Below are 57,671 nucleotides of genomic sequence, written 5' to 3' on the forward strand. Positions count from 1 at the left end.
GCCGGCCCTCGGAGAAGGCCATCTCGACGGCGGTGACCGTGCCCTGGAACGCCTCCCCGGTCAGCCGGCGGCCCGCCATCACCAACGGGTCGTCCAGCGCCTCCTGGGCGTCCAGCTGGGCCTGCGCGGTCTCCCGTGTGGCCAGCTTCTGCGCGGCGGTGACCGCGTCGTCCTGCCGGGGCTGCGGGGGCTCCCCGGCGCCGACCCGGTCCCGGTGCGCGGTGTACGACCAGCGGTCACGCTTCCAGCGGTCGGGGACCCGGCCGCCCTCCGGGAGCGTGCGCAGCAGGTCGAGGCCCTGCCAGACGGCGTCCCAGGCCGGCCGCAGCTGCCCCTCGACGAGGGTGCGCAGCGCCTCCTCGGCGCCCGGCAGCCCGGCGTCGTAGCGGGCCATCGCGGGGGCCAGCAGCCGGTTGTCGAACGCCGGGTCGGTGGCCGGTCCGGCCGGCGGGCACCGCAACTGGCCGTCCGCGTCCCGCGCCGACTCCGCGTACTCGGCCGCCTCCCGGCCCGACATCCCCGGCGGCGGGTCGATCCAGGCGAGCAGCGCGCCCAGGTGCTGGTCCTCCAGCACGCTCTGGCCGGTCGCCCAATGCCGGGTCAGCAGGCCCGTCATGGACAGCAGCAGGCTCGCGCCCGGGACCCGCGCCCGCTCGCCGAAGTGGGTCAGCCAGCGGCCCAGGAGCGGGACGTGCGGCGGCGCGGGATACGGGGCCTCCGGCTCCTGCTCGGCCGTCCGCCGGAACCGCATCGAGCGGCCCAGCAGCCGGACGAAGTCGATGCCGGCGGCGCTCGGCACGATCAACTGCGGGGCGTCCGCGCACAGTTCGACCTGCACCGGGACCTTCTTGCCGGTCTCCGGGTCGGTCTCCTTGCGCTCCTCCCACTCGACGGTGTCCGCGAAGCCGTCCACATAGGGCAGCACCGTCTCCGCCAGCTCGGCGAGGAACGCGAACCGCAGATCACGGTCGCGCGGCTGCGGCACGGCCAGCAGCACCGGCTTCTCGCGGTCCGTGCCGACCAGCGCCCCCAGCGGGGCGCCGGTCTCGCCCGCGGTCGTCAACGGGACGAACACCAGGGGCCGGTCCGCCAGATGGCGGTGCCGGACCGTGCAGCGCGGCTGGGCGCGGCCCGCCGTCACGGCCTCCATCCGGGCCAGCGTCTCGATCAGGGACATCCCGGCTCCTCCGCTCGCGGTCCCGGCACGGTGGGGTGGCCCAGCGCCTCGGCGCGCAGCGCGGCGGCCCGCCGCAGTGCCACGACGGCCGGGTCGTCGGGACCGTCGGCCGCCGCGGGGGACCCGGGACCGCCGGAGCGGGCCGCGGACAGCACCTCCTCGATGGTGTGCAGCCCGCCCAACTCGCCCCGGACGCCGCGCCCCAGGGCCTCCACGGCACCGTCCTCCCGGGACCGCTTGCGGCAGTGGAAGGCCAGTTCGCAGGCGGCCAGGCACTCGGGGGCGTAGGCCGCGTCGACCAGCTCCACGGCCTCGGCCAGCTCCTCCGGGCGGCGGGTCGCGGTCTTCCCGTCGTCCGCGAGCCGGAGGTCGAAGGTGGTCTCCGGGGGGAGCGCGGCGGCGATCTCCTCGACCCGGGTGAGCCGGGACAGCTGCCGCCGGGTCGTGGCCAGCTGCTTGCGGACGTCGACGACGGCGGCGGCCGGGAGGTTGGAGAAGTCCTTCGGGCACACCAGCAGCACCCGGTCGCGGACGTGTGCCTCGCGGCCGGTGTGCGCGCCGACGTGACCGGCCACCGGCTCCAGGGCCAGCACGTACACCGCGGCCTGCCGCGCGGCGGCGCCCACCTTGGCGGCGTCCGCCGAACCGTCGATCATCGGGAAGGACTTGATCTCGACGACCGTCCAGCTGCCGTCCGGATGCACCACCACCGCGTCCGGCTCCACATAGGCCGGCGCCCCGGCCACCTCGACGACCAGCATCGGATGGTCGAGCAGCGCCCAGCCGCCGGCCGCGGTCGCCTCGCGCAGCGCCAGCGCCGTCCGCGCCGCCCGGCCCTGGGGCCCTGCCGCGGACAGATCGGGGGTGGCGACCTCCTCCGGCGCGGGCGGCGGGGTACCGGGCGCCAGCCGCTCGTGCAGCAGCCGCAGCAGCTCCGTGCCGCCGTCGGCCTTCACCCGGGCCTCGAAGGCGTTGCCCCGGACCAGCGCGAACTGGGACTGGCCGTAGGCCGCCGGTGAGCCCAGCGCCTGGGCCAGCGCGCCCTTGTCGATCCCCGCGCCGTCCAGCAGCGCGCGGCGGCGGCAGCCCGGGTTGGCGGCCAGCGCGGCGAGCGCGCGGGCGTCGAGGGAGCGGGCGCTGACACCGGGGCCGCGCAGCTCGGTGAGCCTGCGCCGGTGGACGGCGGACTCCTCCCCCGGCCGCGGGCCCGGCGTCGCCGTCGGCTGCGCCGCCGGAGGGGCGGCCGACGCGGGTCGACTCTCGCGCGAAACGTTCACCCGCGAAAGTCTCGCATCCGGCACCGACATCCGGGGCGACCGCCCGCCGGCCGGCCGCCGCCGGACGCCGCGCCCGGTGCCCGTACCCCGCGCGCAGGAGCGCCCCGCGCGCCGGGCCCCGGGGGCGGGGCGGCCTCCCCGGCCAGGGACAAAACGACCCGGTGCGCGATGATGGAAGGCCCGCGGCCGACGCCGCCCGCACCGAGAACGAGCAGCCGAGCGATCGGCGAGAGGTACGACCATGGCAGCGCGCATCTTCCTGGCCAGGCACGGACAGACCGAGTGGTCCCTGTCCGGCCGGCACACCGGCCGTACGGACGTCCCGCTCCTGGACGAGGGCCGGCGCGGCGCCGAGCTGCTGGGCGAGCGGCTGCACCGCGCCCCCTGGGACGGACTGCCGGGCGTCGAGGTCCGCACCAGCCCCCTGGTGCGCGCCAAGGAAACCTGTGAGCTGGCCGGATTCGGCGACCGGGCGCAGCCGTGGGACGCGCTGATGGAGATCGACTACGGCGCGTACGAGGGCCTGACCCCGGCCGAGATCAAGTCGGGCCGGCCGGACTGGCTCATCTGGCGCGACGGGGTGCCCGAGGGTGAGACGCTCGCCGAGGTCACCGCGCGGGCGGACGAGGTCATCGGCTGGGCGCGGTCCGCCGACCGCGATGTGCTGGTCTTCGCGCACGGCCACATCCTGCGCGCCCTCGGCGCCCGCTGGCTGGGCCTGGACCTCTCCTTCGGCGCCCGCATCCGGCTGGAGCCGACCTCCCTGTCGGTGCTCGGCTGGGCCTACGGCGAACCGGCGATCGAGCGCTGGAACGACACCGGGCACCTCGGCTGAACGACGGCCGGCGGACGCGGGGCGCGCGTTCCGGCTGACGGGGCGTCGGTCCGCCGGCCCCGTCAGCCCGCGGCCGTCGTCCCGCGGACGGCCGCCGCCGAGGCCGCGTGCCGCTCCAGGAAGCCGGCCACCGCGTCGCCGTGGTACGCCCGCAGGCTCCGGGCCGTGTCGTCGAGCATCGTCCGGATACGGGCCGAACGGACCTGCTCCAGCAGCGTCAGCACCCGGTCCCCGGCCGCGGCGGCCTCCTCGGCCTCCCCGCCGGCTGCCAGGTCACCGGCCAGCTCCGCGGTGAACAGGGCGATGTTGCGGGTGAAGTGGGCATCCTGCAGCGCCACCGCCCGGCGCGCGTGCTCCGCGGCGCGCCCCGCCTCACCCAGGGCCGACCAGCACTGCGCCTCCAGGCCCGCCAGTTCGGCCTCGCCGTAGAACGTCATCCACTCCGGGTCGCCGTCCCGCGGCCCGCCAGCGAACAGCCGCTCGGCCCGCGCCAGCGCCTCCTCGCAGCCGGTGCGGTCGGCCAGCCCCGCCCAGCCGCCCGCCTCCCGCAGCGCCAGCAGCGACAGCAGCCGCGGCGAGGCCAGATGCTTGGCGGCCTGCTGCGCGGCCTGCGCGGCCCGCACCGCCTCGCGCGGCCGGCCGGCGTCGCGCGCCAGGAAGGCCGTGTTGCAGAAGGCGTGCGCCTCCAGGGCGGCGTCACCGCAGACCCGGGCGGTGGCCAGCGCCTCGGCGTAGTGCGAGCGGGCGTCGTCGAAGCGGCCCGAGTCATGGGCCAGCCAGCCCACGGTGATGGCGAGTTCCCCCGCCCCGGTGTGCAGCCGGTCGGACACCGATCTGCGCTGCACGCCCGCGTCCAGCAACTCGTAGGCGGCGCGCAGCGGCTGGGTGGCGCGGCGGTAGATGCCCTCCGCGCCGTGCCGGTCGTCCAGCAGCCGGATGTGGCGGACGGCCTCCTCGACGGCGGCGGCCTCGGCGGCCCCGGGCCGGCCGGTGGCGGGGGCGCGCGGGCCCGGCACATGGGCGGCCGCCGCGGCGGCGGCCGCCTCGATGGGATGCAGCGCGGCGAAGCCCAGGGCTGCTGCCGGGCCGCCGGTGATGAACGCGCGACGCAGCACGTCGCTCTCCTCGCAGATCTGGATACGGGTATCGCGGTGGTCGGGTTCGGTTGCCAGGGGCGCGGCGCCGACCGCCGCCGTACGCGCCCCCCGCCCGCGCACCGCCTCGCGCGGCGCGAAGCCCATGTCGGGCAGCGTCAGCCCGGGGAACATGTGCCGGAACACGCGCTCATAGGCGTAGTTCGGGCACCGGATCTCCCCGGACTCGACGCGGCCCACATAGCGGGCGTCGCACGAGACCTGTTCGCCGATCTCACGGGCGGACCGTCGGACCGCCGCCGCGAACTCGCCCGGTGACAGCCGGCCGCGCAGCTGTCGGAAAGCGAGGTTCGGACGGGCGGGTACGGTGCGGGACGACGCTGAACTAGCTGCTGGCGACGCCATGGCGGACCCTCTCCGTGCCCTTTCCGTGCCATCAGGTGGCGTTGCCGCCTCCTGGCGGTGCGGCGGGAAGACCGTACCGGCTGTGATGGCTCCGATACGCACAGTTTGGCTACAAATCGGATATCTCGCGCGTGATCTGCCATGAACTGCCATCCTTTGCAGCGTTACGCCGCCGTAGCTGTTGACACGTCCGGCCGTTGAAGTCGGTGTAAAGGGTCGGGCAGGTACAGGAGGAGGGGTTCTCCGTGTGGGAGACCGGCGTGAGCAGGGGCGGCAACGGGTCCGCGGGCCAGGCCGGCGGCCGTCGGCAGGCCGTCGTGGCCGGGGCGCCGGCGGTACCGGCCCAGGCGTGTGACCTCGTCACGGTGCCGGCCCGGCAGGGGCTGGAGGCCGTGGACATCCTCCGGCTGCGGGACGGTGTCGGCCCGGTGTTGCACGACGGCGCCTGCGACACCCTCGGCTTTCTGGTGCCGGCCGGCACGGCGGACGGCTGGGACGTGCCGGGCAGCGCCTGTACCCAGACCTCCGGGCGGGGGATCGCGCTGGGCGCGCTGTGCGAGGAGCACGAAGGCGCCCCGGCGGAGCCGCCGGTGACCGGCACCGGCTGGCTGGTGCCCCCGGAGGGCGCGGGCGCCGTCGCCACCGATCCGGCCGTCCTGCGCGCGGCGCTCGGCGAGGCGGCCCGCACGATCGAGGCCGTCGACCGCTGCCAGTGACAGCGCCCGGTCCGCGGCCGCGGACGGAAGGGGCCGCCCGGCCGGTGCCGGGCGGCCCCTTCGTACGGGCGGCCTCCTGAGGGTTCGTCAGTGCGCGGCCGGGGTGCTGTCGCGGGCCGGGCGGGGGATGGTGGTGGCGCGGCGGCGGTCGCCGAGGCGCCGCTGTACGCCGCGCAGCAGCCGCGCCGCGGTGAAGCCCGCACCGTGCACGAAGCGCATCGACGGGCCGAACGACGGCGCGGTCAGCATCCCCGCGAAGAACAGTCCGGGCCAGGACGACTCGAAGCCGGCGCTCAGCTCGGGCGCCCGGCTGCCGCCCACCGTCCGCAGTGTGGTGCGCACCTGGGGGTGCAGCAGCCGCAGCCGCCCCAGGTCCGGGGTGAAGCCGGTGGCCGCCACCACGTGCTGGGCGTCGACGGTCTCGGAACCGCCGTCCGTATGGGTGAGATGGAGCCGCACCCCGCCCTCGTGGGGAGTCGCCGCCCGGACCCGGTGGCTCAGCAGGACCGGCACCGCCGGCTCGAAGCGCTCCCGCAGCCACCACGCGCCCGCCGGGGCCGGCGCGTTCTCCGCGAGGTGCACCCGGGTCCCCGGCGGCAGCCGGCGTACCGCCCCGGGCAGCTCCGACCACAGCCAGCTCGGCCAGCCGGTGCCGAGCCCGGAGTGCGGGTCGCGCAGCGCGCGCAGCCGACCGCGCTCCAGCGGCGGCGGCGCGGTCCGCCAGCGCAGCCGGTCGGCGCGGGCCACGAGCCGGGGCCTGGCGCCCTGTTCGGCCAGCAGGGTCGCGGTCTCCAGCGCGGACTGCCCGGAGCCGATCACGGCCACGTCCTGGTCGTGGAAGCGGCGCAGATCGCGGTGGTCGCTGCTGTGCGAGGCCAGCTCGGGGGGCAGTTCGAGCAGCGGCCAGGGGCGGTTGGCGAACGGCGGCATCCCGAGGGCGAGCACCACCGTCCGGGCCGCGATCTGCTCACCGCCGTCCGTCTCGACGTGGAAGCCGTCGCCGTCCGGGCGGACGGCGGTGACGGTGACCTCCTCGGTCCGCGGCGCCGCCCGTTCGCCGAACCAGCTGCCGTACGCGGCGAAGGTGGCGGCCGGCAGCGGGACGCCGTGCTCGGCGGTCAGCTCGTGGGCGGCGCAGTACTCGGCCAGGGTGTGACCGCCGGCCGGGGCGGAGAGAGCGGTGGCCCAGGGCTCGGACGTGAGGAGCATGCCGTCGGGCATGTGGTCGCGCCACGAGGCCATCGGCCGGCCCAGGACCCGCAGCCGCAGGCCGGCCGCCGCCGCGTGCGCGGCGATCGAGAGTCCGTAGGGGCCGGCGCCCACCACGACGAGGTCGTACATGGAAGTTCCCTGCGCTTTCTGTGGGTGCGGTGCGGGGGCGTGGGGCCCGTCCCCGGTCGGCCGGACCGCCGGCTACCGGTTCGAGAGGGGGGACGGGTCCGGCGACCGGGACGGGTCCGGCAGTGACACGCTCGCCGGGGGGAGCGCGGACGCCCGGCCCTGCGGGGGCGGGACCGCCGCCGGGCTCCCGTGCCGGGCCGGGGCGCCGGCCATGGCCTGCTCGTACACGGACAGCAGGGCCTCGGCGCTGCGGGTGATGTCGTAGCGCCGCACCACCGGCGGGACCGGCAGCCGGTCCGGCCCCCGGCGCCGCAGCTCCCGCAGGGCGGTGGCCAGTTCATGGACGTTGAGGCCGAAGTGGCGGGCGCCGGGGGCCTGGTCGGCAGGCAGTTCGTCGACGGCCGGGCAGCTGCCGTAGAGCACGTGCAGCCCGGACGCGAGCGCCTCCAGGACGGCCAGGCCGAACGCCTCGTCCGGGGAGGGCGAGACGAAGACGTCGATGGCCGAGAGCAGACCGGGGATGTCGGGCCCGGGGGTGCCCCGGCCGTCGGTGGCCACGTCGACCGCGCCGTCGCGCTCGCCCAGCAGATGGATACGGTCGCCCGAACCGAACTGCTGCGCCATCCGCCGCAGCATCTCCCGCTCCGGCCCCGCACCCGCCAACAGCAGGTGCACTCCGGGGAGTTGGGTCACGGCGCGGACCAGGACGTCGAACCGCTTGCCGGGTACCAGCCGCCCGGCGCCGCCGACCACGAAGGCGTCCAGCGGCAGCCCCAGCCGGGTCCGCACCAGCGCCCGCGCCGCCGGATCGAAACCGAAGCGGTGCGCCTCGATGCCGTTGGGCACCACATGAATCCGCTCCTCCGGCACGCCCCAGCGGCGCAGCCGGGCGCCCACGGTGTCCGAGACGGCGACCGTGGCCGTCCCCAGCCGTTCGGTGGCCCGGTAGAGCGTGCGGACGCCGCGGGTCAGCCGGCGGCCCTCGATGACCGCGTCGCCCAGGGAGTGCTCGGTGGCGACCACGGCCCGTACACCGGCCAGCCGGGCGGCGACCCGGCCGTAGACGCAGGCCCGGTAGAGGTGGGTGTGCACCAGGTCGTAGCCGCCGTCGCGGATCAGCCGGGTGAGGCGGGGGAGCGCGGTCAGGTCACGGTTGCCGGTCATGCCGAGGTGGCCGACGGGGGTGCCGTCGGCCGCGATGCCCTCGGCGACCGGGCCCTGACCGGTCAGGCTGAGGACCTCGCAGGGCACGGGGAGCCGGCGCAGCAGCAGCCGCAGCTGCTGTTCGGCGCCGCCCACGTCGAGGTCTGTGATCACGTGCAGAACCTTCACCGGATGCCTCCAGAGGTAGCGGCCGGGGTCGTGGTCCGGTCGGGGGGCAGGGCACGGCGCCGCAGCGGGTGCCGGGCGCGGTCGGGCGGGCCCGGTGGCCTCCGGGCGTGGTCGCCGCCGGGACCGCCCGGCGGTGCGGACCGGCCCGGCGGTACGGGCACCGCGGCGGGGCGGCCGTGGCGGCGGCCCGGCGGCGCGCCGGTGCTCACCGGCCCTCCAGCCGCACCACGGAGACCACGGTGCGCAGCAGGATCAGCAGGTCCTGCCGCAGCGACCAGCTGTCGATGTAGAGGTTGTCGAAGCGGGCCCGGTCCTCGACGGAGGTGTCGCCGCGCAGCCGGTGCACCTGGGCCAGGCCGGTCATGCCGGGCGGCATGCGGTACCGGGCGCCGTACTCCGGGCAGGTCCGCAGGAACCGCTCGACGAAGAAGGGGCGTTCCGGCCGCGGCCCGACCAGGCTCATCTCCCCGCGCAGCACGTTCCACAGCTGCGGCAGCTCATCCAGCGAGCTGCGCCGCAGCAGCCGCCCGACCCGGCTCATCCGGGCCTCGTCCGCCAGGCTCCACCGCGTCGCCGCCTCGTGTGCGTCCCGCGGCTGCCAGGTGCGGAACTTCAGCAGGGTGAAGCCGCGGCCCCCCTGCCCGAGGCGTTCCTGACGGAAGAGCACGCCGGGCCCGACGGCGAGCCGCACCGCGAGGGCGCAGCCCAGCAGCACCGGGGCCAGGACCACCAGCGCCGAAGCGGCCAGCGTGACGTCCAGCAGCCGCTTGCCGCCCCCGCCGTGCCGCGGCGGGGCGGTGTCCAGGCGCCGGAAGGCGAAGCCCCACAGATGGTCGGTGCCCGCCTGCGGTGACCGGCCCTCGCGGGCGGCCGCCGCGCCGGCCAGCCAGACGGCCGAGCCCTGGTCGACGAAGCGGCGCAGCAGCGCGGCGGTGTGCGGATCGCCGTACGGCGGAAGGGTGAACACCACGTCCCGCACGGTGTTGCGGATGACGGCCCGGGTGACGTCCTGCGCGGAGCTCAGCCGCGGCAGCGGCGGTCCGGCGGGGGCGGCGGTGGCGCCGGGACCGCCGTCCGGGAGCGACGCCGGGACGACCACGCCGACCGGGCGCATCCCGAACCCGGGGCGGGCCTGCAGGACGGCGGCGAGCTGCCCGGCCACCGGGTCGCTGCCGACGATCAGCGTGGCGCGCGGGCGCCGCCGGGCGGCCAGCCGGCGGGCCCGGTGCACCGCGGCCCGGCCGCCGCAGAGCAGCGCGGTGTGCACCGCCACCGCACCCGCCGGAAGGCCCGGCGGCAGCGCCTGCCCCGGGTGGACGGCGGCGAGCACCCCGGCCGCCGCGCACCAGCAGACGGCGGACCGGGCCAGCAGCGTCGGCAGGCCGGTCAGCACGCTGGGGGCGGGGCCGGGACGGTAGAGACCGGCGTGCGCGTGCAGCAGCAGCGGTCCCGCCAGCAGGAGGCCGAGCGCGGCCGGCGGCGTCGCGATGCCGAGGACGAGCAGCGCGGTGGCCAGGGTGGCCAGCGCGTCGGCGGCCAGCAGCGGGGCGACGGCCCGCTGCCGTACGCCGCGGCCGGGCCGGGGCGGGGGAAGGGTGTCCCGCCCCGGCGCGCGGGACGGCCGGACCGCGGCCGCCGGGCGGGGGACCGCCGGCGGGGACGGGACCGGGGCGGGGCGGTGCGCGTCCGCGCTCTCCGTCGTCATCGGCTGATCCGCTCTCCGTCTCCGGGTACGGCGGGAATTCCGGGTGCGCCGCTCAGCGCCCGGTATCGGTCTGGACGAAGAGCGCGCCGAGCAGATATCCGGGTTTGCCGGTGGTGAAGCGGAAAGCGAGCCGGTCGCCGCCGGAGTGCAGTGCGGGCGTGATGTCGAATACGTCGGAATCAAATCCGAGGGTGTTCCGGTAAGCGGGCCACCGAAGCGTCGCCCGGCCGAAATCAGTGACCGTAGAATTCATCACATCATTCGCCGGATTGGCCGCATCGCGCACCGTGTGTGCACGGTGGACACCGGCCCGGACGGAGAGCGTGTCCTTTCCGCTGCCCCGGTCTCCGTCGTATGCCACCACGCCCGCGCGGCCCCGGGAATTCACCGGAATGCCGTGTCCGGACAGCCGTACCGAAAGTTCCCTGCGGTCCGCGTCCAGCGACTGGAAGCCGTCCCAGAGCGCGATTCTGCGCAGCGGCTGTTTTGCGTTCTCGTACGCGGCCACCAATGTCCAGCCGCCCCAGAGACCGGCCGCCGAACGGCCCGTTGCCTGCTGTGTCCGCGCCACCGTGTAGGCGCCGCCGCCGCTGCTCCGCACCAGTTCGGTGACCTCGGCGGACGCCTGGAATCCGGCGGCGGCGGAGTGCGGGCGGTGCCCGGTCAGGGTGTCGGCGTGCACCTCGCGGTACCGGCCGCCCGGCCCGGCGATCAGCGCCCTGCTGTGCTCCCCGGCGGTCCGCTGCCCGCCGCCCCGCAGGCTGCCGCCCCAGTACAGCCGGGCGTAGCGCACCCGGGAACCGGCCGGGAGGCGCAGGGTGGCGCTGCTGGAGCTGTCGGTGCGGGCGTCGGCGTCGACGTCGATGGCGGCCATCCGGTACTGGCCGTTGTTGCCGGCGCCGCCCTGCTGGGCCGCCGCGCACGGAGTGGTTTTGCGGCCGGCCGCCGTTCTGCAGGTGACCGAGGAGTTGGCGGCGCGGGCGATACCGCCGTGCAGAGTGGCGTGATAGCGCTCGGCGAAGGGAATTCGGGCGGATTCAGCGGATTCAGTGGTCGCCGGTGCGGCCACCGCCGAGGACAGTGCGGCCGACAATGCCAGGGAGACCAGTGTGCATACGACGCCGCGCCCGGTGCGGTCCAGCGACTTCCGCATGTCTTCCTCTCCGACTTCAATCAGTCAAACAGGAGAGCACTCTGACAGAAATCATCCCGGAAACCGCGACAGGCACGCCGGACCCCGGCCGGGGGCGGCCATTCGGTGGAATGCGGGAGTTTGTATTGCCCGGTGGTTACTGCCATAAGGGCTAAGGATTTCCCGGAAGAGGGAACGCCCGCATCCCTGCCTCATTTCGCTCGTTGTGACCGGTTGCCCCATTCGCGAACTGAAAGGAGAATGGGATGAAGCGGTTTGTTACGACCGCCGCGATGACTGCGGCCAGCTGTGCCATGGTTCTGGGTGGCGCAGGCATCGCATCTGCTGGGGACCACGGCCGTCACGATCGTGGCGACCACTACCGCCACGACCACCGCGGTTTGTACAACCACCGCAGTGGTGCCAACGCGGCGGGCTTTGCCGCGGGTTCCCCGGGCATCCTCAGCGGCAACAATGTCCAGGTTCCGATCAACATCCCGATCAACGTCTGCGGCAACAGCCTCAACGTCGCCGCGCTGCTGAACCCGGCGTTCGGGAACGTCTGCCTCAACCGGTGACCCGCCCGCCGGTCCGGAAGTCATCGGGCCGGCACGGGTCATGATGTGCAGTTGGCGGATCGCCCTGACCTCGGTCGGGTGGTCCGCCACTCTGCTCCGTACTCCCACCTCCCCGGCCCTCCGGGGCCCGCTATCGCGCTGACCAGCGGATACGGCATCCCGGGCACCGGCCATACTGGGGGCATGGCGAAGAGCAGACGCGGGCGCGGCGGCGCGGAGTCCGTCACCGGACCGGTGGACGGCGGGGTCGCCGAGCTACGGCCCGACCGGGACCGGCCGCGCGGCTGGACGCTGCTGATCGACGGTGCCCCGCAGTCCCATGTGGACCTCGACGACCCGGCGTTCCTGGACTTCCCCTATCAGCGGCGGCTCGGGCACGTCGCCGACCTGGCCGGACCGCCCGGCAAACCGCTGCGCGTCGTCCACCTCGGCGGCGGCGCCCTGACCCTGGCCCGCTACGTCGCGGCGACCCGCCCGCGGTCCACCCAGCAGGCCGTCGAGATCGACGCGGCCCTCGTCCAGCTCGTCCGCCGGCAGCTGCCGTGGGACAGCGGCTGGCGGATACGGGTGCGCGGCGGCGACGCCCGCGCCGGTCTGGCGAAGATCCCGGACGGCTGGGCGGACCTGGTCATCGCCGATGTCTTCGCCGGCGCCCGCACGCCCGCGCATCTGACCAGCACCGAGTTCGTGACGGAGATCCACCGGGCGCTGCGGCCCGGCGGGTTCTACGCGGCGAACCTCGCCGACGGGCCGCCGCTGCGGTTTCTGCGTGGCCAGATCGCCACCGTCGGCACGGTCTTCCCCGAGCTGTGTCTGACCGCCGACCCGGCCGTGCTGCGCGGCAGGCGCTTCGGGAACGCGGTGCTGCTGGCCGCCGACGGGGAGCTGCCGGTGGCCGAGCTGACCCGGCGGGCGGCGACCGATCCGCAGTCCGGCCGGGTCGAACACGGCCGCGCGCTGCGGGACTTCACCGGTGGCGCGGCCCCGGTCACCGACGCCACGGCCACCGCCTCACCCGCCCCGCCGTCCGACGCCTTCGACTGACGCCGTACGCCCGGCCGTTCGTGACCGGGCCGCGCGCGGGCGGCCTCAGGTCGCCTGGTTGCTGGTCTGCACGGTCGGCGGATGGCCGTTCCAGGTGCAGATCACGGAGGTGTGGGCGCCGCCGCCGGTGAAGTCCACCCGCAGCCACCCCACCTGCTTCCACACCTGCATCTCCCAGCCGGAGTTCGGCGTCGCCGACACCAGCTCGGCGGACCGCTCGTCCATGTCGATGACCACCCGGCCGCCCGCCGTGGAGTAGCTCTTGACGTGGCCGTCGGCGGGCGGGGCGGTGCCGTCCGGCCGGTCGGTGGACGGGTTGTGGGGGTGGGCGGAGCCGGTGTGCGACGGCGTGGCCGGGGACGACGGCGCCCGGTCGCGGGGCGTGCCGCGGCCGGGCGGGGAGGACGGCTTGGGGCGGTGGGTGGAGGAGACGCGCGGGGTGGCGCGGTCGTCCGACTGCCGTTCCGAGGCGGCCACTTGGTCGGTCAGCGGCAGGGCGCGCGGCGCGTCGTACATCGTGCCGGACAGCACGGTGTGCACCCCGAACCACGACAGGGCGACCGCGGCGCCGGTCGCCAGCGTCCAGGCCGCCGCGTGAACCAGTCCTCGTTGCATTGGGCTCATACTGCACCACCGGGCCGCCCGCACGCAGCCCGGGCCGGAAGCCGCGGACCGCACCGCACCGCTGTCAACCCCGGGCCGGTGAGGTCGCTTGAATGGCGTACGGTGCCGCCCATGGCAAGTGTGCTCGTGGTCGAGGACGACCAGTTCGTACGCTCGGCCCTCATCCGGCATCTGACCGAGGCCTCCCATACGGTACGCAGCGTCGGTACCGCCCTGGAGGCGCTGCGCGAGGTGGCACACGTCGGCTTCGACGTCGTCATTCTCGACCTCGGACTGCCCGATCTGGACGGGGGCGAGGCGCTCAAGATGCTTCGCGGAATCACCGATGTCCCAGTGATCATCGCCACAGCCCGGGACGACGAGGCGGACATCGTACGGCTGTTGAACGACGGCGCCGACGACTACCTCACCAAGCCGTTCTCCGTCGAGCACCTCTCGGCCCGGATGGCGGCCGTCCTGCGCCGCTCCCGGGCCGCGGCGGCCGGCGCGGAACCGCCCTCACGGGTGATCCGGGTCGGCGGCCTGTCCATCGACCCGCTGCGCCGGCAGGCCGAACTCGACGGCGCCGCCCTCGACTTGACCCGCCGTGAGTTCGACCTGCTGGCCTTCCTCGCCGGGCGGCCGGGCGTGGTCGTCCCCCGCAGGGAACTCCTCGCCGAGGTCTGGCAGCAGTCCTACGGCGACGACCAGACCATCGACGTCCATCTGTCCTGGCTGCGCCGCAAGCTGGGCGAGACCGCGGCGAAGCCGCGTTACCTGCACACCCTGCGGGGCGTCGGGGTGAAGCTGGAGCCGCCACGGTGAAGGCCACGGGTGAGGCCGCCGGGCCGCACACGACGGAGCGAGCCGCACCTCCGCGCCTCGTGGGCGCAGCGGCGAAGGACGGCGCACAGTGAGATGGGCACTGGTCAAGGTGGCGCTGGCGGTCACCACCATGGTCGTGGTCGCGTTCGCCGTCCCCCTCGGACTGGTCGTCAAGGAGCTGGCCCGCGACCGCGCCTACACCAACGCCGAGCGGCAGGCCGCCACCATCGGCCCGGTCCTGGCCATCACCACCGACCGCGGCCAGCTCGAACGCGCGGTGGCCAGCGCCGAGACCGGCTCCGGCGGGCGGATCGGCGTACACGTCCCGGCGGGCGGCAAGCACGACACCGCCGCCGAGATCGGCTCCCGGCGCGCCCCGCAGGCCGATGTCGCGGCCGCCGTCAAGCTGGGCCGGGCCTCCATCTCCCCGGTCCCCGGCGGCACCTCGCTGCTCCAGCCGACGGCGGTCGCCTCCGGCATCGCCGTCGTCGAGGTGTTCGTTCCCGACGAGGCGCTCACCCGCGGCGTCGACACCTCCTGGCTGGTGCTGGCCGGGGTCGGTCTGGCACTGGTCATCGGCTCGGTCGCGGTCGCCGACCGGCTCGGCACCCGCATGGTGCGGCCCGCCGAACGGCTGGCGGGCGCCGCCCACGACCTCGGCAAGGGCCGGCTCGGCGTCCGCGTCCCGGAGGACGGCCCCACGGAACTGCGCGAGGCGGCCGCCGCGTTCAACTCCATGGCCGACCAGGTCGTCCAACTGCTCGCCAACGAACGGGAGCTGGCCGCCGACCTCTCGCACCGGCTGCGCACCCCGCTGACCGTGCTCCGCCTCAACGCCGCCTCGCTCGGCGACACCCCGGCCGCCGAGCAGACCCGCTCCGCCGTCGAGCAGCTGGAGCGCGAGGTGGACCAGATCATCCGCACCGCCCGGGAGCAGAAGGCCCAGACCCGGCAGGCGGCCGCCGCGGCCGGCTGTGACGCCGCCGAGGTGATCCGCGAGCGGATGGAGTTCTGGTCGGCGCTCGCCGAGGACGAGGGCCGCACGGTACGCGTCGCCGGCGCGGACCAGCCCGTCCGCATCCCCGTCGCCCGCCCCGACCTCGCCGCCGCCCTGGACGCGATGCTCGGCAACGTCTTCCGGCACACCCCCGAGGGCACCGCCTTCGCGGTCGACGTCCACAACGCCGAGGAGGCGGTGATCGTGCTGGTCTCGGACGCCGGGCCGGGCATCGCCGACCCGGACGCCGCGCTGCGCCGTGGCCACGGCGGGGGCGGGGCCGGCTCGACCGGACTCGGGCTGGACATCGTGCGCCGGCTGGCCGAGTCCACCGGCGGCGACGTACGCCTGGGCCGCTCGGTGCTCGGCGGCACCGAGGTACGCGTCTGGCTGGCGCTGGACGGCGGGGGCGCCCCGCGCGGCGGCGGGCGCGGCCACCGGCTGCGCCGCACCCTCCGCCCCCGGGGGCGGCGCGCCACCCGCACCGGGGCCTGAACGGGGCACATGCCAGGGGCTCTTAACCGCTCCCTTTCGCCGCCTTAAGGCGGACATAATTCCGCCAACTGCCGCTCCGTTCCTGGCTTTTGTCCGTTTCGCTGTCGCTAGCGTGCGGGACGCACCACGGTGCAACCCCCTCCCCCTCATGACGACAGGCAGGCACGCGATGACTCCCTCGGTACACCGCCGGCGCAAGAGCCGCACCACCCAGCTGATCGTGACCGGCGCGGCCGCCGCGGTCGCGGCCGGCGGCGCCTTCGCCCTCGGCGGTTCCGCCCTGGCCGCCAAGGCACCGCGGGCCGGGGGCACCCCCGCGAAGGCGGCGGCCGGCTTCGCCCCGTACGTCGACACCTCGCTCAGCCCGGCCTACGACCTGGCCGGCACCGCCAGGAAGACCGGGGTGAAGGAGTTCCACCTCGCCTTCGTCACCTCGGGCGGCGGCTGTGTGCCCAAGTGGGGCGGCGCGGGCGAGCTGGGTGACAACCCGGTGGCCCGGCAGATCCCCGCGCTGCGCAAGGCCGGCGGCGACGTCCGGGTCTCCTTCGGCGGCGCCAACGGCTCCGAACTCGGTCTGGCCTGCGGTTCCGCGGACGAGCTGGCCGCCGCGTACGGCAAGGTCATCGACCGGTTCAAGCTCACCAAGGCCGACTTCGACATCGAGGGCGGCGCCCTGCCCGACACCGCCGCCAACACCCGCCGCGCCCAGGCCATCGCCCAGCTCCAGAAGAAGCACCCCGGCCTGGACGTCTCCTTCACCCTGCCGGTCATGCCCGAGGGCCTGACCCAGGACGGGGTGAACCTGGTCGCCGACGCCAGGAAGAACGGTGTCAGGATCTCCGCCGTCAACATCATGGCGATGGACTACGGCCCCTCCTACAGCGGCGACATGGGCACCTACGCCACCCAGGCCGCCACGGCCACCCAGGGCCAGCTGAAGAAGGCCCTCCGCCTGAGCGACGCGGCGGCCTGGAAGACCGTCGCCGTGACCCCGATGATCGGCGTCAACGACGTCCAGGGCGAGGTCTTCAAGGCCGGCGACGCGACCCAGCTGGTGAAGTTCGCCAAGGACAAGCACCTGGCCTGGCTGTCGATGTGGTCCTCGACCCGTGACCAGGCCTGCCCGGGCGGCGCCGCCTCCTCCGCGCAGCCGACCTGCAGCTCCGTCGAGCAGAAGCCGCTGGACTTCACCAAGGCCTTCGCCGCCTACAAGGGCTGACCCCCACCGGACGGCCCGGTACCCCCTGCCCGGACCGTCCGCCCCAGGCGGGGCACAGCGGGTTCCCCCCCCCACCCGCTGGGCCCCGCCTTCCGCGTGCACGGCAGGCCCGTGAGCACGCTCACCCCGAAGATCACCGGCCCCATCCCCGGGCCCGTCGGCCGCCGCTCACCACCGCACCCTCACCTGTCGGAAATGCGCCATTGGTCCTCTTGGTGTTCCCGTTGGTTCCCCTGGCGTAAGGACATCCGCACATCGGCTGACGGGAAGCGGCGCTCCGCGAGCGGATGGCCGTCCCGGCCCCTCGCGCCAACCCCTTCTCCGCGCCGGCCCTCACCCCGACAAACGCCAAGGCCCCCGACCTGAGGTCGGGGGCCTTGAAGTGGGGTGAGTAACGGGACTTGAACCCGCGACATCCTGGACCACAACCAGGTGCTCTACCAGCTGAGCTATACCCACCATGACCGGTGCTGTGTGGTTCTTTTTCCCCACCGGCTGAGAAAAAGTGTACAGGGTCCGGAGGGGTGCTCGCGCCCAGGTTTTGTGTCCCGGGCCCGAGGGCGTGTCGTGCGGGTCACGGTCGGCCCGTGGGGGCCCGCACGACACACGCCCCGCGGGTCACTGCGGTGCGGACTGCGGCTCAGCAGGAAGGACGTGCTTGGCGGCGATGGCCTTCGCGGTGTCCGAGTCGGGGCCGGGCTGCGGCACGAAGACCGCCTCCCGGTAGTAGCGAAGCTCCGCGATGGACTCACGGATGTCCGCCAGCGCCCGGTGGTTGCCGTTCTTGTCCGGACTGTTGAAGTAGGCCCGCGGGAACCAGCGGCGGGCCAGTTCCTTCACGGACGAGACATCGACGATCCGGTAGTGGAGGTAGCTCTCCAGGGTCGGCATGTCACGCAGCAGGAAGCCACGATCGGTGCCGACGGAGTTGCCGCACAGCGGCGCCTTCCCCGGCTCGGGCACATGCTCCTTGATGTAGGCGAGCACCTGCGCCTCGGCCGCCTCCAGCGTGGTGCCGCCGTCCAGCTCCGTCAGCAGCCCGGAGGCGGTGTGCATCTGCCGCACCACCTCCGGCATGGTGCCGAGTGCGCCGGCCGGGGGGCGGATCACCACATCCACCCCGTCGCCCAGCACATTCAGCTCCGAGTCGGTGACCAGGGCGGCCACCTCGATGAGCGCGTCATTCGCCAGCGAGAGACCGGTCATCTCGCAGTCGATCCACACCATGCGATCGTTCATACATCTCACCCTACGGGGCGCTCCCGCTGTCCGGGCAGCACGGGGCGGCCCGGACCCCGGCCGACCGGGGATTCCGGCATCCGGGAGGCGTAGGCGTCCGACTGCGGTTTGCCCGCTTCGGCCGCTTCCGCGGTCGCGAGGCCGTGGCCGGCCAGCGCGGCGGCGTACCGCTCCCCGTTGCCGGCGCCCAGCATGGCCCGCTCGCGCTCCGGCCGCTCGGCACGCTCCGGTCTGAGCGCGGGCTCGGCCCCGTTCTGCGGCCGGCGCGCACGGTAGGCCGCCCGGTAGGCGGCGGGCGAGGCGCCCAGCTGCCGCCGGAAGTGGCCGCGCAGGGCGACCGGCGAACGGAACCCGCAGCGCCCGGCGACCTCGTCCACCGAATAGTCGGAGGTCTCCAGCAGCCGCTGGGCCTGCAGCACCCGCTGAGTGATCAGCCACTGCAGCGGAGCGCTCCCGGTCAGGGAACGGAAGCGCCGGTCGAAGGTGCGCCGGCTCATGTACGCGCGGGCGGCCAGCGTCTCCACGTCGAACTGCTCGTGGAGGTGTTCCAGCGCCCAGGCGACGACCTCGGCGAGCGGGTCGGCGCCGATCTCTTCAGGTAATGACCTGTCCAGGTAGCGCTGGTGTCCCATGTCGGACGCGGTGCGGCGGGGCGGCACGACGAGCCGGCGGGCCAGCGCGTTCGCGGCGTCCGCGCCGTGGTCGGTGCGCACGATGTGCAGACACAGGTCGATACCGGCCGCCGTCCCCGCGGAGGTGAGCACGTCGCCGTCGTCGACGAAGAGCTCACGGGGGTCCACATGGACGGACGGGTAACGCTTGGCGAGCGTCGGTGCGTACATCCAATGGGTGGTGGCCGGGCGGCCGTCGAGCAGTCCGGCCGCGGCGAGGACGAACGCCCCCGTGCACAACCCGACGATTCTGGCGCCCTCTTCGTGCGCCCGGCGCAGCGCGTCGAGCGCGGCGGGCGGCGGGGCCTGGGTGATGGATCGCCAGGCCGGCACGACGACCGTCCCGGCACGGGAGATCGCCTCCAGCCCGTAGGGGGCCGACAGTTCGAGCCCCCCGGTCGTGCGCAAAGGTGCATCTTCGCCCGCGCACACAAGCAGCCGGTACCGCGGAACGCCGGCGTCCTGTCGGTCGATGCCGAAGACCGAGAGCGGAATGGAGCTCTCGAAAATGGGGCCGCCGCTGAAGAGGAGCACCGCGACTATTTCGCGGCGTCGTCGGGCGGCGAGCTTGCGTGCGGCATCTGGTACGGCAGCGGAGTCCTGGCTCATGGCACTTAAGCCCCCCTCGGTCGTCTCGCCCTCTCGGTCCTGCACAGTTCCCCCGCCATTGCTACCAAGATCGAATCTACTGTGTTCCGTGAGGATGGAGTGCCAAGTTCACCACCCGCTGGTATGTCGATATGGCAACTTGGCGCGAAGCATTCGATCACGAAGCGTTCCACTCGTCGGGCCTACATGGGAAGTACGCGTCTCGGCTCTGCCCGTTCGCAGTAGGGCACAACCATGCCCAGCGGTCCTTTCCTCCCTGCTCACACCAGGGTTGGGCGGTGCCACGGGCAAGGTGGGGACCTCGGCCGGAAGTTGGCTGAAAACGGTCGCGCGCAGGGTTGCCGGTGCCTCAATCGACCGGCGTACGCCCACCGGAATGCCTTCCGCCCCCGTGCGCCGCCGCCCCTGAACGTCCGTTTCTGTCCCGGTGTCTCCCGACCTCACGCACCCTGACCCGCGCGGCGGTCCGTTCGGAGTGCCGCAACAGGGCGTGGCAGGCGCCGGTCACCGTGGCCAGACCGGCGGCGGCCCCGGCGGCACCGGCCCAGGAGGCGCCGCTGAAGATCAGCACGAGTGGCACCAGGGCACAGCTGAACGCGCCCCAGCGCACCACATCACTCACTGGGTCGGGTGATCTGTCGGACGGCAACGGCACCGCGCACTCCCCTCGGACGGGCTGCTACTACAACGCGGCCGACGATCATGGGTCACCGCGAGGGGTACGTACGGGGGCAGGCCGGGGCATTGCCATCCGCGCCACGCTCCGGCATGCTCCGGGGAACGTTCGAGGCCCCACCCACCTCGCACGGGCGCCTCCGCGCCCGTGGCGGGCTCTGGGCAGCGGGGGAGTGGCGCCGTACTCTTGGGGTATCGGGTTGGGAAGATGATTCCCAGTCGTATCGTTCCTCTTTGAACTATGGCTCCCGCACTTCGGGCGAGTCAGCTCAGTCAACTGCCGGATCAAGTCAATCGCCGTTCCCCGTTCGCCCCTCCGCAAGAGGACGTCCTCGCCGAGACACCAATGGCCGGTCACGAAATCCCCGAACCCGCGGACCGCAAGCAGGTCGCCGATCCCATGGCGGACCTCGAAGCGGCGGAAAAGACACGCCACTCCTGCGACCCCGCCTTCCGGCACGGCGTCGTGGTCGGCTTCGACGGCTCCATGTCGAGCGAACGCGCATTGGCGTATGCAATCGGTATGGCCCGGCGCCTCGGCTCCGGTTTGATCATCGTCCATGTGGCCAACCGGCTGCCGACGACCGTCTGGGCCGGCTGTGAGCCCCCGGTCTTCGTGGACGTACCCGATCACCGCACCGAGGTGCTCGGCCTGGAGCTGGCCTGCGCTGACCACCTCACCGAGGTGCCCTGGATTCTCGTCGAGCGTGGCGGCGACATCTGCCACGAGCTGGAGGAGGTCGGCCGGGAGTACGAGGCCGACGCGATCGTGGTCGGCTCCACGCACGGCATCGTCGGCCGGATCTTCGGCTCGGTGGCCGGCCGGCTCGCCCGCCGGGCCCAGCGCCCGGTGATCGTGATTCCCTGACGCGCCCACGGAAAGCGCGCGGGCACTCAACTCCCGTGCCGCGCCGCCCCCTTCACGCGATCTTTCTCCCCGTCACGTCCACAGGTGCGGGGGCGTCATGAGGATTGTGCGCAGCCGCACTTCCGCTCACCCGGCAAGGTGAAAGCGGCCCCCGCGGCGGGTAGGAAACAGGCACGTGGGCGCGCCGCGACACGGGCCCGGCGGCCGCGCACACGGCAACTGCGTGCTGCCGGCCGGGAAGTGACGGTTTCCGGGGCGGCGGCATCCCGCCGGCGTATGGGCGACGCCGGTACAGGGGAGGCGGCGGCTCCGCGTGCGTATGGTGGCACGCCCGCGGAGCCGCCGACTCCCCTTTGCGCCTGAACCGGCGCCGCTTTCGCGGAGGTGGTTGGGCGCCGTGGGGGGTGCTCAATTGTCGCTTCGGTGGAGTGGGATCAGTTCCTCTCCACCGGGCTCCGGGCTACTCCACCGTGACCGACTTCGCCAGGTTGCGGGGCTTGTCGATGTCGCGGCCGAGGGCCAGGGCCGTGTGGTAGGCGAGCAGTTGGAGCGGGATGCCCATGAGGATCGGGTCCAGCTCCGGCTCGTTCTTCGGGACGAGGATGGTGTGGTCGGCCTTCTCCTGCTCCTGGTGGGCGACCGCCAGGATGCGGCCGCTGCGGGCCTTGATCTCCTCCAGGGCGGCGCGGTTCTTCTCCAGCAGGTCGTCGTCGGGGACGATCGCGACGGTCGGCATGGCGGGCTCGATGAGGGCCAGCGGGCCGTGCTTCAGCTCCGAGGCGGGGTAGGCCTCGGCGTGGATGTAGGAGACCTCCTTGAGCTTCAGGGAGGCCTCGCGCGCCACCGGGTAGCCGCGCACCCGGCCGATGAACATCATCGACTTGGCGTCCGCGTACTGCGCCGACAGCGTCTTGATCTGCTCCTCGCCCTTGAGGATCTCGTCGATCTGGCCGGGCAGCTTGCGCAGGCCCTCGATGATCCGCTTGCCGTCCGCGACCGACAGGTCACGGATGCGGCCCAGGTGCAGGGCGAGCAGCGCGAAGGAGACCACCATGTTGGTGAAGCACTTGGTGGAGACCACGCAGACCTCGGGGCCGGCGTGGACGTAGATGCCGCCGTCGGTCTCCCGGGCGATCGCCGAGCCGACCACGTTCACCAGGCCCAGCACCCGCGCGCCCTTGCGCTTGAGCTCCTGGACGGCCGCCAGCACGTCGTAGGTCTCACCGGACTGGGAGACCGCCACGTACAGCGTGTCGGGGTCCACGACCGGGTTGCGGTAGCGGAACTCGGAGGCCGGCTCGGCGTCCGAGGGGATACGGGCCAGCTCCTCGATCATCTGCGCGCCGATCTGGCCCGCGTGGTACGAGGTGCCGCAGCCCAGGATCTTCACCCGGCGCACCCCGCGCGCCTCGCGGGCGTCGAGGTTCAGGCCGCCGAGGTGCACGGTGGAGAAGCGGTCGTCGATCCGGCCGCGCAGCGCGCGGTCCACCGCGTCCGCCTGCTCGGAGATCTCCTTGTGCATGTACGTGTCGTGGCCGCCCAGGTCGTAGGACTCGGCCGCGTACTCGACGGTCTCCGGGGCGGACGTGGTGCGCGAGCCCTCGGTGGTGTACGTGCGGTAGTCGTCGGCCTTGAGGGTGGCCATCTCGCCGTCGTCGAGGGTGACGACCTGGCGGGTGTGCGAGACCAGCGCGGCGACGTCGGAGGAGACGAACATCTCGTGCTCGCCGATGCCCAGGACGACCGGGGAGCCGTTGCGGGCCACCACGATGCGGTCGGGGAAGTCGGCGTGCAGCACGGCGATGCCGTAGGTGCCCTCGATGTGCCGCAGCGCCTCGCGGACCCGCTCCTCCAGCTTCTCGGCGGCGGAACGGGCGATCAGGTGGGCCAGCACCTCGGTGTCGGTCTCCGAGGCGAAGGTGATGCCGTCGGCGGTGAGCCTGGCGCGCAGCTCGGCGGCGTTGTCGATGATGCCGTTGTGGACGACCGCGACCTTGCCCTCGGTGTCCAGGTGCGGGTGGGCGTTCTCGTCGGTCGGCGCGCCGTGGGTGGCCCAGCGGGTGTGCGCGATGCCCGTGGTGCCCGCGAAGCGCTTCGGCACGCGCGCCTCCAGCTCACGGACCCGGCCCTTGGCCTTGGCGGTCTTCAGGCCGCCCGCGGCCTTGCCGGTGCCCTTGGCGTGGATGGCGATGCCCGCCGAGTCGTAGCCGCGGTACTCCAGGCGCTGCAGGCCCTCGAGGAGCAGCGGGGCGACATCACGTTTGCCGATATACCCAACGATCCCGCACATACAGTGACCCTCCCAGAAAGCGTGGTGACGATGGTTCGTGCCCGGCCCGGTGTGCCGGGCGTGGCCGTCAGCCGTAGATGAGGCGGCGCAGCTGGCGGGCCGAGAGATCGGGCGGGGCCACGGCGCGGTGCGGCAGCTCGTGGCGGAGCCGTTCGAAGATCTCCTCGTTGCGCAGTCCCTGGGACTGCAGCTCCCGATGGCGCCGGCGGACGAATTCCTCGATGGTCTCGTCGAAGTACGCCAGCACGTCGAGCACCACCCGGGCGGCCTCACCGCGCTGAAGCGGTGTGCTGCGCACCAGGTGGTCCACCAGGTCTTCGTGCGGCGCCTCAGCGCTGCGGTGACGGCGATCGAGCACCCGTCGATATTGCGGGGCGGCGCGCGGAATGGCAAGAAATCTGCCCGCTATCGGGCACGTCCCCGGTTTGGGGGCCTGAAACTGGTCCGAACCTTGACCGGAATCGAGGCTCGCGGTACGCATGGTCACCGTTCGGTCGCTCCATGCCATGCACCACGCCCTGCACGAGGTTCGCCGAAGGGACCGTCCATGAGACGACGCAGACTGCTGTTCTCGCTGCTGCTGGTCGCGGCCGCGGGGCTGGGGACCGCCGCCGTACCGCCGCAGGGCGCCGCCGGAGCCGCTCCCCGGGCCGCCACCCCACTGGACCGGGTGATCCCCGCTCCGGCGTCCGTACGCGGCGGCGGGGAGGCGTACACCCTCGGGGCCGGCACCCGCATCCGGGTGCCCGGCGGCTCCGGTGAGGCCAAGCGGATCGCCGGCTATCTGGCGGGGCTGCTGCGGCCCGCCACCGGGCTCGCCCTCCCCGTGACGACCAAGGACGGCCGGGACGGCATCGTGCTGCGCCTCGGCGGCAGCGGCACCGGCGGGCTGGGCGCCGAGGGCTACCGGCTGACCTCCGACGGCCGTGCCGTCACCCTGAGCGCCGCCCGCCCCGCCGGTCTCTTCCACGCCGTGCAGACCCTGCGCCAACTGCTGCCCGCCGGCGCGGAGCGGGAACGCGCCGGGCGCACGCCCTGGCGGATCGCCGGGGGCACCATCACCGACTCCCCGCGCTACGGCCACCGCGGCGCGATGCTCGACGTCTCCCGGCACTTCTTCACCGTCGCGCAGGTCAAGCGCTATATCGACCAGCTCGCGATGTACAAGATCAACCGGCTGCATCTGCACCTGTCGGACGACCAGGGCTGGCGGATCGCCCTTGCGTCCTGGCCGCGGCTGGCGACCTATGGCGGCTCCACCCAGGTCGGCGGTGGCCCCGGCGGCTACTACGCCAAGGACGACTACCGCGAGATCGTCCGCTACGCCGCGGCCCGCTATCTGACCGTCGTGCCCGAGATCGACATGCCGGGCCACACCAACGCCGCGCTGGCCTCCTACGCCGAGCTCAACTGCAACGGCCAGGCGCCGCCCCTCTACACCGGCACGAACGTCGGCTTCAGCTCCCTGTGCGTGCCGAAGAAGGTGACGTACGACTTCGTCGACGACGTGATCCGGGAGATCGCCGCGCTCACCCCGGGCCGCTACCTCCACATCGGCGGTGACGAGGCACACTCCACCAGCCACGCGGACTACGTGGCCTTCATGGACAAGGTGCAGCCGGTGGTCGCCAAATACGGCAAGACCGTGGTCGGCTGGCACCAGCTGACCGGGGCGCGCCCGGCCAGGGGCGCCGTCGCGCAGTACTGGGGCTACGACAAGACGGGCGCCGCGGAGCGCCGACAGGTCGCCGACGCCGCCCGCAACGGCACCCGGCTGATCCTCTCGCCCGCCGACCGCGCCTACCTCGACATGAAGTACGACAAGGACACGCCGCTGGGCCTGTCCTGGGCGGGCTATGTCGACACCCGGCGCTCCTACGACTGGGACCCGGGCAGCTATCTGAAGGACGCGCCCGCGGACTCCGTCCTCGGCGTGGAGGCGCCCCTGTGGACCGAGACGCTGTCGACCTCGGCGCACCTCGAGTACATGGCCTTCCCGCGGCTGCCCGGCATCGCGGAGCTGGGCTGGTCCCCGGCGAGTACCCACGACTGGGACGACTACAAGGTGCGGCTGGCCGCCCAGGCGCCCCGCTGGGACGCGCTGGGCATCAACTACCACCGCTCGCCGGAAGTGCCCTGGCCGGCGAAGTGAGCCCGCCGTGCCGGGCGTCCGACGACGCCCGGCACGGCCTCCGGGTCCTCAGACCCGCTCGGCGGCGATCAGCAGGTACTGGAAGCTGCCGTTGCGGTACGCGGTCAGGAAGGTGTCCTCGATCCCCGTGACCAGGTGGTCGGCCTCCCGGCGCAGCTCCCAGTACGGCAGCGCGGCCTCCGTCAGGTCCTCGACGTGCACGGGGACGAGCCGGTTGCGGGCCATCGCGCGGAAGTACTCCGACCGCGGGTGGATGTCGCAGATGTAGTGGGCGTTGATGAGGGACACCTCGCGGGAGGCGCGCCCGTAGGCGTCGTTGTAGCAGCCGGTGATCGTGACATACCGTCCCCCGCGCCGCAGCAGCCTGGCGTGCTCCGCGAACAGCAGGTCCAGCTCGACGTACATGGTCGACTCGTTGTTCCAGGACGCCGCGTAGGCGCCGGAGGTGAAGCCGGTGTCGAGCATGTTGCGGTGGTGGTAGCGCACCCTGTCGTCGATACCGCGCTTGAGGGCCTGGCCGTTGGCGAAGTCGGCCTGCTTGGCGGAGATGGTGGCCCCGTCGGCGTGGCAGCCGTAGCGCAGATGCGCGACCACGCTGCCGCCGCCGCGGCCGCACCCGGCGTCGAAGACCCGGTCGGCGGGGGAGAGGTCACCGAGGTGGGAGGCGAGGAGTTCGGCCTGGGCGTGCTCCAGCCGGTGCAGTTCGCCGGTGACCCGTTCGCGGCGCCGGGCGGGGTCCGGCTCCTTCAGCACCGACCGGTCGGCGTCCCCGATGCCGTAGTGGTGGTGGTAGAGGTCGTCGATCCTCCCCAGTTCGAGGTTGACCGGGTTCTCCTCGGCGTTCCAGTAGTCCGCGACCCGGGACTGGTACGTGGACTGGGTCGGCACCGGTGTGCGGGCGGTGTCGGCGTGAGCGATGGTCAACGGTGACTCCTTGCTGTGGTGCGCGGATCGGTCTACCAGTAGTTGGGCAGCTGGTAGCGGTCGGTGTTGGTGGCGTGCCACTCGTGGTTGCCGGACACCCAGTCGGCCAGGCCGCGGACGTACCGTTCGAGGAGGGGCGAGGTGGCGGACAGCGGAGCCGACTCCGTCTCGAACGCCTCCATGATCTGGTTGTGGATCTCGACGCTCTTCAGGTAGGCGGCCTTCAGGCCGCGCCGGTCGTTGGCGGCCACCACCTGGGGCAGGTTCAGATGGTCCGGGTCACTCGCCAGCTCCCTGGTGAAGGAGTACAGGTCGTTGACGATGGTGGTGGCGTTGCAGGCCAGCGCGGTGACCCGCTGGACCTCGGGGCGGGCGTAGAGCGCCTCGGGGAGCTCGTAGCCGTCCACGGCGTCGACGATGGACAGACAGGGGCGGAAGTTGTTGAACTGCCGCATGACCAGGTACTCCCAGACCCGCGGCGCGTGCCGGGTCTCCGCCCAGGCGGCCTCGGCGAGATAGCCGAGGTGCAGCCGGGCGATGTCCTGGACGAACCGGTCGGTCTGGCTGGGGGTGGCGAGGGCCGCGTAGTCCTTCAGGGCCCAGTGGTAGGAGCGCAGCGGCCCGTCGGCCTGCACACCGTGGCGCCACTCCTCCTCCAGCTCGGGGGTGCCGTGCAGCGGGTCGAGGGCCGACTGGGCCAGGATCAGCCGGCCGCCGAGGCCGCGGTGGGCGCCGCCCTTGCCCTCGTCCTCCTCGCAGTAGCAGTTGTCGACGATGTTCTCGGCCAGCAGCAGCTTGCCCGCGACGGTGAGGCGTTCGAGGTCGGCCGCACCGGGATGCTGGAGGACGACGGCCCGGCCGAACCGGAACTCGGTGAAGTCCCCGGTCCACTGGGCGGGGAAGAGGTCCAGCCGGCGGGCCCAGGCCTCCAGTCTGCGGTCGATCTCCCGGGCCTTCTCCGGGTCGGCGGGCGCGGCGGGCCGGTACCTCAGCCCGGGGACGGCTCCGCCGGGGCGCCGGTTCCGCAGGGTGCGGACGAGGTTCGGCGGGCCGGGCAGCGCGAACGCGGCGGCGGGGTTCGGGGGCGTGCTCATGGTTCGGGACTCCACCTGCTCAGTCGGCGCTCCGGCCGATCTGGACGTTCTCCAGGACTCCGACGGCGTCGGGCACGAGGATGGCCACCGAGTAGTAGGCGGTGACGAGGTAGTTGATGACGGCGGCCGGGTCGATGCCCATGAACCGGACGTTCAGGCCGGGCTCGTACTCCTCGGGGATGCCGGTCTGGTGCAGGCCGACGACTCCCTGGTCCGCCTCACCGGTACGCAGCGCGAGGATGCTGCTGGTGTGGGTGTCACTGACCGGGATCTTGCCGCACGGGAAGATCGGGACGCCGCGCCAGGCGGGCACCTCGTGCCCGTCGACGTTCGCCGTGCCCGGCACCAGACCGCGTTTGTTGCACTGCCGGAAGAAGGCGGCGATCGCCTTCGGGTGGGCCAGGAACAGCCGGGTCTTGCGGCGCATGGACAACAGCTCGTCCATGTCGTCCGGGGTGGGCGGGCCGGTGTAGGAGCTGATGCGCTGGCCGTGGTCGGCGTTGTGCAGCAGTCCGAACTCCCGGTTGTTGAGCAGCTCCCACTCCTGGCGCTCGCGGACCTCCTCGACGGTGAGCCGGAGCTGCTGCCGGGTCTGGTCCATGGGGTCGTTGTAGAGGTCGGCGACCCGGCTGTGGACCCGCAGCACGGTCTGGGTCAGGGAGAGTTCGTACTCGCGCGGGGCGAGCTCGTAGTCGACGAAGCCGCCGGACAGCGTGGGCTCGCCGACGTGCCCCGCCCGCACCGGTACCTCCGCCTCGCCCTTGCGGTTCATGGGGCGCTGCTGCCGCTCCGCGTACGCCGTCAGATGGGCGGCGAGGGACGGCACCCGGTCGGTGAACTCCCGGACCACGTCCCAGGGCAGCACCATCACGACGCCCGCCGTCTCGGCCCGGACCGAGGTCAGCCACCGGGGGTCGGGCCGGCCGATCGCCTCGTCCCCCATCTGGTCGCCGTCCGTGACGACGCCGAGGACCTCCTCCTCGCCGTACTTGCCGGGCGCGGAGCGGGTGAACCGGCCGTGGACGACGAGGTAGGCCTCGGTGGTGGGCTGTCCGGCCTCGAAGAGGACCTGGCCGGCCCGGACCTCCCGCACCCGGAAGCGGCCGGCCAGCTCCTTGAGGACCTCGGTGTCGGAGTAGCCGCGCAGGGCGGGAAGTTCGGTGAGGGTCCGCGGGATCACCCGGATGTCGTCCGCGCCGTTCTGCTCGAACTGGACCCGGCCCCGGCCGACGCGGAGCTGGAGACGGCGGTTGACCCGGTAGGAGCCGCCCTTGACGTCCACCCAGGGCAGCGCCTTCAGCAGCCATCGCGAGGTGATGGCCTGCATCTGGGGCTCGGACTTGGTGGTGGTCGCCAGCCGGCGCGCGGCCTGTGTGCTGAGGCTGGTGAGCGCGCTGTCTGCGGGTGGTGCGGCAGTGGGCTCGTCGGCGGCGGCACCGGTGATGCTGTCCGGTACGGACACATTCCCCTCCCGGGACATGAACAGAAGTGAGCAAAACGTCCTGCCGTGAACAAAGTGGCCGTGTTCAGGAGCAAGCCAAACAGGGGGGAGGGCACGTCGGTACGGCGTGAAAGGGGGCGAACTCGCATCCACGAGTCATAAACCCCGAAGCGAGGCAGGCGGATCATGGTGGTGCGCCCGCGCGCCCTCGGGCCGCCGCATGCTCCCCGCGCACCGGGGTACAGGCGCGGACGCGCACAGGGGCGCACACAGAAGCGGCGGCCCGGTCGCCGAAGCGACCGGACCGCCTTCCTTCACCGCACCGGGGGCTTGCCCCGGGAGACGCCCTACGAGACGCCCAACTCCCGGGCGATCAGCATCCGCTGGACCTCGCTGGTGCCCTCGCCGATCTCCAGGATCTTGGAGTCCCGCCACATCCGGGCGACCGGGTATTCGTTCATGAAGCCGTAGCCGCCGTGGATCTGGGTGGCCTCGCGGGCGTTGTCCACCGCGATCTCGGACGAGTAGAGCTTGGCGAGCGCGGCCTCCTTCTTGAAGGGCTCGCCGTGCACCAGCCGGGACGCGGCGTCGCGCCAGGCCAGCCGGGAGGTGTGCGCGCGCAGCTCCATGTCGGCCAGCTTGAACTGGATGGCCTGGTTGCTGCCGATCGCCCGGCCGAAGGCCCGCCGCTCCTTGGCGTAGCGCACCGACTCGTCCACACAGCCCTGCGCCAGGCCGGTGGCCAGCGCCGCGATGGCGATCCGGCCCTCGTCGAGGATGCGCAGGAACTGGGCGTAGCCGCGGCCCTCCTCGCCGAGCAGGTTGGCGGCGGGGACCCGGACGTCGGAGAAGGACAGCTCGCGGGTGTCCGAGGCGTTCCAGCCGACCTTGGAGTACGGGGCGCCGACCGTGAAGCCGGGCGTGCCGGAGGGCACGATGATCGAGGAGATCAGCGGGGAGCCGCCAGAGGAGTCGGACGCAGCCTTGCGGCCGGTGACGGCGGTGACCGTGACCAGTCCGGTGATGTCCGTACCGGAGTTGGTGATGAAGCACTTGCTGCCGTTGATCACCCAGTCGTCGCCGTCGCGCACCGCCGTGGTCCGCGTGGCGCCGGCGTCCGAGCCGCCGTCCGGCTCGGTCAGGCCGAAGGCGCCGAGCATCTCACCGCTGCACAGCTTGGGCAGCCACGCGCGCTTCTGCTCCTCCGTGCCGAAGTGGTAGAGCGGCATGGCGCCCAGGGAGACGCCCGCCTCCAGGGTGATGGCCACCGAGGAGTCGACCCGGGCCAGCTCCTCCAGGGCGATGCCGAGCGCCAGGTAGTCGCCGCCCATCCCGCCGTACTCCTCGGGGAAGGGCAGCCCGAACAGGCCCATCCGGCCCATCTCCTGCACGATCTCGTACGGGAACGCGTGCTGCTCGTAGTACTCGCCGATCTTCGGGGCGACGACGTCGTGCGCGAACGCCTCGACCGTGCGCCGGAGTTCTTCCAGCTCGGCGGGCAGACGGTGGTCCAGGGACATGGGGGTCACTCCTTGTGGGAGAGGGCACGGAGGGTACGGGAGGGGCTCGGCCGGCCAAGGGCCTCGGCCATCCACACGCTGGTGGCGGTCAGGCGGTCCAGGTCGACCCCGGTCTCGATGCCGAGGCCGTGCAGCATCCACACGAGGTCTTCGGTGGCGAGGTTTCCGGTGGCGCTCTTGGCGTACGGGCAGCCGCCGAGGCCGCCCGCCGACGCGTCGAGGGTGGTGACGCCGTGCTGGAGCGCGGCGAAGGTGTTGGCGAGGGCCTGCCCGTAGGTGTCGTGGAAGTGCACACCGATACGGGAGGTGGGCACCCCGGCCTCGTTGAGGGAGGCCAGCAGGGTCCGCACATGGCCGGGGGTGGCGACGCCGATGGTGTCGCCCAGGCTCAGTTCGTCGCAGCCCAGGTCGAGCAGCGCCCGGCAGACCCGGACGGTCTGCGCGACCGGCACCGGGCCCTCCCAGGGGTCGCCGAAGCACATCGAGAGATAGCCGCGGACCTCCGCCCCGGCGTCCTTGGCGCGCGCCACGACCGGTGCGAACATCGCCAGCGCCTCGTCGACCGTGCGGTTGAGGTTGGCCTTGGCGAAGGACTCGGTGGCGCTGCCGAACACCGCGATCCGGCGGGCGCCCAGGGCGAGCGCCCGGTCCAGCCCGCGCTCGTTGGGGACCAGCACCGGGAGCCGGTGCGGGTCGAGGTCGCCCAGCAGCGGGAACAGCTGCTCGGCGTCGGCGAGTTGGGGCACCCACTTGGGGTGGACGAAGCTGGTGGCCTCGACGGTCGGCAGGCCCGCGGCGGCGAGGCGGTGGATGAACTCCGCCTTGATCTCCGTGGGCACCACGGTCTTCTCGTTCTGCAGGCCGTCGCGCGCGCCGACCTCATGGATGCGCACGCGGGTGGGCAGCCCCTCCGCGCGGATCTCCATCGGCAGTCCGGCCGCGGTCATGAGGCGCTCTCCTGCCCGCCCCCGGGGCCGCCCGCGGACGCGGCGGCCTCGTCGGGGCTCTCGTGCGGGGCGACCACGGCCAGGATCTGGTCCATGGCGACGGTCGATCCCGCGGTGACGTCGAGTTCGGTGACGGTCCCGGCGTGCGGTGCGGAGATGACGTGCTCCATCTTCATCGCCTCCACCACCAGCAGGCCCTGGCCGGCGGCCACCTCGTCGCCGACGGCGACCTTGACAACGGTGACGGTGCCGGGCATCGGGGCGGCCAGGGTGTCCGCACCGTGCGCCCCGCCGGCCCCGCGCAGCGCGGCCGCCACCGGGTCGTGGCTCGTCACCTGCCAGGAGTCGCCGTCCCGGCCGAGCCAGTCGCCGCTGCGGTGGAAGCTGTGCAGCACGCCGTCGACGGTGATCCGTACGCGGTCCGGTGTGACCTGGCCGGCGGCCGCGTCCGGCCGTACGTCGAGGGCGACCGGGTCGTGTCCGGGAACCCGCAGCCAGTGGCGTACCGGTGCGGGCTCGCCGCCGAGGCGGAAGCCGTCCGGCGCGGCGAACGGGTCGCGCCAGCCGCCGTCCGCCACCACCGGCTCCAGGGCGGCCTGGCGCACCGCTGCGGCCGCCGCGTACACCTCGTCCGGCACCGTGCCGTCGACCAGCCCGGCCGCCTCCCGCTCCACCAGGCCGGTGTCCAGCTCACCGGAGACCACGTCCGGGTGGGCCAGCAGCCGCCGCAGGAAACCGGCGTTGGTGGTGACGCCGAGGGTGACCGTCCCGGCCAGCGCGGCGCGGAGCCGGCGCAGTGCGCTCGCCCGGTCCGGGCCGTAGGCGATCACCTTGGACAGCATCGGGTCGTAGCGGCTGCCGACCTCGCCGCCCTCGGAGAGCCCGGAGTCCGTGCGCACCCCGTCGCCCTGCGGTTCGTGGAGCGCGAGCACCGTGCCGCCGGTCGGCAGGAAGTCCCGTGCCGGGTCCTCGGCGCAGATCCGTGCCTCGATGGCGTGGCCGGTGAGGGTGAGGTCCTCCTGGGCGAACGGGAGCGGCTCACCGGCCGCGACCCGCAGCTGCCACTCCACCAGGTCGAGGCCGGTGACCAGCTCGGTGACCGGGTGCTCGACCTGGAGGCGGGTGTTCATCTCCATGAAGTAGTAGGAGGACGGGTCCTTGCCGGGCACGATGAACTCGACGGTGCCGGCGCCGCGGTAGCCGCAGGAGCGGGCCGCCTGCACGGCCGCCTCGCCCATCGCGGCGCGGGTGGTCTCGTCCAGCAGCACCGAGGGGGCCTCCTCGATGACCTTCTGGTGGCGGCGCTGGAGGGAGCACTCGCGCTCGCCGAGGTGGATCACGTTGCCGTGGCCGTCCGCCAGCACCTGGATCTCGATGTGCCGGGGCCGGTCGATCCAGCGCTCGACGAGCAGGGTGTCGTCGCCGAAGGAGGAGCGGGCCTCCCGGCGCGCGGACGCGATCTCGTCGGCCAGCAGCGCCGCGTCGCGGACCAGCCGCATGCCCTTGCCGCCACCGCCCGCGGACGGCTTGAGCAGGACCGGTACCCCGATCTCCCGGGCCGCGGCGGCCAGTTGGTCGTCGCTCAGCCCGCTGCCCGAGGAGCCGGGCACGACCGGGACCCCGGCCTCCCGCACCGTCTCCTTGGCCCGGATCTTGTCGCCCATCAGCTCGATGGCGTCGGCGGAGGGGCCGATGAAGACCAGCCCGGCGTCCGTGACGGCGCGGGCGAAGGCGGCGTTCTCGGCGAGGAAGCCGTAGCCCGGGTGGACCGCCTGGGCGCCGGTCCGGGCGGCCGCGTCCAGCAGCCGCTCCACGGACAGATAGCTCTCGGCGGCCGGGGCCGGGCCGATGCGTACGGCGGTGTCGGCCTCGCGGACATGGCGGGCGTCGGCGTCCGCGTCGCTGAAGACGGCGACCGAGCGGATGCCGAGGGCGCGCAGCGTACGGATGACGCGGACCGCGATCTCGCCGCGGTTGGCGATGAGGACGGTATCGATGGTGGTGGCCATTCCTGTGGACATCCCTCTCACATCCGGAAGACGCCGTAGCCGGGCGCGGTGCGGTCCTTCTCGGGCAGCGGGGCGTTGGCGCAGGCGGTCAGCGCCAGGCCCAGCACCTGCCGGGTCTCCAGCGGGTCGATCACACCGTCGTCCCACAGCCGCGCGGTCGCGTAGTAGGCGTTGCCCTGGGTCTCGTACTGCTCGCGGACCGGCGCCTTGAAGGCGGCCTCGTCCTCGGCGCTCCACTCCTCGCCGTGCGCCTCCAGCTGGTCGCGCTTGACGGTCGCGAGGACGGAGGCGGCCTGTTCGCCGCCCATCACCGAGATCTTGGCGTTCGGCCACATCCACAGGAAGCGCGGCGAGTAGGCCCGCCCGCACATGGAGTAGTTGCCCGCCCCGTAGGAGCCGCCGATGACGACCGTCAGCTTGGGGACGCGGGTGCAGGCCACCGCCGTCACCATCTTCGCGCCGTGCTTGGCGATGCCGCCGGCCTCGTACGAACGGCCCACCATGAAGCCGGAGATGTTCTGCAGGAACAGCAGCGGGATGCCGCGCTGGTCGCACAGCTCGATGAAGTGGGCGCCCTTCTGGGCGGACTCGGAGAACAGGATGCCGTTGTTGGCGACGATGCCGACCGGGTGCCCGTGGATATGGGCGAAGCCGGTGACCAGCGTCGTGCCGTACTCCGCCTTGAACTCCGCGAAGCGCGAGCCGTCCACCAGCCGGGCGATCACCTCACGGACGTCATAGGGCGTACGGGAGTCCGCGGGCACCGCCCCGTACAGCCCGGCCGGGTCGGCTTTGGGCTCCTCGACGGTCCGCACGGTCCACGGGAGCGGCTCGCGCTCGCCGAGGGTTCCGACGATGGTGCGCACCAGGCGCAGGGCGTGCGCGTCGTCCTCGGCGAGATGGTCGGTGACGCCGGAGGTCTTCGCGTGCACCTCGCCGCCGCCCAGCTCCTCGGCGGTGACGACCTCGCCGGTGGCGGCCTTCACCAGCGGCGGTCCGCCCAGGAAGATCGTCCCCTGGTTGCGGACGATCACGGCCTCGTCGCTCATCGCGGGCACGTAGGCACCGCCCGCCGTGCACGACCCCAGCACCGCCGCGATCTGCGGAATCCCCGCCCCCGACATCCGCGCCTGGTTGTAGAAGATCCGCCCGAAGTGCTCCCGGTCGGGGAAGACCTCGTCCTGCATCGGCAGGAAGGCACCGCCGGAGTCCACGAGATACAGACAGGGGAGACGGTTCTCCAGGGCGATCTCCTGCGCCCGCAGGTGCTTCTTGACCGTCATCGGGTAGTAGGTGCCGCCCTTGACCGTGGCGTCATTGGCGACGATCACCGTCTCGCGGCCGGAGACCCGGCCGATACCGGCGATCACGCCGGCGGCCGGGGCCGCCCCGCCGTACATCCCGTCCGCGGCCAGCGGCGCCAGCTCCAGGAACGGCGAGCCGGGGTCCAGCAGCGCGTCCACCCGGTCGCGGGGCAGCAGCTTGCCGCGCGCGGTGTGCCGCGCCCTGGCCTTCTCGCCGCCGCCCAGCCGGGCCGCCGCGAGCTTCTCGCGCAGCTCGGCGGCCAGCTCGCGGTGCGCGGCCTCGTTGGCACGCCAGGAGTCGGACGCCGGATCGGCGGTACTCCCCAGCACCGGTGCCTGCTCCATCAGTACGAGCCCCCTTGCTCGGTCTGCTGTCCCGGTGCCGCGGTCCGCGGTATTCGGGCCATCCGGGTTAATGGGCGTTAACCCCATTGCTGTCAGGTTAACGAGCACTAACCCGGCTGTCTACAATCGACGTCATGAGTGATGTGCAGGACCCCGCCCCGACCAGCCGCCGCGAGCAGATCCTCAAGGAGGCCGCCCGGCTCTTCGCGGAGCGCGGCTTCCACGGCGTCGGCGTGGACGAGATAGGGGCGGCCGTGGGCATCTCCGGCCCCGGCCTCTACCGGCACTTCGCCGGCAAGGACGCCATGCTCGCCGAGCTGCTGGTCGGGATCAGTGAGCGGCTGCTCGCCGGCGGCCGGATGCGGGTCGCGGAGGGCGGCGGGAGTCCCGAGGCGGTGCTGGACGCGCTGATCGACGGGCACATCGACTTCGCGCTGGACGACCGGCCGCTGATCACCCTGCACGACCGGGAGCTGGACCGGCTGCGGGAGGCCGACCGCAAGCGGGTCCGCCAGCTCCAGCGGCAGTATGTGGAGCTGTGGGTGGACGTCGTCCGCCGGGTCCACCCGGGCCCCTCCGAGTCCCGGGCCCGCGCCGCGGTGCACGCCGTCTTCGGCCTGCTCAACTCCACCCCGCACCTGGGCCGCCCGGGCTCCCTGCCGGGCCGCACGGACATGGCGGAGCTGCTGCACCGGCTCGCGCTGGGCGCGTTCGGCGCGGTGGCGGCGGAGCCGTCGGCGGGGGAGCCGGTGGCGGTGCCGGTTCCCGGCGCCTAGTCCGTACGCATTTTCGTTGACCTCTGGACAGCTTAGGTAACTGGCCGGTAGCTTTCGCTGAGCAAGCGCTTAGACAGGCGCTTGGACCGGCGACCTGGAGGAGGCGACGTAGATGCGCCGTACGGTGTTCAACGAGGACCACGAGGCGTTCCGCGAGACCATACGCGCCTTCATCGAGGCCGAGGTCGTGCCCGTGCACGACGAGTGGCTGGCCGCCGGCCAGGCCCCGCGCGACTTCTACTACAAGCTCGGCGAGCTGGGCGTCTTCGGTATCCGCGTCCCCGAGGAGTTCGGTGGCGCCGGCATCGACTCGCACAAGTTCGAGGCCGTGATGTACGAGGAGACCTCCCGTGCGGGCGTCTCCTTCGGCGGCTCCGGCGTGCACGTCCTGCTCGGCCTGCCGTACATCCAGATGCTCGCCACCGACGAGCAGAAGAAGCGCTTCCTGCCGAAGTTCGTCAGCGGCGAGGAGATGTGGGCGCTGGCGATGACCGAGCCGGGCACCGGCTCCGACCTCGCGGGCATGAAGTCCACCGCGAAGCTGTCGGAGGACGGCACGCACTACGTCCTCAACGGCGCCAAGACCTTCATCACCGGCGGTGTGCACGCCGACCGCGTCATCGTCTGCGCCCGCACCGCCGCCCCCCGCGAGGACGACCGCCGCTTCGGTATCTCGCTGTTCGCCGTGGACGCCAAGTCCGCCGGCTACTCCGTGGGCCGCAAGCTGGACAAGCTCGGCCTCAAGATCTCCGACACCGCCGAGCTGGCCTTCGTCGACGTCAAGGTCCCGGTCGAGGACCTGCTCGGCGAGGAGAACAAGGGCTTCGCCTACCTGGGCCTGAACCTCGCCTCCGAGCGCTGGGGCATCGCCTTCGGCGCCTACGCCCAGGCCAAGGCCGCCGTCCGGTTCGCCAAGGAGTACGTGCAGGAGCGCACGATCTTCGGCAAGACCGTGGCCTCCTTCCAGAACACCAAGTTCGAACTGGCCGCCTGCCAGGCCGAGGTGGACGCCGCCGAGGCCGTCGCCGACCGCGCGCTCGAAGCCCTGGACGCCGGCGAGCTGACGCCGGCCGAGGCCGCCTCCGCCAAGCTGTTCTGCACCGAGGTGGCGCACCGTGTGATCGACAAGTGCCTCCAGCTGCACGGCGGCTACGGCTTCATGAACGAGTACCCGATCGCCCGCCTGTACGCCGACAACCGCGTCAACCGCATCTACGGCGGCACCAGCGAGGTCATGAAGTCCATCATCGCCAAGTCCATGGGCCTCTAGGCCGTAAGGGCCCCGCGCACGTGAACGACGCACTCCGGTCCCTGCTCGGTCTGCTCTCCCTGGAGCGGATCGAGCAGGACATCTTCCGGGGCGAGAGCCGCGCCTCGGTCGTCCCCCGGGTCTTCGGCGGCCAGGTCGCCGCCCAGGCCCTGGTCGCGGCCGGGCGCACGGTCCCCGCCGACCGGCCGCCGCACTCCCTGCACGCGTACTTCCTGCGTCCCGGGGACCCCGGCGCGCCCATCGTCTACACCGTCGACCGCATCCGCGACGGCCGGTCCTTCACCACCCGCCGCGTCGTCGCCGTCCAGCACGGCCAGCCGATCTTCCACCTCTCCGCCTCCTTCCAGGAGGCCGAGGAGGGGCTGGAGCACCAGGAGCCGATGCCGCCGGCACCGGACCCGCTGGAACTGCCCACCGCCGCCGAGATGCTGCCCCGGCACGCCGAGCGGTTCCTCGCCCCGGACGTCGCCGAGCGCCTGCTGGAGGCACGGGCCGCCATCGACCTGCGGTACGTCGACGAGCCGCCCTACGCCACCGTCGGCGAGGTGCGCGAGCCCAGGTCCCAGGTCTGGTTCCGCACCCAGGGCAAGCTCGACGACGCCGGCGAGATCCCCCGCCCCCTGCTGGACATCTGCCTGGTCACCTACGTCTCCGACATGACGCTGCTGGACTCCATCCTGCTCGCGCACGGCCGCGGCGGCTGGGCGGTCGGCGACGTGGTCGGCGCCAGCCTCGACCACGCGATGTGGTTCCACCGCCCGCTGCGCGCCGACGAATGGCTCCTCTACGACCAGGAGTCCCCCACCGCCCAGGGCGGCCGTGGCCTGGGCAAGGGCCGCATCTTCACGGCGGAGGGGCAGTTGGCGGTGTCGGTGATCCAGGAAGGGGTCATCCGGGTGCCGCGGGACTAGCCCCTGCGCCCCTCATGGTCGGCCGACGGGCCGGACTCCCCGGATTCCGTGGCCCGGGGGGCCGGTCCGTTGGCGTGTGTCGTGCTCGGCCCAGGAACAGCGGATCAGCCGTACGCCGTTGGTCGGTGTGGATGTGGTGGGAAAGCTGGAGGCCGGAGTGGACCCCGGCCGGAGGCACTGCTTCCCTCGACCGTTACGGCGTGACGCGGGCGAGCCGAGTTGCTTCGGCCAGCGCCAGTTGCCACGGATAGTTTTCCGGTCGCCCTTTGCCCGGCTCGTTGGGTTCGAAGCCGCCGGGCCCGTACAACACCGACACGCCCGCGCCGCGCAGTGTCGCCACTGACCGGTCGAACTGCGGATGGTGCACATAGGCGGTGTTCACGCAGGGCATGGCCACCGTGGGAATGCCCTTGCCGATGCCCTCGGCAACCACCCCGACCACGAAGTGGTGCGTCAATCCGAGCGCCCAGGCGTTGAGGGAATGGAAGGTGACCGGTGCGAACACGATGACGTCGGCCGGAGGCCACACATCAGGGGCGGCCGGTTGCTTGTACTCGGACCGGACCGGGTGCCCCGTCAGCTCTTCCAGTAGCGGCCCCTCGCCGTCGAGCCACCGGGCCGCCGTGGGCGTCAGACCGATGCACACGTCGAACCCAACTGTGCGTGCGCTGCGTGCCACTTCGGCAAACTGCTGAACGGGCGGAGCGGCGGAACCGAACAGGTAAAGCACGGGACGATTCATCACGCCATCCCACCACAGCCTTCTGACGTGCAGCCGGTGGATCTGCAGCGGAGAGCATTCACCAGCCCGCCCCCGCCGGTACCGTTCCGAATGGCTGCGAGGGACTGGAGAGCGATATGCCTTCACTGCACGACGACCACACGGGCGCACGCATCGCGCACACGCGCAAGGTCCGACGCCTGACCCAACGCGAGTTGGCCGACCTTGCCCATGTCTCGTACAGCACGTTGACCAAAGTGGAGCAGGGAGTCCTGCCCGCAAGCCCTTCGGTGCTCGGGGCGCTGGCCCGTTCCCTTTCCGTGCCGGTGACGGAACTGACCGGCCAGCCCTACCTTGAAGAACTCCGCCAGGACCAGCTGGACGGCCTGATCAACCCCATTCGCGAGGCGCTCAACATCTACGACCTCGGCCCCGATCCGGATGTATCCCCGCGCACGGTGGAGGAGTTGGCGGCACATGCCGACCGGCTGTGCGCCATGGTGCGGGCGACGAACATCAAACAGGTTGCCGCAGAGCTTCCCGGCTTGATCCACGAGGCCACGACGACGACGCACCTGAATCCCACGGACAGTAACTGGCGGCTGCTGGCGAGCACGTACCGCACCGCGTATGACGTGACAGCGAAACTGGGTTTCTCCGACCTGGGCATGGTGGCGCTCGACCGGATGGGCTGGTCGGCCGAGCGTGCCTCGGATGCGGTGCTGAGCGGAGTGCGTCAGTACATGCGGGGCGTGGCCTACTTGCGGGCGGGCGACTACCGCACCGGGAAGCGGTTGGTCCGGCTTGGCTTGACTGACCTGGATCAGGCTGCTCCCGGGCGTGTGCTTGACGCGGTAACGGGACAGCTGCACCTGGGAGCCGCCGTTCTGGCGGGCCGCGACAAGGACAGGGACACCGCAGAGGGGCACCTCGGTGAGGCTCAGCGGATCGCGGAGCGGACCGGTCCTGCGGAGAGGGTCCACTGGCTGTCGTTCGGGCCTACCAACGTCGGTGTTCACCGGGTCAGCGTGCTCGCGGAGCTGGACCTCTACCCGGAGGCCGTGCAGTCCGCGCAAGAGGTCGCGATTCCGGACGGGTGGCCGCCGTCCCGGCTGGCGCACCACCATGCCGAGGTAGCCCGTGCACTGATGTGGGCGGGACGCACGGATGCGGCATTCAAGAGCCTGCTGAAGGCCCGCAAGGTCGCCCCGCAGCAGACGCGATACCACCCCACCGTGCGGGAGACGTACGCCGGTCTGGACTCAGCCAGGCGCAGGATGCCCGACACCTTCAGCAACTACGGCTCATGGCTTCGTATGTGACGTTCCGAGAGCCCATGGCCGGAGCTATCAGCGATGACTGATAGTTCCGGCCTTCCGGTGCCGGCACGCTGAGAGGGTCAGAAGACCCCCGCGACCGTGTTGGGACGGCCCGGGGGCATGGCCAACCTGAGGAAAGCAGGTCGACATGCCGAACGGTATCGCCAGGATCTTCGAGTTGCTGCATGGACCGTTGTCAGAAGCGCCGGCTCCGGGTGTTGGTCCTCGCCCTGCGGGCAGGGCGGAGGTGGCGGCCCGATGAGCGAGTCACGGACCACGCGCCTGCTGCCGTGGACGAGTCCTGACGGGAAGACCTGCGTGCTCCTGAGTGATGGCAGGGGCGAGAGCGGTTTCTCCCGTGTCGCGGACCGTATGGAAGACATGCAGCTGCAGATGGCGGACGCGCTGCTCGATCACGCGGCCGACATGCTCGCGGACGACAAGGCGACGAATCCGCAACTCCGTTTTCTTGGAGAACAGCTGAGTGCGGCACTGCGGGACGTGCACCGCGTCGCGGAGAGCAGAGGTGCGCGGCTGAGTCGGTGAGCCAGCAGGGCGGCGGAGAAGACGGCGGGGACGGGCACCCCGGTCAGCCCTGGACGCCGCCGCCTCCGGACGGTGACATGCCGCCCGGCGACGGGACGCACCGCAAGTGAGCCTCAACTCTCACCAGGTGTCGTGCACCCCAGCGGGCCCCTTCAGCGCAACCCCGCCGCGTCCAGCAGATAGGCGGTCAGCGGGTCGTAGTGCCGCGGGCTGAGGACGTGGTCGTCCAGAGGGATCGTCACCTGGAGGGTGCCCTCGGACTCGGCCAGGAACAGGGCCGGGTCGTTGCAGTCGGCGAAGCCGATCGCGTCGATGCCGCGTTGGGCCGCGCAGCCCGCCCAGCCGTGGTCGGCCATCACCAGGTCCGGCAGCGGCCGGCCCTCCCGTTCCAGGCCGTCCAGGACGGCGGCCATCGGCTCGGGGGAGTGGGTGTGCCAGAGCGTCGCACCGCGTTCCAGCATCGCCACGTCACCGAACTGGAAGACCATGCCGTCATCCGCCCGCAGCCCGTCGGGGATGACGACGATCTCGCAGCCCGCGGCCCGCAGCGCCTCGGCGGCCGCCCGGTGGACGTCGAGCAGCCCGCCCGGGTGCCCCGTCGCGAACAGCACCCGGTGCTGCCCGGCGGCGGCCTTGCGCAGCACCGCGGCCGCCCGCTCCAGCGCGTCGACCGTCAGCTCCGGGTCGATGGTGTCCTGACCCTGCCGGTGGTGCGGATCGTCGTTGACGCCGCAGCGCTCCGCCATCACGGCCAGTACGTCCTGCTCGTCCGTCCAGCGGTCGCCGAACTCCAGGCCGAACCAGTAGTGGCGGTCGCCGTTGGCGAGTCTGCGGTAGTGGGAGAGGTTGTTCTCGCGGGGGGTGGCGACGTCACCGGCGATCCGGGTGCGGACGAGATGGTCGACGAGTTCGGCGCGTGAGGGGGCTGCGGAGGCTATCGGCATAGCGCCCATTGTGCCCGCACACCTGTTCCGGGGCCGGGGAGTTCCGCAGCCCGGACACGGGGCGCGGGGGCCGGGGTGGTGGCACCGTCCCGAGGGCTGGGTGGCGCCGCCCCGTGGACTCGCTGTGCGCCGCCCCGTGGACCCGCAGTACGCAGCCCCGCAGACCCGCAGTGCGTTGCCCTGCGGGTCTGCGGCGGCGCGCCGCCGGACACCGGTCATGCCTGGTCATCGGCCTTTCCCCGGCCTTTCCCCGGACCCCTGGCCAAAATGTCGAACGCCTCCTGCTCCGCGTGCGCAAATGTCCATGGGCCCGGAGCCCGGTGCTCCCTAATCTCACCCTCATGACCACCGCAGCCAGCGCATCCAACGGGCCCGTGGGCCCCGTCGACTCCTCCCGCGTCCCCCGCTACGCCGGGCCCGCGACGTTCGCCCGCCTGCCCCGCCTCGACGAGGTCGGCGGCCGGGCCGACGTGGCCGTCGTCGGTGTCCCCTTCGACACCGGCGTCTCCTACCGCCCCGGCGCGCGGTTCGGCGGCAACGCCATCCGTGAGGCGTCCCGGCTGCTGCGTCCCTACAACCCGGCCCAGGACGCGTCCCCGTTCGCGCTGGCGCAGGTCGCCGACGCCGGTGACATCGCCGCCAACCCGTTCAACATCAACGAGGCCGTGGAGACGGTCGAGGCCGCGGCCGACGACCTGCTCGCCGGCGGCGCCCGGATGATGACCCTCGGCGGCGACCACACCATCGCGCTGCCGCTGCTCCGCTCCGTCGCCAAGAAGCACGGCCCGGTCGCGCTGCTGCACTTCGACGCCCACCTGGACACCTGGGACACCTACTTCGGCGCCGAGTACACCCACGGCACCCCGTTCCGCCGCGCTGTCGAGGAGGGCATCCTCGACACCTCCGCGCTCTCCCACGTCGGCACCCGCGGTCCGCTCTACGGCAAGAAGGACCTCGACGAGGACGAGAAGATGGGCTTCGGCATCGTCACCTCGGCGGATGTCATGCGCCGCGGCGTCGACGAGGTCGCCGACCAGCTGCGCCAGCGCATCGGCGACCGCCCGCTGTACATCTCCATCGACATCGACGTCCTCGACCCGGCACACGCCCCGGGCACCGGCACGCCGGAGGCGGGCGGCATGACCTCCCGCGAGCTCCTGGAGATCCTGCGCGGGCTCGCGTCCTGCAACCTGGTCTCGGCGGACGTCGTCGAGGTCGCGCCCGCGTACGACCACGCGGAGATCACCGCCGTCGCCGCCTCGCACACGGCGTACGAGCTGACGACGATCATGTCCCGGCAGATCGCGGCGGGGCGGCAGGGGGAGTAGCCCCACGCTCCCGGGCCCGCGGGCCTGCGCCCCGGCACCGGACCACCCCGGCCCGTCACGGAAGCGACCGTGGCGGGCCGGTGGCATGTCCGGGGCCGGCCGGAGAACGGCCCGTCACCCGCCATGTCCCCGCCGCGCCCCGTCAGGACGGTCCCGGGTCCCGGTCCAGTGAGCGGAGGGCGAACCACAGCTCCATCCGGACGTCGGGGTCGTCCAGGTCGGTGTCGAGGAGGCCGGCGATGCGGGTGATGCGCTGGCGGACGGTGTTGCGGTGGATGCCGAGGGCGGTTGCCGTGCGGTCCCAACTGCCGTGCAGGGCGAGCCAGTTGTGGAGGGTGGCGAGGAGTGGCGGGGAGTCGGTCAGCGGGGCGAGGAGGGCCTGGGCGTGCCGGCGGGCGTCGGTGGGGGCGACGAGGGTGGTGACGCTGTGCGGGCCGGGGGTGCGGTGGCGTACCAGGGCGGCGCGGCCGGCGAGGGCGCGGCGCAGGGCGGAGGCGGCGTGCCGGTCCGCGGCCGGCAGGTCGGCGATGGCGGCGGGTTCGCTGACGCCGAGCGTCCAGCCGGGGTGCGCGGTGATCTCGTGGTCGGCGGGGATCAGGGCGCGCAGGGCGGGGGTGGCGCCGGGGGCGGTGGCCGCCTCGGTGCCGGCCTCGGAGCGGGCCGCCGCCCCGGGGGCGTCACCGGGGCGCGTCCCTGAAAGGGCGGGGGATTCGGCGGCCGTCCCCGGGGCGACGAGGGAGGTGCCCAGGGCGGCGGCCAGGGAGGCCGCCGACTCCGTGGTGTCGCGGCGGCGTTCGGCGTGGACGACGGTCCAGAGGGGCGCGCCGAGGAGCGGGGCGACATCGGCCGGGCGGGCGCCGAGGAGCAGCCGGACCAGTGCAGCGGAGTGCTCGGCGGTGGCCGGACCGTGGGCGGTGGCCGGGCCGGCGATCAGGGAGAGGAGGACGGCGGCGACGCCCGCGATGGCGTGCGCGGGCGGGTCGTGCGGGTCGGCGGCGACGACCAGCGCGGGCGCCCGGCGGTCGCGGCCGCGGCCCGTCAGGGCGAATGCGGACAGGGAGGTGCCGGGGAGCGTGTCGGTGGCCGAGGACGGGCCGCCGGCGCCGATGACCTGGGCGAGCCGGCCGGCCGCGGCCCGGACGGCGGGGGAGGGACGGGGGCCGGCCCAGGCGTGCTCCGCGCCGTCCGGGGCGAGCAGCGCGGTCCAGCCGTGCACATGGCGGGCGAGGGCGCGCAGCACGGCGGTGGCCGGGTCGGGGCGGGCGGCGGCCGCGGCGAGGGCCCGCTGCGCCTCGCTGAGCCGGGTCAGCTCGCGGTGCCGGGCCTCCGTCACGGCCTGCCAGACGGCGCTCTCCACGGCGGTGAACGGGGTGCCCGCCGGGACCTCGACGAGCGGCAGGCCGTGCCGGTCGCAGGCCGCCACCAGGGCGGGCGGCACGGTGTCGTGCACCGGCGCGATCCCGAAGCCGAGGGCGGCGGCACCGGCCGCGACGGTACGGGCGGCGTAGCCGTCGAGGTAGGCGTCCGGGCGGGTCACCTCCGCCAGGTGCATCCCCGCCGTCAGCAGCATCTCGCCGCCCAGGAGGTACGGCACCGGGTCGGCCATCTCGGAGGTGTGCACCCAGTGGATCGCGACGTCCTCGCGCGGCCCGGCGACCTGGCGCAGGCCCAGGTCCGTACGGGCGAGGAGGTCGGCCAGCGGCACGGGCGGGGTGGACGGCGGGGGCATCGGCTGCGGCATGTGCGGACCATCCACATCGGAGGGTGGTGAGTGGAGGAAACGTACACTTCAGCGTCGTCTTTCGGCCTCCTAGGGTCAACCTCCGGGACGCGGCGCCCGGACGGGACCCCCGCCCGCCGGGCGCCCGTCGTCCCCCTGCTCCACCCCACCCCCCGCTCGCATTCGCTTCTCTCCCCCTCCCCTTCTCCCCTCGGCGCAGCCGGAAGGGATGGCTCATGGCTGTCGACTACGCGGTGATCGTGCTCTATCTGGCCGGAATGCTCGCCATGGGCTGGTGGGGGATGCGGCGCGCCAAATCGAAGAGCGACTTCCTGGTCGCGGGCCGCCGCCTGGGCCCCGCGATGTACTCCGGAACGATGGCGGCGATCGTGCTCGGCGGCGCCTCCACCATCGGCGGTGTCGGGCTCGGCTACCAGTACGGCCTCTCCGGCGCCTGGATGGTCTTCACCATCGGCCTCGGGCTGCTCGCGCTGAGTGTCTTCTTCTCGGCCCGGATCGCCCGGCTGAAGGTCTACACGGTCTCCGAGATGCTGGACCTGCGCTACGGCGGCTCCGCCGGGATCATCTCCGGCGTCGTCATGTGGGCGTACACCCTGATGCTGGCGGTGACCTCGACCATCGCCTACGCGACCATCTTCGATGTGCTCTTCGGCCTGGACCGGTCGCTCTCGATCATCCTCGGCGGGGCCATCGTCGTCGCGTACTCGACGCTCGGCGGGATGTGGTCGATCACCCTCACCGACATGGTCCAGTTCGTCGTCAAGACGATCGGTGTGCTGTTGCTCCTGCTGCCCATCGCCGTCATCAAGGCGGGCGGCTTCGCCGAGATGAAGGCCCAGCTGCCGGACGACTACTTCGCGCCCCTGGGCATCGGCGGGCAGACGGTCTTCACCTATGTGCTGATCTACTCGTTCGGCATGCTGATCGGGCAGGACATCTGGCAGCGGGTGTTCACCGCGCGCAGCGACAGGGTGGCGCGCCTGGGCGGCACCGCGGCCGGTACGTACTGTCTGGCCTACGCCCTGGCCGGGGCGGTCATCGGCACCGCGGCCAAGGTGCTCTACCCGCATCTGGGCAGCCCGGACGACGCGTTCGCCACGATCGTCAGGGACGCGCTGCCGGTGGGGGTGCGCGGGCTGGTGCTGGCGGCGGCGCTCTCCGCGGTGATGTCCACGTCCTCGGGCGCGCTGATCGCCTGCGCCACGGTCGCCCACAACGACATCTGGGCGCGGGCGAAGGGCATCGTTCCGGGGCGGCGGCGGGCGGTCGCGGGAGGCCCCGGTGAAGCCGGTGATTCCGGTGAAGTCGGTGAAGTCGGTGAAGCTGGTGATTCCGGCGGCGCGCAGGCCGGGGCGCGCGACGTGACGCAGGCCGGGGCGCACGGCGAGGCGCATGACGAGGTGCGTGGCAACCGGGCCTTCATCCTCCTCATGGGCCTTGCGGTGATCGTCATCGCGCTGGCGCTCAACAACGTCGTCGAGGCGCTCACCCTCGCCTACAACGTCCTCGTCGGCGGGCTGCTGGTGCCCGTCCTCGGCGGGCTGCTGTGGAAGCGGGGCACCGCCGCCGGGGCGCTGGCCTCGGTCGCGGTGGGCGGCCTGACCGTCGTCGGCCTGATGGTCTCGCTCGGCGTCCTCGCCAACGAGCCGATCTACTACGGGCTGATCGCCTCCTTCGTGGCCTATGTGGCGGTCAGCCTGGCCACCCCGCCCACGGACGCGGCGGTCCTGGCCGCCTGGCGCGCGCGGCTGGCCGGCCACGCGGACGACGCCCCTGGCGGCACCTCGCACGACGGCTCACGCGACGGCTCGGAGGGCGACCCCGCGGGCGACCCGGAAGGGGATACGGCCGGTGCGGTGGCGCTGGCGCTGAGGCCCCCCTCCACCGCCTGAGCGGCCTGCGCCCGGCGCCTCCCGCCCGTCCGCCCTCCACGGGCAGCCCCGTCAGCCCCCTCTCCCCTCCACCCGCCCCGCAAGGAAGGCTCCCCGCACCCATGAGCACCACCCACCCCACCGCCACGCGGCACCGGCGCACCGGCGGTGACCTGGTCGTCGAGTCGCTGGCCGCGCTCGGCGCGAGCACCGTCTTCGGGCTGCCGGGGCAGCACGCGCTGGGGGTGTTCGACGCGCTGCGCCGCTCCAGCCTGCGCTATGTGGGGCTGCGGGTGGAGAACAACGCGGGCTTCGCCGCCGACGCGTACGCCCGTGCCACGCACGGGGTCGCGCCGCTGCTGGTCTCCACCGGGCCCGGTGCGCTGATGACGCTGGCCGCGCTCCAGGAGGCGGCGGCCGGATCGGCCGCCGTACTGGCCATCGGCAGTCAGGTGCCGCTGGCCGGGATGGGCGGTGGGCGCCACGGCTATCTGCATGAACTCACCGACCAGAGCGCCTCGTTCCGCGGGGTGGTCAAGTCCGTCCACACGGCCCGTACCGCGTCACAGATCCCCTCGGCGGTGGCCGCCGCCTGGGAGTCGGCGCTGAGCGTCCCGCACGGGCCGGTGTGGCTGGAGATCCCGCAGGACGTGCTGCTGGCGGAGGCCGACGTCCCGCCGGTGGGTGAACTGCGCGCCGCCCCACGGGAGTTGCTGCCGCGGCCGGAGCTGATCACGGCGGCGGCGCGTCGGCTGACGAAGGCGCGGCGGCCGGTGATCCTGGCCGGCGGCGGAGTGGTGCGGGCCGGGGCCGAGGCGGAGCTGCTGGCGCTCGCCGAGCAGCTGCGGGCGCCGGTGGCCACCACCTTCGGCGGCAAGGGCGCCTTCCCGTGGGAGCACCCGCTCTCCCTCCGCTCCTGGATGGAGGACCGCTACACCACCACCTTCCTGGAGGACGCCGACACCCTGCTGGTCGTCGGCTCGGGGCTGGGCGAACTCTCCTCGAACTACCACACGTTCCGGCCGCTGGGGCAGGTCGTGCAGATCGAGGCGGACCTCGGCAAGCTGGAGTCGAACCATGCCGCGCTGGGCATCCACGCGGACGCACGGGCGGCGCTCTCCGCCCTGGTCAAGGAGATCGGGGAGACCAGCGGGGCCGGGGAAGCCGGCGAGACCGGCGGGACCGGCGGGGCCGGTGAGGCCGGCGAGCACAGCCCCCGTGACACCACCGCAGAACCGGCCGGAGCAGCCGGACCGCCCACCCCCGAGGCCGCCGTCGCCGACCTCCTGGCGCGCGTCCGTGACCGGATCGCCGGGCAGCAACTCGACTTGGAGCAGCGGGTTCTGGGCTCGGTGCGGGACGCGCTGCCCGACGGCGCGGTCAGCTGCTGGGACATGACGATCCTCGCCTACTGGGCCTGGTCCGCCTTCGACCCGCGGCGGACCAACGCGCTGCACTCGGCGCAGGGCGCCGGCGGGCTGGGCTACGGCTTCCCGGCGGCGCTGGGCGTGGCCGCCGCCGATCCGGCGCGGCCGGTGCTGGCGGTCTCCGGTGACGGCGGCGCGATGTACTCGATCGCCGAGCTGGCCACCGCCCGGCAGTACGACCTGCCGGTGACCTGGCTCATCGTGGACGACGGCGGCTACGGCATCCTGCGCGAGTACATGACCGACGCGTTCGGCGAGGCCACCGGCACCGAACTCGCCCGGCCGGACTTCGTGGCGCTGGCCGGGTCGTTCGGGGTGCCCGCGGTCCGGACGAGCCCGGAGCGGCTCCGTACGGACCTGGCCGAGGCGCTGGCCGCGCCCGGTCCTTCGGTGGTCGTCCTCCCGGCCCAGCTGCGGATGTTCGCGCCCACCCACCTGAGTTCCTGAGGGCGGGCCGCCGGACTACGCCTCCGACGGGCCGCCGCCCGCCCCCACCCGCCCCTGCAGCAGCCGGGACAGGGCGGCGTGCACCTCCTCGACCGAGCGGTCCGGCTGGAAGGACTGCCAGTCCAGGGCGGCCACCAGGACCATGCCGAGGAGGGCGGAGGCGGTGAGCGGGATGTCCAGCTCGTCGGAGAGTTCCCCGTCCCGTACGGCGTCCCGGAGGACGTCCTCGACGACCGCCTGGGCGCGGCCGCGGACCGAGGTCAGGGTGGCGCGCCAGGTGCGGTTGGTGCGCCAGAGTTCGGCGACGTAGAGCTGGATGAGGGCGGGGGAGCAGGCGATGAAGTCCAGGCCGGCCCGGATCATCGCGTCCAGGGCGTCGACCCGGCTGCCGCCGCGGGCGGCGGTGGCGTCGGCGGCCCGGCGCAGGGAGTCGGCGAGCAGGTCGATGCCGTCCCGCAGCAGCTCCTCGTAGAGGACGTTCTTGCTCGCGAAGTTGTAGTAGACGGTGCCCTTGGCGACGCCGGCGCGGTCGGCGATCTCGTCGACGGTGGTGGCGGAGAAGCCCTGTTCGGCGATGAGGGTGACGGCGGCGTCGAAGAGCCGGCGGCGCGTCGACGTGCGGCGGGTGACGGGGGACGCCCCCGGGGCGGTGCCGTCGCCGGCACCGCCCCGGGACCCCTGGGGAACGCTCACAGGCTGAGTTCCGGGTGCAGGTCCTTCATCCGGACGACCTGCCGGCTGCGCGCCGCGAGGGCGGTCAGCGCCAGCGCGCCGAGGGTGAAGGCCGCCAGGACCACACAGCCCTGCTGGACGATGGCCAGGTCACCGCCGGTGATCAGCCGGCGCAGGCCGTCGACCACGTAACTCATCGGCAGGAACGGGTGGATGGCGGCGAAGAACCCGGGGCTGGTCTGCACCGGGTAGGTGCCGCCCGCCGAGGTCAGCTGGAGCATCAGGACGACCAGGGTCAGCACCCGGCCGGCCGGTCCGAAGAACGCGCCCAGCAGCTGGATGATGGCCGTGAAGCAGGCCGTGGACAGCAGCAGGAAGCCGACGGTGCCGGCCGTGCGGGCCATCTCCAGGCCGAGGCCCCAGTGGAGCACGGCCATCAGCGCCAGCACCTGGACGACGCCGATGGCGTAGGCCGGCAGCCAGGAGCCGAGGGCGATCCGCCAGCCCGGGGCGCCCGCGGCCAGGGCGCGCTTGCCCAGCGGCTGGAGCAGCATGAAGGCGACCATCGCGCCGACCCACAGGGACAGCGGGATGAAGTACGGCGCCAGGCCGGTGCCGTAGTTGGGCGCCTTGTGCATCGACTTGGCGGCCAGGTCGACCGGGTCGGCCATCACCTCGGTGCGGGTGTCCCGGTCCTTCTTGTCGTAGTCGGGGATCTTGGAGACGCCGCTGTGCAGCCCGTCGGCCAGCTGGTTGCTGCCGTCCTTGAGCTTGAACAGGCCGCCGGTGAGCTTGTGGGCGCCGTCCTTGGCGACGGTCAGGCCGCTGTGCAGCTTGCCGGCGCCGTCGGCGAGCGTGCCGATGCCGTCGGCGAACAGCCCGGCGCCCTCGGAGACCTTGTGGGCCCCGGCGTTGAGCTGGTTGATCTGGCCGATCGCCGTGTCCGCGCGGCTCGCGATGCCCGGCGCCTGCTCGGCGACCTTCGTGGCGCCCTGGTGCAGCCGGCGCACCTTCTCGCGCAGCTGCCCGAAGTCGGTGTGGGCGACGGTGTCGTTGACCTTCTCCGCCGCGTCGGCGGCGAGCGCGGTGCCGTCCGCGAGCGCCTTCAGCTTGGGGCAGTCGGGGTCGGTGGAGACGAGACCGGAGCAGCGCTCCTTGTAGAGGTCAGCGGCGTTGTCGGCGTTCTCCCGCGCCTTTTCGGCGGCCTTGGCGGAGTCGCCCGGCAGCCTGCCGAGGTCCTCGTCGAGCTGCCCGCTCAGGTCGGCGACGACCTGGGCCCACTGCCCGATCTCCTTGCCGTGCTCGCGGAGGTAGGGGAGGTCCTTCCGGGCGATGCCGTGGACCTTGTCGGCGAGCTGCTGGGTGCCGTCGGAGACCTGACGGGCGCCCAGGCTCAGCTTCCTGGCCTTCGTGGCGGCCTCCGCCGCGCCCTTGCTGATCTTGTCCGCGCCCTTGTCCAGCTTGCCGAGCCCGTTGGCCAGTTCGCCGGTCTTGTCCTTGGCGGTGCCCAGGCCGTCGTCCAGCTTCCCGGCCCCGTCGGCCGCCTCGGCCGTCTTGTCGTGCAGATCGGAGAACGAGACGAAGATCTTGTCGAGCATGGCCCGCGACGAGGTGGCCGAGGTCTTGGCGCGGATCTCGGAGAACACCGTCTTGGAGATCGAGCCGACGACGTAGTTGTTGGCGTCGTTCGTCCGGACCTGGAGCGCGCCGGTCTGCGGGGTGTCCCCGGAGCTGGAGGCGATCCGCTTGCTGAAGTCCTCCGGGACGGTCAGCGAGAGGTAGTACGTGCCGTTCTCGACGCCCTTGGCGGCGTCCGCTGAGCTGACCTCCTCCCAGTCGAAGGTCTTGCTGTCCTTGACGTTCTCGGCCAGGTCGTCACCCGCGTGCAGGGTCTTGCCGTTGGCCTTGGTGCCCCGGTCGTCGTTGACGAGCGCCACCGGGATCTTGTCCAGGCGGCTGTAGGGGTCCCAGAACGAGCACAGGTACAGGGCCCCGTAGAGCAGCGGGATCAGCGTCAGGGCCACCAGGCCCAGCCGGGGCAGCTTGCCCCTGCTGAACCGCTTGAGCTCAAGAGCGGCCAGCTTCGGCGAGCGCATGCGCTTCCTCCTCCTCGGGGGTCTCGGTGTCGTTCCGGACGGCGGCCGGAGCGGGGGCGGCGGCTTCGGTGCCCGTCCGCGCGGTGCTGACGGTCAGCGCCCCGGCCGGTGCGCCGTCGCCGGCGGCCACGACGGTGAGCCCCTCCCGGGTGAGGCCCTGCAGCAGCTCCCAGGCCTCGGCGCGTTCGGCGTCGGCGAGCTTGAGGTCCACGTCGTCGACGGCCAGCAGCTGCGGTCCGTGCATCAGCCCGAGCGCGACGGAGAGCCGCAGCGCCTCGATCCGCTCCAGGTCGCGCACGGTCGTCCGCAGGCCCTTGACGAGGGCGGCGGGGTCGAGTCCGGCGGCCGTGAGCGCGGCGTCGACCCGGGCGCGGGTGGCCTCCTTGTGGCGCTTGCCCCAGGGGAGCGAGGCGCTCAGCGACCCGGTGACGCGGTGGCCCAGCAGGGCCTGTTCCTTGAGGTGTTCGCCGACCGTGAGGGCCGGTTCGAGGTCGGCGACGCCCGGTACGTGCGCCAGGGCGGTACGGCTGCGGACCGTCCCCATCCGCTTGGGCAGCGGGAGTCCGGCGACCGTCGCCTCGCCCTCGGTGATCCGCATCCGGCCGGTGAGGGCCAGCAGCAGACACGTGCGGCCGGAGCCGGAAGGGCCCTGGACGGCGAGCAGCGTGCCCGGTTCCGCGGTGATGTCGACGCCGCGGAAGGCCCATCCCCGCGGGCCCTCCACTCCGATTCCCCTGGCGTTGACCGCCGCCCCCTGGCGGGTGGTGTTCACCGACACCCCTCCCCTTTTGATCTGACTGGTCAGTCTAAAAGTGTGCCTTACAACGGCCCCGTTGACCAATCGGGGCGCGCCAGCGGGAACGGGTCGCAACTCGGCGCCGCAGATCCCGTGACCCGAACGGGGGACTCGTCCTAGGGTGCAGGGCAGGCGGGGGCCTGATGATGTTCATGGTGAGTCCGTGCCGCGTGACGTGGCACGGACCGCGCACAAATGACGGAGAACCATGCACCCTTCGCCACAGCCCCCCGTGGACCGGCCGCCGCAGCGGTCCCCCCGCCCCGTGGCGCGGCGCTCCCGCACGCTGGTCGCCCCTCTGCTCGCCACCGCCCTGATCGCGGTCCTCGCCCCCGTCTCGGCCTCCGCCTCGGCGCCCGTCCGGGCGCCGCGACCGGCCGGCCCGGCACCGGAACCCTGCATGAAGGGCGACGGCGGCGACGGCTGGACCGCCACCGCCACCAGGATCGACCCCGAGGACAGCCACCACGCCTACGTCGGCAACGGCTACCTCGGGCAGCGGGTACCGCCCAACGGCACCGGCTACGCGGCCCCCGGCGGCGAGACCGGCTGGCCGCTGAAGACCCCCGAGTACGACGGCTCGTTCGTCTCCGGGCTGTACGCCAAGGGACCGAAGGACCTCAAGGGCCGGCAGGCCATCGCCGCGCTCCCCACCTGGACCACCCTCGACGTCGCCACCGGCGGCGCGCACCCGGACACCTTCTCGTCCGCCACCGCGCCCGGCCGGATCTCGCACTACCGCCAGACGCTCTCGCTGCGCTGCGGATTCGTCCGTACGTCGCTGACCTGGACCGCCGCCGACGGCCGGGCCACCGACCTGGTCTACGACGTGCTCGCCGACCGCACCAGCGCCCACACCGGTGCCGTCCGCCTGCGGATGACGCCCCACTGGAGCGGTGCGGCCACCGTCACCGACCGCCTCGACGGCCGCGGCGCCCGCCGGATGGCACCGTCCACGGACGGGGCCGCCACCGGAGGCAAGGAGAGCGGAGGCAAGGACTCCGGCGGCAAGGAGACCGGCGGGAAGGAACCCCGCGGCAAGGAAGCCGGCGGGGACACCGGCCGCACCATGGACGTCGGGTTCCGCACGGACGGCACGGACACCGAGGGCGCGGTCGCCTCCACCCTGCGCACCGGGCCCGGCGTACGCGCCGAACCGCCCGGCCCGGCCGCCCGGCAGGACAAGCTGAGCAACCACCAGCAGGTGTCCTTCCCGGTCCGCAGCGGCCGCTCGTACGAGCTGACCAAGTACGTCGGCGTGGACACCGCGCTCACCTCCCGCACCCCGCGCGCCGCCGCCGACGCAGCCTCCCGCCGGGCCGCCGCCCGCGGCTGGGACGCCCTGTTCGCCGGGCACACCGCCGCCTGGCAGCGGCTGTGGCGCAGCGACATCGAGGTCAAGGGCCGGCGCGACCTCCAGTCCTGGGTCCGCTCGGCGCAGTACGGACTGCTGGCCAACACCCGCGCCGGCAGCCGCAACAGCATCGGCCCCACCGGCCTGACCAGCGACAACTACGCCGGTGAGATCTTCTGGGACGCCGAGACCTGGATGTACCCGGGCCTGCTCGCCGCCCACCCCGCCCTCGCGAAGTCGATCGTCGACTACCGCTACAAGACGCGGGCCGGGGCCGCCGCCAACGCGCGCAAGCTCGGCTACGACGGGCTGTTCTACTCCTGGACCAGCGGCAGCAAGGGCGACCTGTGGAAGGAGTGCCACAGCTGGGACCCGCCGCACTGCAAGACCCAGAACCACCTGATGGGCGATATCTCCCTGGCCACCTGGCAGTACTACCTCGCCACCAAGGACACCGCCTGGCTGCGGTCCCGCGGCTGGCCGGTCCTCAAGGGCATCGCCGAATTCTGGGCGTCCCGGGCCACCCGTAACACCGACGGCAGTTACTCCGTCAAGAACGTCGCCGGTCCCGACGAGTACAGCAACGGCGTCAACGACGCGGTGTTCACCAACGCCGGGGCCGCCACCGCGCTGCGGCACGCCGGCCGGGTCGCCGCGATCCTCGGTGAGAAGGCACCGGCCTCCTGGAAGACCCTCGCCGACAAGCTGCGCATCCCGTACGACAGCAAGAAGAAGGTCTTCGAGCAGTACGCCGGGTACAAGGGCACGACCATCAAGCAGGCCGACACCGTGCTGCTGATGTACCCGCTGGAATGGCCGATGTCGCAGACGCAGGCGGCCCGCACGCTGGACTTCTACGCCGGGCACACCGACCCGGACGGCCCGGCCATGACGGACTCGGTGCACGCCATCGACGCCGCCGGCATCGGCGAGGCCGGCTGCTCCACGTACACCTACCTGATGCGGTCCATCAAGCCGTTCGTCCGCGGGCCGTTCCACCAGTTCTCCGAGGCGCGCGGCGACAAGGCCGGCGCCGACGACCCGCACGCCGGCAAGCCCGCCCAGGACTTCCTCACCGGCAAGGGCGGCTTCCTGCAGACCTTCACCCACGGGCTGACGGGGCTGCGGCTGCGCGAGGACCGGGTCCGGCTCGACCCGATGCTGCCGCCGCAGCTCTCCGAGGGCGTCACCCTGCGCGGTCTGCACTGGCAGGGGCGGACCTACGACATCGAGATCGGCGCGCACCAGACCACCGTGCGGCTGACCGCCGGTGCGCCGATGCGGATCGAGTCCCCGGAGGGCGAGAAGGTCGTCAGCCGGGGGGTGCCCGCCGTCCTCAAGACCCGGCGCCCGGACCTGGCGGCCACCTCGAACGCGGCCCGCTGCACCACGGCCACCGCGACGTCCGAGGAGCCCGGTCTCTACGCGGGAGCCGCGGTGGACGGCAACACCACCACGGCCTGGGTGCCCGACGCCGCCACCGGCACCCTCACCGTCGACCTCGGCCGGACCACCCAGGTCGGCCAGATCACCCCGCACTGGAACGGCACCCCGCCCAAGTCCTCCAACATCCAGGTCTCCCTGGACGGCAAGCACTGGACGGGCACCGGCTACGCGGGCCGCACCCCGGCCCGGTACGTCCGGGTCACGGTGACCGGCGACCGGACCGCGGGCGCCGACGGCAAGCCCAAGCCGCACCCCGGTATCGCGGAGCTGACGGTGGAGCGGGCGAAGGACCGTACGGCGGAGCGGGGGAAGTAACCCGCCACCGCACCTGAGGACGGCACAGCGACGGCCCCGTACCGGACCACCCGGAACGGGGCCGTCCGCCGTGCCGGGGCCTCCGCCGCCCCGGGCCCGGACGCCGTGCCGTGGCGGCACTCGCACGGAAGTTTGTGACGGCGGGATGAAATCCGCCCCGCGCGGTGTTGCCGCCCTCGAACAGTGTCGATGGGTGGGAGGCACCGGGTGGCGGGGACGGACAGGGAACGAGCGGGCTGGGCGCGGCGGCTGACCCGCGACTGCTGGCAGTACCGGAAGGACGTACTGCTGGCCCTCGGCTCCTCGCTCGCCGGGATGGCCGTACTGGCCCTGGTCCCGCTGGTACCGAAGCTGATCATCGACGATGTCATCATCGGGCACGAGCGCGCCCTCGCGCCCTGGGCCGCCCTGCTGGTCGTCGCCGCGGTCGCCGTCTACGTCCTCACCTACATCCGCCGCTTCTACGGCGGACGGCTCGCCCTCGACGTCCAGCACGACCTGCGGACCCGGATGTTCGGCTCGATCGCCCGGCTCGACGGCCGGCGGCAGGACGAGCTGAGCACCGGCCAGGTCGTCGGCCGCGCCACCAGCGACCTCCAGCTGATCCAGAGCCTGCTGTTCATGCTCCCGATGATGATCGGGAACGTCCTGCTGTTCGCGATCTCGCTGGCCGTGATGGCCGTGCTGTCGCCGCTGCTCACCGTCATCGCGCTGGCCGTCGCGCCCGCCCTGTGGTTCATCGCCAAGCACAGCCGCGCCCGCCTCTTCCCCGCCACCTGGTACGCCCAGGGGCAGGCGGCCGCCGTGGCCGGAGTCGTGGACGGCGCGGTCGCCGGCGTACGGGTCGTCAAGGGCTTCGGGCAGGAGGACCAGGAGACCGGGAAGCTCCGCGAGGTCAGCCGCCGGCTGTTCGCCGGGCGGCTGCGCACGGTCCGGCTCAACGCCCGCTACACCCCCGCCCTCCAGGCCGTACCCGCCCTCGGCCAGGTCGCGATGCTGGCCCTCGGCGGCTGGATGGCCACCCAGGGACAGGTCACCCTCGGCACCTTCGTCGCCTTCTCCACCTACCTGGCGCAGCTGGTCGGACCGGTCCGGATGCTGGCGATGATGTTGACCGTCGGCCAGCAGGCACGGGCCGGTGTGGAGCGGGTCTACGAGCTGATCGACACCGAGCCCTCGATCGCCGAGCGGCCGGACGCCCACGAGCTGCCCGCCGACGCCCCCGCCACCGTCGAGTTCGACCGGGTGACCTTCGGGTACGCCCCGCCGCACGAGGACCCGGACGGCGCCCCGGCCACCGTCCGCCCCGTACTGGAGGACTTCTCCCTGCGCATCGAGGCCGGGGAGACCGTCGCCGTGGTCGGCACGTCCGGCAGCGGCAAGTCCACCGTCTCGCTGCTGCTGCCGCGCTTCTACGACGTCACCGCGGGCCGCGTCCTGGTCGGCGGCCACGACGTGCGCGAGCTGACCCTCGACTCGCTGCGCGCCGCCATCGGCCTGGTCCCGGAGAGCAGCTTCCTGTTCTCCGACTCCGTCCGCGACAACATCGCCTACGGCCACCCGGACGCCACCGACGCACAGATACGCGCCGCAGCCCGCGCCGCCCAGGCCGACGGCTTCATATCCGAGCTGCCCGAGGGCTACGACACCAAGGTCGGCGAGCAGGGCCTGACCCTGTCCGGCGGCCAGCGCCAGCGCGTCGCCCTGGCCCGCGCCATCCTCACCGACCCCCGGCTGCTGGTCCTGGACGACGCGACCTCGGCGGTCGACGCCCGGGTCGAGCACGAGATCCACGAGGCGCTGCGCGGCGTCATGGCGGGCCGTACGACCCTGCTCATCGCGCACCGCGCCTCCACCCTGGCGCTCGCCGACCGGGTCGCCGTCCTCGACGGCGGACGGCTGGTCGACCTCGGCACCCAGGAGGAGCTGGCGGACCGCTGTCCGCTCTACCGCAAGCTGCTGACCGACCCGGAGGAACTGGGCGGCGTCGAACGGGACCCGGCCGGAGAACTGGCCGGCGCCTTCGACGGCGAGTTCGCCGCCGCCGGGCTGACGGCACCGGACGCGGTGGCGGACACCGACGGGCCCGCCGCGCCGGGCCGGTCCGGGGCGGACGGCACGATCACCCCCGAACTCTGGGTCCGCCGCGAGCAGGAGGCCGAGGCGGGCGGAGCCGGGATGGCCGCCCGCGCGGCCGCCGCGGCCGGGCCCGGCATCGGCGCCGCGATGGCCGGCCTCCCCGCCACCCCCGAACTCCTCGCCCAGGTCGCCGCCCTGCCGCCCGCCACGGACACCCCGGACGTCGACGAGGAGCAGGCGGTGCGCCCCGAGCGCTCCTACGGCCTGCGCCGGCTGCTGCACGGCTTCGGCGGGCCGCTGGCCTTCGCGCTGGCGCTGGTCGCCGTGGACGCGCTGGCCGGGCTGCTGCTGCCGGTGATGATCCGGCAGGGCATCGACGAGGGCGTCCGCCGCGGCGCGCTGATCGGCGTCTGGACCGCCGCCGCCATCGCCCTGGCCGTGGTCCTCGCCCAGTGGGCCGCCCAGATCGGCGGCAACCGCATGACCGGGCGCATCGGCGAACGGATTCTCTACTCCCTGCGCCTCAAGATCTTCGCGCAGCTCCAGCGCCTCGGGCTCGACTACTACGAGCGGGAACTGACCGGCAAGATCATGACCCGGATGACCACGGACGTGGACGCCCTGTCCACGTTCCTGCAGACCGGTCTGGTCACCGCCCTCGTCTCGATGCTGACCTTCCTCGGCATCTTCGTCGCGCTGCTGGCCCTCGACGTCCAGCTGGCCCTGGTCGTCTTCCTCACCCTCCCGCC

The 57,671-nt window shown here is 73.1% G+C and carries 43 protein-coding genes, 1 tRNA gene and 1 pseudogene (2 of these 45 cut by a window edge); 19 read left to right on the forward strand and 26 right to left on the reverse strand.

Annotated features, from left to right (window positions below; all coding sequences use genetic code 11):
* Positions 1-1,177, reverse strand: the 5' portion of a protein-coding gene (locus ACWC9R_RS09110; RefSeq protein WP_450729809.1) for a hypothetical protein. Its footprint begins 371 nt before the window's first position; the window shows 1,177 of its 1,548 coding nt (coding positions 1-1,177); its start codon is at positions 1,175-1,177; its stop codon lies off the left edge, out of view.
* Positions 1,168-2,454, reverse strand: a complete 1,287-nt coding sequence (locus ACWC9R_RS09115; RefSeq protein ID WP_450729811.1) for a hypothetical protein — start codon at positions 2,452-2,454, stop codon at positions 1,168-1,170. The genes ACWC9R_RS09110 and ACWC9R_RS09115 overlap by 10 nt, the downstream gene beginning before the upstream one ends.
* Before the next feature lie 241 nt (positions 2,455-2,695).
* Here ACWC9R_RS09115 and ACWC9R_RS09120 point away from each other — a divergent pair, with 241 nt between their 5' ends.
* Positions 2,696-3,289 carry a histidine phosphatase family protein gene (locus tag ACWC9R_RS09120; RefSeq protein WP_450729813.1) on the forward strand — a complete coding sequence of 198 codons (594 nt, stop codon included), beginning with the start codon at positions 2,696-2,698 and terminating at the stop codon, positions 3,287-3,289.
* A 62-nt stretch (positions 3,290-3,351) separates the two neighbouring features.
* Here ACWC9R_RS09120 and ACWC9R_RS09125 read toward each other — a convergent pair whose 3' ends face one another.
* Entirely contained in the window at positions 3,352-4,788 is a 1,437-nt protein-coding gene (locus ACWC9R_RS09125; protein WP_450729814.1) for a tetratricopeptide repeat protein, read from the reverse strand.
* 245 nt (positions 4,789-5,033) lie between these two features.
* Here ACWC9R_RS09125 and ACWC9R_RS09130 point away from each other — a divergent pair, with 245 nt between their 5' ends.
* Entirely contained in the window at positions 5,034-5,504 is a 471-nt protein-coding gene (locus ACWC9R_RS09130) for a hypothetical protein (RefSeq protein WP_450729816.1), read from the forward strand.
* An 87-nt stretch (positions 5,505-5,591) separates the two neighbouring features.
* On the opposite strand, the gene ACWC9R_RS09135 is transcribed toward ACWC9R_RS09130, so the two are convergent.
* The 4 genes from ACWC9R_RS09135 to ACWC9R_RS09150 form a co-directional block, all read right to left on the reverse strand.
* Positions 5,592-6,845, reverse strand: a complete 1,254-nt coding sequence (locus ACWC9R_RS09135) for an NAD(P)-binding domain-containing protein (RefSeq protein ID WP_450729818.1) — start codon at positions 6,843-6,845, stop codon at positions 5,592-5,594.
* A gap of 72 nt (positions 6,846-6,917) precedes the next feature.
* Positions 6,918-8,177: a glycosyltransferase gene (locus ACWC9R_RS09140; RefSeq protein WP_450729820.1), complete on the reverse strand. Its 1,260-nt coding sequence runs from the start codon at positions 8,175-8,177 to the stop codon at positions 6,918-6,920.
* A gap of 205 nt (positions 8,178-8,382) precedes the next feature.
* The gene (locus ACWC9R_RS09145) at positions 8,383-9,882 is read right to left on the reverse strand and encodes an exopolysaccharide biosynthesis polyprenyl glycosylphosphotransferase (RefSeq protein ID WP_450729822.1); all 1,500 of its coding nucleotides are present in this window, start codon (positions 9,880-9,882) and stop codon (positions 8,383-8,385) included.
* Between the two features lie 52 nt (positions 9,883-9,934).
* On the reverse strand, positions 9,935-11,035 hold the full coding sequence (locus tag ACWC9R_RS09150; RefSeq protein ID WP_450729824.1) for a hypothetical protein: 1,101 nt from the start codon (positions 11,033-11,035) through the stop codon (positions 9,935-9,937).
* A gap of 245 nt (positions 11,036-11,280) precedes the next feature.
* On the opposite strand from ACWC9R_RS09150, the gene ACWC9R_RS09155 reads away from it, so the two are divergent.
* Complete coding sequence (locus ACWC9R_RS09155; protein WP_362605187.1) at positions 11,281-11,592, forward strand: chaplin; 312 nt, start codon at positions 11,281-11,283, stop codon at positions 11,590-11,592.
* 183 nt (positions 11,593-11,775) lie between these two features.
* Positions 11,776-12,636: a spermidine synthase gene (locus ACWC9R_RS09160; RefSeq protein ID WP_450729826.1), complete on the forward strand. Its 861-nt coding sequence runs from the start codon at positions 11,776-11,778 to the stop codon at positions 12,634-12,636.
* A 45-nt stretch (positions 12,637-12,681) separates the two neighbouring features.
* On the opposite strand, the gene ACWC9R_RS09165 is transcribed toward ACWC9R_RS09160, so the two are convergent.
* Positions 12,682-13,251: a hypothetical protein gene (locus tag ACWC9R_RS09165; RefSeq protein ID WP_450729828.1), complete on the reverse strand. Its 570-nt coding sequence runs from the start codon at positions 13,249-13,251 to the stop codon at positions 12,682-12,684.
* A 120-nt stretch (positions 13,252-13,371) separates the two neighbouring features.
* Between ACWC9R_RS09165 and ACWC9R_RS09170 the strand changes: the two genes are divergently transcribed.
* From ACWC9R_RS09170 to ACWC9R_RS09180, 3 genes and pseudogenes are all read left to right on the forward strand, one after another.
* Positions 13,372-14,064, forward strand: coding sequence for a response regulator transcription factor (locus ACWC9R_RS09170; RefSeq protein ID WP_362605193.1), 693 nt, complete (start codon positions 13,372-13,374; stop codon positions 14,062-14,064).
* Positions 14,065-14,152: 88 nt separating this feature from the next.
* Complete coding sequence (locus ACWC9R_RS09175) at positions 14,153-15,556, forward strand: sensor histidine kinase (protein ID WP_450729830.1); 1,404 nt, start codon at positions 14,153-14,155, stop codon at positions 15,554-15,556.
* Between the two features lie 325 nt (positions 15,557-15,881).
* Positions 15,882-16,775 (forward strand): annotated as a pseudogene (locus tag ACWC9R_RS09180) (chitinase); the annotation flags it as partial.
* Between the two features lie 383 nt (positions 16,776-17,158).
* Here the strand turns inward: ACWC9R_RS09180 and ACWC9R_RS09185 are convergent.
* The 3 genes from ACWC9R_RS09185 to ACWC9R_RS09195 form a co-directional block, all read right to left on the reverse strand.
* Positions 17,159-17,234, reverse strand: a tRNA-His gene (locus ACWC9R_RS09185).
* A 159-nt stretch (positions 17,235-17,393) separates the two neighbouring features.
* A complete protein-coding gene (gene orn / locus ACWC9R_RS09190; RefSeq protein WP_450729832.1) occupies positions 17,394-18,014 on the reverse strand; it encodes an oligoribonuclease in 621 nt (206 codons plus the stop codon).
* Positions 18,015-18,019: 5 nt separating this feature from the next.
* The gene (locus ACWC9R_RS09195) at positions 18,020-19,294 is read right to left on the reverse strand and encodes a GlxA family transcriptional regulator (protein ID WP_450729834.1); all 1,275 of its coding nucleotides are present in this window, start codon (positions 19,292-19,294) and stop codon (positions 18,020-18,022) included.
* Positions 19,295-20,315: 1,021 nt separating this feature from the next.
* Between ACWC9R_RS09195 and ACWC9R_RS09200 the strand changes: the two genes are divergently transcribed.
* Positions 20,316-20,837, forward strand: coding sequence for a universal stress protein (locus ACWC9R_RS09200; RefSeq protein WP_018093093.1), 522 nt, complete (start codon positions 20,316-20,318; stop codon positions 20,835-20,837).
* 460 nt (positions 20,838-21,297) lie between these two features.
* On the opposite strand, the gene glmS is transcribed toward ACWC9R_RS09200, so the two are convergent.
* A complete protein-coding gene (gene glmS, locus ACWC9R_RS09205; protein WP_450729836.1) occupies positions 21,298-23,127 on the reverse strand; it encodes a glutamine--fructose-6-phosphate transaminase (isomerizing) in 1,830 nt (609 codons plus the stop codon).
* Between the two features lie 67 nt (positions 23,128-23,194).
* Positions 23,195-23,485 (reverse strand): hypothetical protein, encoded by a 291-nt coding sequence (locus ACWC9R_RS09210; RefSeq protein ID WP_362605201.1) that lies wholly within the window; start codon positions 23,483-23,485, stop codon positions 23,195-23,197.
* A gap of 189 nt (positions 23,486-23,674) precedes the next feature.
* On the opposite strand from ACWC9R_RS09210, the gene ACWC9R_RS09215 reads away from it, so the two are divergent.
* Complete coding sequence (locus tag ACWC9R_RS09215) at positions 23,675-25,279, forward strand: beta-N-acetylhexosaminidase (protein WP_450729839.1); 1,605 nt, start codon at positions 23,675-23,677, stop codon at positions 25,277-25,279.
* Positions 25,280-25,327: 48 nt separating this feature from the next.
* On the opposite strand, the gene ACWC9R_RS09220 is transcribed toward ACWC9R_RS09215, so the two are convergent.
* The 7 genes from ACWC9R_RS09220 to ACWC9R_RS09250 form a co-directional block, all read right to left on the reverse strand.
* Positions 25,328-26,203 (reverse strand): geranyl diphosphate 2-C-methyltransferase, encoded by an 876-nt coding sequence (locus ACWC9R_RS09220; protein WP_450729841.1) that lies wholly within the window; start codon positions 26,201-26,203, stop codon positions 25,328-25,330.
* A gap of 32 nt (positions 26,204-26,235) precedes the next feature.
* Positions 26,236-27,297: a family 2 encapsulin nanocompartment cargo protein terpene cyclase gene (locus ACWC9R_RS09225; RefSeq protein WP_450729843.1), complete on the reverse strand. Its 1,062-nt coding sequence runs from the start codon at positions 27,295-27,297 to the stop codon at positions 26,236-26,238.
* Between the two features lie 19 nt (positions 27,298-27,316).
* Entirely contained in the window at positions 27,317-28,759 is a 1,443-nt protein-coding gene (locus ACWC9R_RS09230) for a family 2B encapsulin nanocompartment shell protein (RefSeq protein WP_450729845.1), read from the reverse strand.
* A gap of 326 nt (positions 28,760-29,085) precedes the next feature.
* Positions 29,086-30,258 (reverse strand): acyl-CoA dehydrogenase family protein, encoded by a 1,173-nt coding sequence (locus tag ACWC9R_RS09235; protein ID WP_450729847.1) that lies wholly within the window; start codon positions 30,256-30,258, stop codon positions 29,086-29,088.
* 5 nt (positions 30,259-30,263) lie between these two features.
* Entirely contained in the window at positions 30,264-31,205 is a 942-nt protein-coding gene (locus ACWC9R_RS09240; protein WP_450729849.1) for a hydroxymethylglutaryl-CoA lyase, read from the reverse strand.
* The gene (locus tag ACWC9R_RS09245; protein ID WP_450729851.1) at positions 31,202-33,214 is read right to left on the reverse strand and encodes an acetyl-CoA carboxylase biotin carboxylase subunit; all 2,013 of its coding nucleotides are present in this window, start codon (positions 33,212-33,214) and stop codon (positions 31,202-31,204) included. The genes ACWC9R_RS09240 and ACWC9R_RS09245 overlap by 4 nt, the downstream gene beginning before the upstream one ends.
* A gap of 17 nt (positions 33,215-33,231) precedes the next feature.
* The gene (locus ACWC9R_RS09250) at positions 33,232-34,863 is read right to left on the reverse strand and encodes a carboxyl transferase domain-containing protein (RefSeq protein WP_450729853.1); all 1,632 of its coding nucleotides are present in this window, start codon (positions 34,861-34,863) and stop codon (positions 33,232-33,234) included.
* Between the two features lie 134 nt (positions 34,864-34,997).
* On the opposite strand from ACWC9R_RS09250, the gene ACWC9R_RS09255 reads away from it, so the two are divergent.
* The 3 genes from ACWC9R_RS09255 (at position 34,998) to ACWC9R_RS09265 (ending at position 37,820) form a co-directional block, all read left to right on the forward strand.
* A complete protein-coding gene (locus ACWC9R_RS09255) occupies positions 34,998-35,639 on the forward strand; it encodes an SACE_7040 family transcriptional regulator (RefSeq protein ID WP_450729855.1) in 642 nt (213 codons plus the stop codon).
* A gap of 112 nt (positions 35,640-35,751) precedes the next feature.
* On the forward strand, positions 35,752-36,909 hold the full coding sequence (locus ACWC9R_RS09260) for an acyl-CoA dehydrogenase family protein (RefSeq protein WP_450729857.1): 1,158 nt from the start codon (positions 35,752-35,754) through the stop codon (positions 36,907-36,909).
* A gap of 20 nt (positions 36,910-36,929) precedes the next feature.
* Entirely contained in the window at positions 36,930-37,820 is an 891-nt protein-coding gene (locus tag ACWC9R_RS09265; protein WP_450729859.1) for an acyl-CoA thioesterase, read from the forward strand.
* Positions 37,821-38,013: 193 nt separating this feature from the next.
* Here the strand turns inward: ACWC9R_RS09265 and ACWC9R_RS09270 are convergent, their stop codons facing one another.
* Positions 38,014-38,562, reverse strand: coding sequence for a flavoprotein (locus ACWC9R_RS09270; protein ID WP_450729861.1), 549 nt, complete (start codon positions 38,560-38,562; stop codon positions 38,014-38,016).
* A gap of 116 nt (positions 38,563-38,678) precedes the next feature.
* Here ACWC9R_RS09270 and ACWC9R_RS09275 point away from each other — a divergent pair, with 116 nt between their 5' ends.
* Both ACWC9R_RS09275 and ACWC9R_RS09280 read left to right on the forward strand, forming a co-directional pair.
* Positions 38,679-39,863, forward strand: coding sequence for a helix-turn-helix domain-containing protein (locus ACWC9R_RS09275; protein ID WP_450729863.1), 1,185 nt, complete (start codon positions 38,679-38,681; stop codon positions 39,861-39,863).
* A 255-nt stretch (positions 39,864-40,118) separates the two neighbouring features.
* A complete protein-coding gene (locus ACWC9R_RS09280) occupies positions 40,119-40,406 on the forward strand; it encodes a hypothetical protein (protein ID WP_450729865.1) in 288 nt (95 codons plus the stop codon).
* Positions 40,407-40,558: 152 nt separating this feature from the next.
* On the opposite strand, the gene ACWC9R_RS09285 is transcribed toward ACWC9R_RS09280, so the two are convergent.
* Positions 40,559-41,350 carry a phosphatase gene (locus ACWC9R_RS09285; RefSeq protein ID WP_450729867.1) on the reverse strand — a complete coding sequence of 264 codons (792 nt, stop codon included), beginning with the start codon at positions 41,348-41,350 and terminating at the stop codon, positions 40,559-40,561.
* A 341-nt stretch (positions 41,351-41,691) separates the two neighbouring features.
* On the opposite strand from ACWC9R_RS09285, the gene speB reads away from it, so the two are divergent.
* Positions 41,692-42,678 (forward strand): agmatinase, encoded by a 987-nt coding sequence (gene speB, locus ACWC9R_RS09290; RefSeq protein ID WP_362611499.1) that lies wholly within the window; start codon positions 41,692-41,694, stop codon positions 42,676-42,678.
* A 142-nt stretch (positions 42,679-42,820) separates the two neighbouring features.
* Here the strand turns inward: speB and ACWC9R_RS09295 are convergent, their stop codons facing one another.
* Positions 42,821-44,419, reverse strand: a complete 1,599-nt coding sequence (locus tag ACWC9R_RS09295) for a PucR family transcriptional regulator ligand-binding domain-containing protein (RefSeq protein WP_450729869.1) — start codon at positions 44,417-44,419, stop codon at positions 42,821-42,823.
* Between the two features lie 215 nt (positions 44,420-44,634).
* On the opposite strand from ACWC9R_RS09295, the gene ACWC9R_RS09300 reads away from it, so the two are divergent.
* Positions 44,635-46,311: a sodium:solute symporter gene (locus ACWC9R_RS09300; RefSeq protein ID WP_450729871.1), complete on the forward strand. Its 1,677-nt coding sequence runs from the start codon at positions 44,635-44,637 to the stop codon at positions 46,309-46,311.
* Positions 46,312-46,412: 101 nt separating this feature from the next.
* The gene (locus ACWC9R_RS09305; RefSeq protein WP_450729873.1) at positions 46,413-48,164 is read left to right on the forward strand and encodes a thiamine pyrophosphate-binding protein; all 1,752 of its coding nucleotides are present in this window, start codon (positions 46,413-46,415) and stop codon (positions 48,162-48,164) included.
* A gap of 15 nt (positions 48,165-48,179) precedes the next feature.
* On the opposite strand, the gene ACWC9R_RS09310 is transcribed toward ACWC9R_RS09305, so the two are convergent.
* From ACWC9R_RS09310 to ACWC9R_RS09320, 3 genes are read right to left on the reverse strand one after another with little or no spacing between them, the layout of a single operon-like run.
* Positions 48,180-48,857 (reverse strand): TetR/AcrR family transcriptional regulator, encoded by a 678-nt coding sequence (locus tag ACWC9R_RS09310; RefSeq protein WP_450729875.1) that lies wholly within the window; start codon positions 48,855-48,857, stop codon positions 48,180-48,182.
* Positions 48,854-50,932 carry a YhgE/Pip family protein gene (locus tag ACWC9R_RS09315; RefSeq protein ID WP_450729877.1) on the reverse strand — a complete coding sequence of 693 codons (2,079 nt, stop codon included), beginning with the start codon at positions 50,930-50,932 and terminating at the stop codon, positions 48,854-48,856. Before ACWC9R_RS09315 ends, ACWC9R_RS09310 begins: the two co-directional genes overlap by 4 nt.
* Positions 50,904-51,704 carry an ATP-binding cassette domain-containing protein gene (locus tag ACWC9R_RS09320; RefSeq protein ID WP_450729879.1) on the reverse strand — a complete coding sequence of 267 codons (801 nt, stop codon included), beginning with the start codon at positions 51,702-51,704 and terminating at the stop codon, positions 50,904-50,906. Before ACWC9R_RS09320 ends, ACWC9R_RS09315 begins: the two co-directional genes overlap by 29 nt.
* Before the next feature lie 232 nt (positions 51,705-51,936).
* Here ACWC9R_RS09320 and ACWC9R_RS09325 point away from each other — a divergent pair, with 232 nt between their 5' ends.
* Together ACWC9R_RS09325 and ACWC9R_RS09330 are read left to right on the forward strand one after the other, a co-directional pair.
* Positions 51,937-54,843: a discoidin domain-containing protein gene (locus tag ACWC9R_RS09325; protein ID WP_450729881.1), complete on the forward strand. Its 2,907-nt coding sequence runs from the start codon at positions 51,937-51,939 to the stop codon at positions 54,841-54,843.
* A 189-nt stretch (positions 54,844-55,032) separates the two neighbouring features.
* On the forward strand, positions 55,033-57,671 hold the 5' portion of the coding sequence (locus ACWC9R_RS09330; RefSeq protein WP_450729883.1) for an ABC transporter ATP-binding protein. It continues 1,240 nt past the right edge of the window; the window shows 2,639 of its 3,879 coding nt (coding positions 1-2,639); the start codon lies at positions 55,033-55,035; its stop codon lies beyond the right edge, outside the window.

The sequence above is a fragment of the Streptomyces sp. NPDC001219 genome (assembly GCF_053597915.1).

Coding starts and splice junctions, on each gene's coding strand:
- ACWC9R_RS09155 (WP_362605187.1), top strand. CDS start 11,281: ATGAAGCGGTTTGTTACGACCGCCGCGATGACTGCGGCCAGCTGTGCC.
- ACWC9R_RS09280 (WP_450729865.1), top strand. CDS start 40,119: ATGAGCGAGTCACGGACCACGCGCCTGCTGCCGTGGACGAGTCCTGAC.
- ACWC9R_RS09165 (WP_450729828.1), bottom strand. CDS start 13,251: ATGCAACGAGGACTGGTTCACGCGGCGGCCTGGACGCTGGCGACCGGC.
- ACWC9R_RS09135 (WP_450729818.1), bottom strand. CDS start 6,845: ATGTACGACCTCGTCGTGGTGGGCGCCGGCCCCTACGGACTCTCGATC.
- ACWC9R_RS09250 (WP_450729853.1), bottom strand. CDS start 34,863: ATGGAGCAGGCACCGGTGCTGGGGAGTACCGCCGATCCGGCGTCCGAC.
- ACWC9R_RS09235 (WP_450729847.1), bottom strand. CDS start 30,258: ATGTCCCTGGACCACCGTCTGCCCGCCGAGCTGGAAGAACTCCGGCGC.
- ACWC9R_RS09260 (WP_450729857.1), top strand. CDS start 35,752: ATGCGCCGTACGGTGTTCAACGAGGACCACGAGGCGTTCCGCGAGACC.
- ACWC9R_RS09325 (WP_450729881.1), top strand. CDS start 51,937: ATGCACCCTTCGCCACAGCCCCCCGTGGACCGGCCGCCGCAGCGGTCC.
- orn (WP_450729832.1), bottom strand. CDS start 18,014: ATGAACGATCGCATGGTGTGGATCGACTGCGAGATGACCGGTCTCTCG.
- ACWC9R_RS09145 (WP_450729822.1), bottom strand. CDS start 9,882: ATGACGACGGAGAGCGCGGACGCGCACCGCCCCGCCCCGGTCCCGTCC.
- glmS (WP_450729836.1), bottom strand. CDS start 23,127: ATGTGCGGGATCGTTGGGTATATCGGCAAACGTGATGTCGCCCCGCTG.
- speB (WP_362611499.1), top strand. CDS start 41,692: ATGACCACCGCAGCCAGCGCATCCAACGGGCCCGTGGGCCCCGTCGAC.
- ACWC9R_RS09120 (WP_450729813.1), top strand. CDS start 2,696: ATGGCAGCGCGCATCTTCCTGGCCAGGCACGGACAGACCGAGTGGTCC.
- ACWC9R_RS09150 (WP_450729824.1), bottom strand. CDS start 11,035: ATGCGGAAGTCGCTGGACCGCACCGGGCGCGGCGTCGTATGCACACTG.
- ACWC9R_RS09255 (WP_450729855.1), top strand. CDS start 34,998: ATGAGTGATGTGCAGGACCCCGCCCCGACCAGCCGCCGCGAGCAGATC.
- ACWC9R_RS09125 (WP_450729814.1), bottom strand. CDS start 4,788: ATGGCGTCGCCAGCAGCTAGTTCAGCGTCGTCCCGCACCGTACCCGCC.
- ACWC9R_RS09200 (WP_018093093.1), top strand. CDS start 20,316: ATGGCCGGTCACGAAATCCCCGAACCCGCGGACCGCAAGCAGGTCGCC.
- ACWC9R_RS09300 (WP_450729871.1), top strand. CDS start 44,635: ATGGCTGTCGACTACGCGGTGATCGTGCTCTATCTGGCCGGAATGCTC.
- ACWC9R_RS09305 (WP_450729873.1), top strand. CDS start 46,413: ATGAGCACCACCCACCCCACCGCCACGCGGCACCGGCGCACCGGCGGT.
- ACWC9R_RS09315 (WP_450729877.1), bottom strand. CDS start 50,932: ATGCGCTCGCCGAAGCTGGCCGCTCTTGAGCTCAAGCGGTTCAGCAGG.
- ACWC9R_RS09225 (WP_450729843.1), bottom strand. CDS start 27,297: ATGAGCACGCCCCCGAACCCCGCCGCCGCGTTCGCGCTGCCCGGCCCG.
- ACWC9R_RS09240 (WP_450729849.1), bottom strand. CDS start 31,205: ATGACCGCGGCCGGACTGCCGATGGAGATCCGCGCGGAGGGGCTGCCC.
- ACWC9R_RS09275 (WP_450729863.1), top strand. CDS start 38,679: ATGCCTTCACTGCACGACGACCACACGGGCGCACGCATCGCGCACACG.
- ACWC9R_RS09295 (WP_450729869.1), bottom strand. CDS start 44,419: ATGCCGCAGCCGATGCCCCCGCCGTCCACCCCGCCCGTGCCGCTGGCC.
- ACWC9R_RS09160 (WP_450729826.1), top strand. CDS start 11,776: ATGGCGAAGAGCAGACGCGGGCGCGGCGGCGCGGAGTCCGTCACCGGA.
- ACWC9R_RS09245 (WP_450729851.1), bottom strand. CDS start 33,214: ATGGCCACCACCATCGATACCGTCCTCATCGCCAACCGCGGCGAGATC.
- ACWC9R_RS09270 (WP_450729861.1), bottom strand. CDS start 38,562: ATGAATCGTCCCGTGCTTTACCTGTTCGGTTCCGCCGCTCCGCCCGTT.
- ACWC9R_RS09215 (WP_450729839.1), top strand. CDS start 23,675: ATGAGACGACGCAGACTGCTGTTCTCGCTGCTGCTGGTCGCGGCCGCG.
- ACWC9R_RS09170 (WP_362605193.1), top strand. CDS start 13,372: ATGGCAAGTGTGCTCGTGGTCGAGGACGACCAGTTCGTACGCTCGGCC.
- ACWC9R_RS09285 (WP_450729867.1), bottom strand. CDS start 41,350: ATGCCGATAGCCTCCGCAGCCCCCTCACGCGCCGAACTCGTCGACCAT.
- ACWC9R_RS09195 (WP_450729834.1), bottom strand. CDS start 19,294: ATGAGCCAGGACTCCGCTGCCGTACCAGATGCCGCACGCAAGCTCGCC.